The 55,694-nt window shown below is 64.2% G+C and carries 51 protein-coding genes and 1 pseudogene; 13 read left to right on the top strand and 39 right to left on the bottom strand.

Annotated elements, in window-relative coordinates; genetic code table 11:
- Positions 1 to 954 (bottom strand): dihydroorotate dehydrogenase (locus V7D81_RS09195; protein WP_324315939.1); only part of this gene is annotated, 954 nt, incomplete at its 3' end.
- A 51-nt stretch (positions 955 to 1,005) separates the two neighbouring features.
- Here V7D81_RS09195 and V7D81_RS09190 point away from each other — a divergent pair.
- On the top strand, positions 1,006 to 1,461 hold the full coding sequence (locus tag V7D81_RS09190) for a tRNA (cytidine(34)-2'-O)-methyltransferase (protein ID WP_324315937.1): 456 nt from the start codon (positions 1,006 to 1,008) through the stop codon (positions 1,459 to 1,461).
- 182 nt (positions 1,462 to 1,643) lie between these two features.
- On the opposite strand, the gene V7D81_RS09185 is transcribed toward V7D81_RS09190, so the two are convergent.
- The 4 genes from V7D81_RS09185 to V7D81_RS09170 all read right to left on the bottom strand — a co-directional run bounded on the left by V7D81_RS09185 (position 1,644) and on the right by V7D81_RS09170 (position 3,990).
- Complete coding sequence (locus V7D81_RS09185; protein WP_324315936.1) at positions 1,644 to 2,678, bottom strand: NAD(P)H-dependent glycerol-3-phosphate dehydrogenase; 1,035 nt, start codon at positions 2,676 to 2,678, stop codon at positions 1,644 to 1,646.
- Positions 2,679 to 2,703: 25 nt separating this feature from the next.
- The gene (gene secB, locus V7D81_RS09180) at positions 2,704 to 3,213 is read right to left on the bottom strand and encodes a protein-export chaperone SecB (RefSeq protein ID WP_324315934.1); all 510 of its coding nucleotides are present in this window, start codon (positions 3,211 to 3,213) and stop codon (positions 2,704 to 2,706) included.
- Between the two features lie 61 nt (positions 3,214 to 3,274).
- Positions 3,275 to 3,544: a glutaredoxin 3 gene (gene grxC / locus V7D81_RS09175; protein WP_324315932.1), complete on the bottom strand. Its 270-nt coding sequence runs from the start codon at positions 3,542 to 3,544 to the stop codon at positions 3,275 to 3,277.
- The gene (locus V7D81_RS09170; RefSeq protein ID WP_324315930.1) at positions 3,541 to 3,990 is read right to left on the bottom strand and encodes a rhodanese-like domain-containing protein; all 450 of its coding nucleotides are present in this window, start codon (positions 3,988 to 3,990) and stop codon (positions 3,541 to 3,543) included. Before V7D81_RS09170 ends, grxC begins: the two co-directional genes overlap by 4 nt.
- A 198-nt stretch (positions 3,991 to 4,188) precedes the next feature.
- On the opposite strand from V7D81_RS09170, the gene V7D81_RS09165 reads away from it, so the two are divergent.
- The 4 genes from V7D81_RS09165 to V7D81_RS09150 all read left to right on the top strand — a co-directional run bounded on the left by V7D81_RS09165 (position 4,189) and on the right by V7D81_RS09150 (position 10,389).
- Positions 4,189 to 5,349, top strand: a complete 1,161-nt coding sequence (locus tag V7D81_RS09165) for a murein hydrolase activator EnvC family protein (protein ID WP_324315929.1) — start codon at positions 4,189 to 4,191, stop codon at positions 5,347 to 5,349.
- A 234-nt stretch (positions 5,350 to 5,583) separates the two neighbouring features.
- The gene (locus V7D81_RS09160) at positions 5,584 to 7,899 is read left to right on the top strand and encodes a bifunctional diguanylate cyclase/phosphodiesterase (RefSeq protein WP_324315927.1); all 2,316 of its coding nucleotides are present in this window, start codon (positions 5,584 to 5,586) and stop codon (positions 7,897 to 7,899) included.
- A gap of 190 nt (positions 7,900 to 8,089) precedes the next feature.
- Positions 8,090 to 9,352 carry a S41 family peptidase gene (locus V7D81_RS09155; RefSeq protein WP_324315925.1) on the top strand — a complete coding sequence of 421 codons (1,263 nt, stop codon included), beginning with the start codon at positions 8,090 to 8,092 and terminating at the stop codon, positions 9,350 to 9,352.
- 8 nt (positions 9,353 to 9,360) lie between these two features.
- Positions 9,361 to 10,389 carry a GGDEF domain-containing protein gene (locus V7D81_RS09150; RefSeq protein WP_324315923.1) on the top strand — a complete coding sequence of 343 codons (1,029 nt, stop codon included), beginning with the start codon at positions 9,361 to 9,363 and terminating at the stop codon, positions 10,387 to 10,389.
- A 201-nt stretch (positions 10,390 to 10,590) separates the two neighbouring features.
- Here the strand turns inward: V7D81_RS09150 and V7D81_RS09145 are convergent, their stop codons facing one another.
- Positions 10,591 to 10,983 carry an MAPEG family protein gene (locus tag V7D81_RS09145; protein WP_324315922.1) on the bottom strand — a complete coding sequence of 131 codons (393 nt, stop codon included), beginning with the start codon at positions 10,981 to 10,983 and terminating at the stop codon, positions 10,591 to 10,593.
- 107 nt (positions 10,984 to 11,090) lie between these two features.
- Here V7D81_RS09145 and hmgA point away from each other — a divergent pair, with 107 nt between their 5' ends.
- Together hmgA and V7D81_RS09135 are read left to right on the top strand one after the other, a co-directional pair.
- On the top strand, positions 11,091 to 12,389 hold the full coding sequence (gene hmgA, locus V7D81_RS09140) for a homogentisate 1,2-dioxygenase (RefSeq protein WP_324315920.1): 1,299 nt from the start codon (positions 11,091 to 11,093) through the stop codon (positions 12,387 to 12,389).
- 234 nt (positions 12,390 to 12,623) lie between these two features.
- A complete protein-coding gene (locus V7D81_RS09135; RefSeq protein ID WP_324315919.1) occupies positions 12,624 to 13,034 on the top strand; it encodes a phage holin family protein in 411 nt (136 codons plus the stop codon).
- An 81-nt stretch (positions 13,035 to 13,115) separates the two neighbouring features.
- Here the strand turns inward: V7D81_RS09135 and V7D81_RS09130 are convergent, their stop codons facing one another.
- From V7D81_RS09130 to V7D81_RS09120, 3 genes are all read right to left on the bottom strand, one after another.
- Entirely contained in the window at positions 13,116 to 15,059 is a 1,944-nt protein-coding gene (locus V7D81_RS09130) for an OPT family oligopeptide transporter (protein ID WP_324315917.1), read from the bottom strand.
- A gap of 79 nt (positions 15,060 to 15,138) precedes the next feature.
- Positions 15,139 to 16,956: a M2 family metallopeptidase gene (locus V7D81_RS09125; RefSeq protein ID WP_324315915.1), complete on the bottom strand. Its 1,818-nt coding sequence runs from the start codon at positions 16,954 to 16,956 to the stop codon at positions 15,139 to 15,141.
- Between the two features lie 13 nt (positions 16,957 to 16,969).
- Positions 16,970 to 18,493, bottom strand: a complete 1,524-nt coding sequence (locus tag V7D81_RS09120; protein ID WP_324315914.1) for a peptide MFS transporter — start codon at positions 18,491 to 18,493, stop codon at positions 16,970 to 16,972.
- A 224-nt stretch (positions 18,494 to 18,717) separates the two neighbouring features.
- Between V7D81_RS09120 and V7D81_RS09115 the strand changes: the two are divergent.
- Positions 18,718 to 19,771, top strand: a pseudogene (locus tag V7D81_RS09115) (PDDEXK nuclease domain-containing protein).
- A 39-nt stretch (positions 19,772 to 19,810) separates the two neighbouring features.
- On the opposite strand, the gene tatC reads toward V7D81_RS09115, so the two are convergent.
- The 4 genes from tatC to dtd form a co-directional block, all read right to left on the bottom strand.
- The gene (tatC, locus tag V7D81_RS09110) at positions 19,811 to 20,590 is read right to left on the bottom strand and encodes a twin-arginine translocase subunit TatC (RefSeq protein WP_324315910.1); all 780 of its coding nucleotides are present in this window, start codon (positions 20,588 to 20,590) and stop codon (positions 19,811 to 19,813) included.
- Positions 20,587 to 20,952 (bottom strand): Sec-independent protein translocase protein TatB, encoded by a 366-nt coding sequence (tatB, locus tag V7D81_RS09105; RefSeq protein ID WP_324315908.1) that lies wholly within the window; start codon positions 20,950 to 20,952, stop codon positions 20,587 to 20,589. Before tatB ends, tatC begins: the two co-directional genes overlap by 4 nt.
- 43 nt (positions 20,953 to 20,995) lie before the next feature.
- Positions 20,996 to 21,232, bottom strand: coding sequence for a Sec-independent protein translocase subunit TatA (locus tag V7D81_RS09100; protein WP_349257639.1), 237 nt, complete (start codon positions 21,230 to 21,232; stop codon positions 20,996 to 20,998).
- Between the two features lie 78 nt (positions 21,233 to 21,310).
- On the bottom strand, positions 21,311 to 21,766 hold the full coding sequence (gene dtd, locus V7D81_RS09095; RefSeq protein ID WP_324315905.1) for a D-aminoacyl-tRNA deacylase: 456 nt from the start codon (positions 21,764 to 21,766) through the stop codon (positions 21,311 to 21,313).
- Positions 21,767 to 22,195: 429 nt separating this feature from the next.
- Between dtd and V7D81_RS09090 the strand changes: the two genes are divergently transcribed.
- The gene (locus V7D81_RS09090; RefSeq protein WP_324315904.1) at positions 22,196 to 23,011 is read left to right on the top strand and encodes a UDP-2,3-diacylglucosamine diphosphatase; all 816 of its coding nucleotides are present in this window, start codon (positions 22,196 to 22,198) and stop codon (positions 23,009 to 23,011) included.
- On the top strand, positions 23,008 to 24,060 hold the full coding sequence (locus V7D81_RS09085) for a glycosyltransferase family 4 protein (protein ID WP_324315902.1): 1,053 nt from the start codon (positions 23,008 to 23,010) through the stop codon (positions 24,058 to 24,060). Before V7D81_RS09090 ends, V7D81_RS09085 begins: the two co-directional genes overlap by 4 nt.
- 96 nt (positions 24,061 to 24,156) lie before the next feature.
- On the opposite strand, the gene V7D81_RS09080 is transcribed toward V7D81_RS09085, so the two are convergent.
- The 6 genes from V7D81_RS09080 to V7D81_RS09055 form a co-directional block, all read right to left on the bottom strand.
- The gene (locus tag V7D81_RS09080; protein WP_324315900.1) at positions 24,157 to 24,684 is read right to left on the bottom strand and encodes a tetratricopeptide repeat protein; all 528 of its coding nucleotides are present in this window, start codon (positions 24,682 to 24,684) and stop codon (positions 24,157 to 24,159) included.
- Positions 24,685 to 24,753: 69 nt separating this feature from the next.
- Positions 24,754 to 27,078 carry a penicillin-binding protein 1B gene (gene mrcB, locus V7D81_RS09075; protein ID WP_324315899.1) on the bottom strand — a complete coding sequence of 775 codons (2,325 nt, stop codon included), beginning with the start codon at positions 27,076 to 27,078 and terminating at the stop codon, positions 24,754 to 24,756.
- 143 nt (positions 27,079 to 27,221) lie between these two features.
- Positions 27,222 to 28,559 (bottom strand): Na+/H+ antiporter NhaA, encoded by a 1,338-nt coding sequence (gene nhaA, locus V7D81_RS09070; protein WP_324315897.1) that lies wholly within the window; start codon positions 28,557 to 28,559, stop codon positions 27,222 to 27,224.
- Between the two features lie 206 nt (positions 28,560 to 28,765).
- Positions 28,766 to 30,217, bottom strand: a complete 1,452-nt coding sequence (locus V7D81_RS09065) for a TrkH family potassium uptake protein (RefSeq protein WP_324315895.1) — start codon at positions 30,215 to 30,217, stop codon at positions 28,766 to 28,768.
- A 112-nt stretch (positions 30,218 to 30,329) separates the two neighbouring features.
- A complete protein-coding gene (gene trkA / locus V7D81_RS09060) occupies positions 30,330 to 31,718 on the bottom strand; it encodes a Trk system potassium transporter TrkA (RefSeq protein ID WP_324315894.1) in 1,389 nt (462 codons plus the stop codon).
- Positions 31,719 to 31,845: 127 nt separating this feature from the next.
- Complete coding sequence (locus V7D81_RS09055; protein ID WP_324315892.1) at positions 31,846 to 35,097, bottom strand: UvrD-helicase domain-containing protein; 3,252 nt, start codon at positions 35,095 to 35,097, stop codon at positions 31,846 to 31,848.
- 246 nt (positions 35,098 to 35,343) lie between these two features.
- Here V7D81_RS09055 and V7D81_RS09050 point away from each other — a divergent pair, with 246 nt between their 5' ends.
- Positions 35,344 to 36,099: a COG3650 family protein gene (locus V7D81_RS09050; protein ID WP_324315891.1), complete on the top strand. Its 756-nt coding sequence runs from the start codon at positions 35,344 to 35,346 to the stop codon at positions 36,097 to 36,099.
- Here V7D81_RS09050 and V7D81_RS09045 read toward each other — a convergent pair.
- The 12 genes from V7D81_RS09045 to V7D81_RS08990 all read right to left on the bottom strand — a co-directional run bounded on the left by V7D81_RS09045 (position 36,059) and on the right by V7D81_RS08990 (position 47,222).
- Positions 36,059 to 37,264: a VanZ family protein gene (locus tag V7D81_RS09045; RefSeq protein ID WP_324315889.1), complete on the bottom strand. Its 1,206-nt coding sequence runs from the start codon at positions 37,262 to 37,264 to the stop codon at positions 36,059 to 36,061. The genes V7D81_RS09050 and V7D81_RS09045 overlap by 41 nt on opposite strands.
- Positions 37,265 to 37,371: 107 nt before the next feature.
- Positions 37,372 to 38,265 carry a heme o synthase gene (gene cyoE, locus V7D81_RS09040; RefSeq protein ID WP_324315888.1) on the bottom strand — a complete coding sequence of 298 codons (894 nt, stop codon included), beginning with the start codon at positions 38,263 to 38,265 and terminating at the stop codon, positions 37,372 to 37,374.
- A 7-nt stretch (positions 38,266 to 38,272) separates the two neighbouring features.
- On the bottom strand, positions 38,273 to 39,280 hold the full coding sequence (locus V7D81_RS09035) for a COX15/CtaA family protein (RefSeq protein WP_324315886.1): 1,008 nt from the start codon (positions 39,278 to 39,280) through the stop codon (positions 38,273 to 38,275).
- 124 nt (positions 39,281 to 39,404) lie between these two features.
- Positions 39,405 to 39,713, bottom strand: a complete 309-nt coding sequence (locus tag V7D81_RS09030) for a hypothetical protein (protein WP_324315885.1) — start codon at positions 39,711 to 39,713, stop codon at positions 39,405 to 39,407.
- Positions 39,706 to 40,080 carry a cytochrome C oxidase subunit IV family protein gene (locus tag V7D81_RS09025; RefSeq protein ID WP_324315883.1) on the bottom strand — a complete coding sequence of 125 codons (375 nt, stop codon included), beginning with the start codon at positions 40,078 to 40,080 and terminating at the stop codon, positions 39,706 to 39,708. The genes V7D81_RS09030 and V7D81_RS09025 overlap by 8 nt, the downstream gene beginning before the upstream one ends.
- Before the next feature lie 8 nt (positions 40,081 to 40,088).
- Positions 40,089 to 40,763 carry a heme-copper oxidase subunit III family protein gene (locus tag V7D81_RS09020; protein WP_324315881.1) on the bottom strand — a complete coding sequence of 225 codons (675 nt, stop codon included), beginning with the start codon at positions 40,761 to 40,763 and terminating at the stop codon, positions 40,089 to 40,091.
- Positions 40,764 to 40,863: 100 nt separating this feature from the next.
- The gene (locus V7D81_RS09015) at positions 40,864 to 41,598 is read right to left on the bottom strand and encodes a cytochrome c oxidase subunit 3 (protein WP_324315880.1); all 735 of its coding nucleotides are present in this window, start codon (positions 41,596 to 41,598) and stop codon (positions 40,864 to 40,866) included.
- Positions 41,595 to 43,370 carry a cytochrome c oxidase subunit I gene (locus V7D81_RS09010; protein ID WP_324315878.1) on the bottom strand — a complete coding sequence of 592 codons (1,776 nt, stop codon included), beginning with the start codon at positions 43,368 to 43,370 and terminating at the stop codon, positions 41,595 to 41,597. Before V7D81_RS09010 ends, V7D81_RS09015 begins: the two co-directional genes overlap by 4 nt.
- Positions 43,371 to 43,419: 49 nt before the next feature.
- Positions 43,420 to 44,775: a c-type cytochrome gene (locus V7D81_RS09005; RefSeq protein WP_324315876.1), complete on the bottom strand. Its 1,356-nt coding sequence runs from the start codon at positions 44,773 to 44,775 to the stop codon at positions 43,420 to 43,422.
- A gap of 69 nt (positions 44,776 to 44,844) precedes the next feature.
- Complete coding sequence (locus V7D81_RS09000; RefSeq protein WP_324315874.1) at positions 44,845 to 45,432, bottom strand: hypothetical protein; 588 nt, start codon at positions 45,430 to 45,432, stop codon at positions 44,845 to 44,847.
- Between the two features lie 456 nt (positions 45,433 to 45,888).
- Positions 45,889 to 46,500 carry an SCO family protein gene (locus V7D81_RS08995; protein WP_324315872.1) on the bottom strand — a complete coding sequence of 204 codons (612 nt, stop codon included), beginning with the start codon at positions 46,498 to 46,500 and terminating at the stop codon, positions 45,889 to 45,891.
- On the bottom strand, positions 46,497 to 47,222 hold the full coding sequence (locus tag V7D81_RS08990) for an SURF1 family protein (protein WP_324315871.1): 726 nt from the start codon (positions 47,220 to 47,222) through the stop codon (positions 46,497 to 46,499). The genes V7D81_RS08995 and V7D81_RS08990 overlap by 4 nt, the downstream gene beginning before the upstream one ends.
- Before the next feature lie 44 nt (positions 47,223 to 47,266).
- On the opposite strand from V7D81_RS08990, the gene V7D81_RS08985 reads away from it, so the two are divergent.
- Complete coding sequence (locus V7D81_RS08985; RefSeq protein WP_324315869.1) at positions 47,267 to 47,479, top strand: twin transmembrane helix small protein; 213 nt, start codon at positions 47,267 to 47,269, stop codon at positions 47,477 to 47,479.
- Between the two features lie 68 nt (positions 47,480 to 47,547).
- Here V7D81_RS08985 and V7D81_RS08980 read toward each other — a convergent pair whose 3' ends face one another.
- From V7D81_RS08980 to bioB, 8 genes are all read right to left on the bottom strand, one after another.
- A complete protein-coding gene (locus V7D81_RS08980) occupies positions 47,548 to 48,432 on the bottom strand; it encodes a cytochrome c oxidase subunit 3 (RefSeq protein ID WP_324315867.1) in 885 nt (294 codons plus the stop codon).
- Between the two features lie 80 nt (positions 48,433 to 48,512).
- Positions 48,513 to 49,076, bottom strand: coding sequence for a cytochrome c oxidase assembly protein (locus tag V7D81_RS08975; RefSeq protein WP_324315866.1), 564 nt, complete (start codon positions 49,074 to 49,076; stop codon positions 48,513 to 48,515).
- A gap of 4 nt (positions 49,077 to 49,080) precedes the next feature.
- Complete coding sequence (locus V7D81_RS08970; protein ID WP_324315864.1) at positions 49,081 to 49,206, bottom strand: hypothetical protein; 126 nt, start codon at positions 49,204 to 49,206, stop codon at positions 49,081 to 49,083.
- A gap of 16 nt (positions 49,207 to 49,222) precedes the next feature.
- A complete protein-coding gene (gene ctaD / locus V7D81_RS08965) occupies positions 49,223 to 50,845 on the bottom strand; it encodes a cytochrome c oxidase subunit I (RefSeq protein WP_324315863.1) in 1,623 nt (540 codons plus the stop codon).
- Between the two features lie 6 nt (positions 50,846 to 50,851).
- Positions 50,852 to 51,709 carry a cytochrome c oxidase subunit II gene (gene coxB, locus V7D81_RS08960; RefSeq protein WP_324315862.1) on the bottom strand — a complete coding sequence of 286 codons (858 nt, stop codon included), beginning with the start codon at positions 51,707 to 51,709 and terminating at the stop codon, positions 50,852 to 50,854.
- 123 nt (positions 51,710 to 51,832) lie between these two features.
- Complete coding sequence (locus V7D81_RS08955; RefSeq protein WP_324315860.1) at positions 51,833 to 52,378, bottom strand: DUF2244 domain-containing protein; 546 nt, start codon at positions 52,376 to 52,378, stop codon at positions 51,833 to 51,835.
- Positions 52,379 to 52,663: 285 nt separating this feature from the next.
- Complete coding sequence (gene bioC, locus V7D81_RS08950; protein ID WP_324315858.1) at positions 52,664 to 53,545, bottom strand: malonyl-ACP O-methyltransferase BioC; 882 nt, start codon at positions 53,543 to 53,545, stop codon at positions 52,664 to 52,666.
- Between the two features lie 87 nt (positions 53,546 to 53,632).
- Positions 53,633 to 54,685: a biotin synthase BioB gene (bioB, locus tag V7D81_RS08945; protein ID WP_442958340.1), complete on the bottom strand. Its 1,053-nt coding sequence runs from the start codon at positions 54,683 to 54,685 to the stop codon at positions 53,633 to 53,635.
- Positions 54,686 to 54,817: 132 nt separating this feature from the next.
- On the opposite strand from bioB, the gene V7D81_RS08940 reads away from it, so the two are divergent.
- Positions 54,818 to 55,558 (top strand): ComF family protein, encoded by a 741-nt coding sequence (locus V7D81_RS08940; protein WP_324315856.1) that lies wholly within the window; start codon positions 54,818 to 54,820, stop codon positions 55,556 to 55,558.
- The last annotated feature ends 136 nt before the right edge of the window (positions 55,559 to 55,694 follow it).

The following is a 55,694-nucleotide window of genomic DNA, read 5'->3' as shown; positions in this document are numbered from 1 at the left end:
CGCCGGCGGATGAGCCGATGAGGTACCGACAAGCTCGGTGACCGAACGCAGGTTGTGGCGAGCGAGGTAGTCCGCAATGCCGCGATTGATCTTCGGGCACACCAGCGGATCGTAGAACAGCGCAGTGCCGACGCCGACGGCCGTCGCGCCGGCAATCAGGAATTCGAGCGCATCGTTGGCCGAGCAGATGCCACCTTGACCGATGATCGGCACGTTGTGCTTGCGCGCAACTTCGTACACTTGATGCACCTTCAATAGTGCGATCGGCTTGATCGCAGGGCCCGAGAGACCGCCCTGGACGTTGCCGATCACCGGCCGGCGCGTGTTCACGTCGATCGCCATGCCCATCACGGTGTTGATCACCGCGAGCGCATCGGTGCCTGCCTCGATGCAGTGACGCGCGTTCTCGCGGATGTCGGTCTGGTTCGGCGAGAGTTTGGTGATCAGCGGCTTCTTCGTCACGGCGCGGCACGCCGCGACCACGCGTGCCGACATTTCCGGATAGTTGCCGAACTGCACGCCGCCTTCCTTGATGTTCGGACAGGAGATGTTGATTTCGATCGCATCGATCGGCGAATCGTCGAAACGGCGCGTCACTTCGACGTAGTCCTCGATCGTCGAACCGCAGACGTTGGCGATGAAACGTGTCTCGGTGAAATCGAGCGTCGGCAGGATTGTCGTCACGACATGATCGACGCCGGGATTCTGCAAGCCGATCGCGTTCAGCATGCCCATCGGCGTTTCGTAGACGCGATGCGGCGGATTGCCCAGGCGCGGCTCGCGCGTCGTGCCCTTGAGCACGATGCCGCCGGCATCGCGGTTGGAGAAGCCCTCGACGCGGGTGTATTCCTCGCCGAAGCCGACGCATCCCGACAACAGCACGATCGGCGAGGCGAACTTCAGGCCGCAGAAATCCAGCGCGAGCGATGCGGCCGTATTGCTTGAGTCACTCATAGATCGCATTCTGCTCTGGCCCGTAGCCTGTAGCCAGTAGCCCGTCACCGCATGTTCCACCTGATCCTGTTCCAGCCGGAAATTCCGCCCAACACCGGCAACGTCATCCGCATGAGCGCCAATGCGGGCGCGCATCTGCATCTCATCCGGCCGATCGCCTTCGATCTCGACGAGAAGGCCGTGCGCCGCGCCGGCATGGACTACGCCGAGCTGGCGCACGTGCGGCAATGGGATTCGCTGGACCAGTGCCTCACTGCGATCGGCGCGCCCCGCTGGTTCGCGATTTCGACGCGCGGCACGGTTCGTTACGACACGCCGCGCTTCGCCGCCGGCGACGCATTCGTCTTCGGCCCGGAAACCCGCGGTCTGCCGCAGGACGTGCTGGAGCGGTGTCCGCCGGAGCAGCGCCTGCGCATTCCCATGCGACCGGGCAACCGCAGCCTGAACCTGTCGAACGCCGTCGCCGTCGTTACCTATGAGGCGTGGCGGCAGCAGGATTTCGGATGAAGAAGGGTTTCACACGGAGTTCACGGAGAACACGGAGAAGAAGAATTCTCCACGGGGGACACGGGGAGCACGGGGAAAAGGAAATTCATTCTGTTCCGAGCCCCGTGTTCCCCGTGTCCCCCGTGGAGACTTTCTTCTCTTCTTCCGAATCTCCGTGTTCTCCGTGAACTCCGTGTGAAACTTCAGGAATGCTCAGGCTTGAGCGCCCGGCTCATGAGTTCCTTGACGGCGTCCTTGGGTGGAATGCCTTCATGGACGACGCGATAAATCTGCTCGCTGATCGGCATTTCGACGTTGGCGCGTGTAGCGACTTCGCGAACGGCGCGCGCGGCGAGTACGCCTTCGACGACCTGGCCGATGGCCTTCTGTGCGCTGTCGATGCGTTCGCCCGCGGCAAGCGCGAGGCCGAAGCGGCGATTGCGCGATTGATTGTCAGTACACGTGAGCACGAGATCGCCCAGGCCGGCGAGTCCCATGAACGTGTCCTTGTGTGCGCCGAGCGCCACGCCGAGCCGCGTCATCTCGACCAGCCCGCGCGTGATCAGCGCGATGCGCGTATTCGCGCCGAAGCCGAGCCCGTCGGACAGCCCCGCGCCGATGGCGAGTACATTCTTGATCGCGCCGCCGATTTCCACGCCGATGATGTCGGTGGAGGTGTAGGCGCGGAAATTCAGGCCCGAAATGCGCTTGGCGAGTTCGCTTGCGAATTCGGCATCGGCCGAGGCGACTGTCATCGCCGTCGGCAACCCCGCGCCGACTTCTTTCGCGAACGTCGGACCGGAGATGACTGCGGTCGGCACATCCGAGCCCAGCACCTGCCCCGCTACTTCGTGCGGCAAGAGACCGGTCGAAAGTTCGAAACCCTTGGTCGCCCAGGCCAGGCGCATGGAGGCGGGACGATGCTGCGCAAGCTCGACCAGCATGCCGCGCAGCGCGTGACTCGGTACCGACACGACGATGTCGCGATGCGCCGCGAGCACGCGCGCGAGATCGGCATCGACCGTCAGTGATTCGGGAAAGGGAGCGTCAGGCAGGTAACGCGCATTGCGCCGGTCGCGCGCCAGTTCGGCCATGTGGTGCGGATCGCGTCCCCACAGCGTGGTGACGCAACCCGCGCGGGCGAACTGGATCGCCAGCGCCGTTCCCCAGGAACCGGCGCCGACGATCGCGATCCTGGCAGGCGCCGGTGTCGCTCCTGTCTCCGGCGTGCTGCTCATGTGAAACGTTGCGGCGCGATGCCGATCAGTTCACGGCGTTGCCGGCCGGCGCAGCGCCCGCCTGCTGTTGTGCGGCCTGTGCGGCGGCCTGATTGAACAGCACTTCGAAATTGACCGGCGGCAGCAGGAACGGCGGGAAGCCGCCCTTGGTGAGCAGGTCGGAAATCACGTGACGCGCATAGGGCAGCAGGTAGTTCGGGCAGAAGATGCCGAGCAGACGCTGCGCGTCGGCCGCGGGCACATTGCGCATGCCGAAAGCACCGGCCTGCTGCGCCTCGACCAGCCACACGGTCTTTTCCGCGGCCTTGGCTTCGACGCGCACCGTGAGCACGACTTCCTTCATGTCGCCGCCGAGATCGTTCACGGAGGTGTTGAGGTTCAGGCTGATGGTCGGGTTGGCCGAGTTCGGCGCCACGCGCGGACCGATCGGCGCCTCGAACGACACATCCTTCAGATACACCGCCTGCGGGGCGAACTGCGGCGCATTCGGATCGACCTGCCCGTTGGTCGCCTGGGGGGGAACTTCGTCAACCATGATCGTTAATCCTCAGTCGTGGAATTTTATGAATGGCCGTTTCGCCGCAGCGAAAGGCGTTTCAGGTCTTGCTCATCAGCAATTGATCGAGTTCGCCCGAACGATCCAGCGCCGCCAGATCATCGTATCCCCCAACGTGCCGCTCGCCGATGAAAATCTGCGGCACCGTGCGGCGTCCGCCGCTTCTTCGCATCATCGTCTCGCGCTCGCGCGCATCTTCATCGACCTTGATTTCCTGCACCGCGACGCCCTTGCGTTCGAGCAGGCTGCGCGCGCGCTGGCAGTAGCCGCAGTACGCGGTGGAATACATGACGACGGGTGCGGCGCTCATGCCTGCTTCCCGTCCTTCTTGCCGCTGCCCTTCACCAGCGGCAGATTTTCCTGGCGCCAGGTGCGCAGTCCGCCGCGCAGCGTCGCCACCTTGTTGAAACCCGCGGCCTTGAGTGCTTTCGCGGCGGTGGCCGATGCGAAGCCGTTTTCGCAGCACACCACCACGGGCTTGTCCTTGTACTTCTTGAGCGTCTCGGCGCGCTCGCCGATTTCCTTCGCCGGGATGTTGCGCGCATCGATGATGTGGCCGGCGTCGTATTCACCCGCGTCGCGCACGTCGAGTACCAGCGCGCCCGAGTTCGTGAGCCGCACGGCATCGCCGGTGCCCAGCATCGAGGAACCCTTGGCGCGCTCGCGGATCTCGATCACGATCGCCAGAACGGCCAGAATCGCCGCGGCCGCGATCAGGAAGGGATGGTTGGTGATGTATTCCAGAAATCGACTCATTGCTGCAGATCATCCGTCCGGTTGGGTCAGACGCGACTATGGGGCTCAATCGGGGAGTTGGAAGGCGTGCGGCTCGTGCCGCCGCTTCCTGCCGGCCCCGAGGCCCACCCAAAAAAGGGCGCAAAGTATAGCAGCCGGTCCCGGGCTCACAGCCCCGGCGCGCGGTTTTGCAGAATGCGGCGGGAGGTTCGTATAGCGATGCGGCGGGCAGGGATTGGATTGGGCCTCGCCATCGCCGCGATCGGCCTGTGGCTGGGCAACGGCCTGCCTGTCCACGCGGCGGCCGATCCGGCGGCCAAAGAAGGCGAACTCAAGCAGGTCCGCAGCCGGATCGAGTCCATTCGCCGGTCGATCCATGCCGAAGCGGAAAAACGCGATTCGCTCAGCAAGGAAGTGCGCCAGGCGGATCTCGCCGTCCAGTCCGCCCGCGAGCGGCTGTCGGGCGTGCGCGAACGCCGCGAGGCCGCCGAGGCCCGCCTGAAGTCGCTGCAGGCGGAACGTGCCGACACCCAGAAGAAAATCGATGCGGAGCGCGATGCGCTGGCCGGCGAATTGCGTACGGCCTACATGAACGGGCGTCAGGAACAGCTCAAGCTGCTGCTGAACCAGGGCGATCCGGCGCAACTCGGCCGCACCATGGCCTGGTACGGCTATTTCGGCCGCGCCCGCGCCGAGCGCATCACCGCCATCACCGAACACCTGTCGCACCTGGAATTGCTGAGCGAAAACATCAGCGCCGAAGCGGCACGGCTGAAGGCCCTCGAAACCGAGCAGGCCAGTGAAGTGAAATCGCTGGCCGGCGCGCGCGACCAGCGCAAGCTCACGCTGGCGAAGGTGCAGGCGACGATCAAGACGCGCAACGACGAACTGGCCAAGGCGCGGCGCGAGGCGCAGGCGCTGGAAAAACTCGTCGAACAGCTGCGCCGCGCGATCCAGGAATTTCCCGACTACGGCGATCAGCCCTTTGCGCGCGCCCGCGGCAAGCTGCCCTGGCCGGTGAAAGGCAATGCCCTCGCCCGTTTCGGACAGACCCGCGCGGGCGGCCCGTTGAAATGGCAGGGCATGGTCATCGGCGCCGATCGGGGCACGCAGGTGCGCGCGCCCTTTCCCGGTCGCGTCGTATACGCCGACTGGCTGCCCGGTCTCGGCCTGCTGCTGGTGCTGGATCACGGCGGCGGCTTCATGAGCCTGTACGGCTACAACGAGCAGCTCTATCGCAAGGTCGGCGAGCGGGTCGCCGCGGGCGATGCGCTCGGCGCCGTCGGCGACGCCGCGGGCTTCGGCAAACCGGGTCTCTACCTCGAAATCCGCCAGGGCCGGCAGGCCCTGGATCCCGCCCCCTGGCTGCGAAAACCGTGAGCGATTCGCCGACGCTGCAGTGACGCGCTGCACTGGAAAAACAAGGAGGAAATCAGGGAAAGCGTGACTGCGGTCACGGGGGTTTCGCCGACATCGCGCCGACGATATGTTATTACCGTACCGGCCGCTCGAAAGTGCGGTCGACTTCAAGGAACCCCTGCATCCCCGGATGGATGATCCATTCCCAGAACGCGAACGACATGCCCTGGCGCACGGGGTGGGAAGCAGTAGCGGATGGCGACGATTCTCGACGACGAAGACACGGTGGAAGCGCAGTCGCTGTCGACCTCGCTCGACCCCTACGGCCAGCTGATGAAAATGCTGATGCCGCGGGCGCTGTGCATCGGCATCTACGATCACCTCGCCACCCCGCTGTGGCTTTCCGACGGCTGCGAAGGCCCCGACCTGCCGCAGGTCGTCGAAGAAGCGCTCAACGCGGCGCGCAGCCCCGATCCCGATCCATCCGAACGCGACGGCTTCGCCCGTTCCTGGGACGGCGAAACCGCCTACGTCTTCATCCTGCGCGAAGGTGCTCACCTGCTGGGTGCGGTCGCGCTGTCCTGTCGCGACGGCAGCGGCGGCGCGCGTCCGTTCTCGCTGATGGTCGGCCTGCTGCGTCCGGCGCTGCAGGTGCTGACGCGCGAACTCGTCAATCAGAACCCCGTCGAGGAGACGCCGCAGAGCGCGCCGCTGCGCGACGGCGATCTCGCCCTGCTGCTCGATTCGAACGGCGCCGCCGAAGAAGGCGAGAGCGATGATTTCACCCAGCTCGTGCGCAGCTGTGTCGATCACCTCGACTGCGCCGCGGGCGCGCTGTTCGTGCCGGAGAAAAAAATCGCCGCCACGGTCTTCGCCACGGCGCAGCGTCGCGCCGATGCGGAGTTGCTCGATCGCACGCAGCGCCATCTGTTCGCCTGGGCGCAGGTGCAGCGCCGCACGCTGACGCTCAACAAGGCGCCGCCGAACAGTCCGCTCGGCACGCTGCCGTACAAGATCCTCGCCTGTCCGATCCGTCACGGCGCGGAACCGGTGTCGGGCATCCTCTTGCTGTTCCGTCCGCATTCGGCGCCCGATTTCGAGCTGCGCCAGGTGCGCATCGTCGAAATGCTGGCGCGCCGCATCGCGTACGTGCTGCAGAATTCCTACGACCCGGCGACCGGCCTGCTCACGCGCCCTGCGTTCGAACGCCGCGCGCTCGCCACGCTCGCGCAGGGACCGAAAGACCGGCACTGCGTGGGCTATGCCGACGTCGATCGCCTGCACGTCATCAACGACAACCACGGCATGCACGTCGGCGATCAGGTGCTGGCGCGCATCGCCGAAACCATCCGCGTCAATCTGCCGCGCAGCGTGATTGCCTCGCGCATCTCGGGCGATCGCTTCGCGCTGTTCCTGCCGGATACGCCGCAGCAGGCGGCGGAGGAATTTTTCAGCAGCCTGGTCGAGAGCATCGAACAGCTCGATTTCCGTCACGAAGGCCAACGCATCGCGCTGTCCATGAGTTTCGGCCTCGCCGTCGTGCCGGAAACGCGCCTGCCGCTGTCGCACGCACTCGCCACGGCCGAAGTCGCCTGCAAGTCGGCCAAGCAGCGCGGTCGCGGACGAGTCGAGCTGTATCAGGAACCGGTGCCGCCAGCGGCAGCGATCGAAACGCCGCCGGTCGCGGTGCCGATACTGGAAACCGTCGCCGCAGTTGCGCCGGTTCTCGAAGGACCGCGTTTCGAGGATGCAACGCCGGCCGGCGATCTGCGCGAGGCGATTGCCAACGATCGCTTCCGCATGGAAGCGCAGTCGATCGTCAGACTGAATTCGCAGGAGCCGGCGCGCCGCTTCGAACTGCTGCTGCGCATGATCGACGCCTCCGGCGAAAGCGTCTCGCCCGACAAGTTCATCCTCTCGGCCGAGCGCCACGGCATCGCCTCCGACATCGATCGCTGGGTCATTCAATACGCGCTGGAAATCCTCTCGTCGGCCGCGCCGGCGCTGCAGGGCCTCGGCGCGCATTTCGCCATCAACCTGTCGAGCCAGTCCGTCAGCGACGAGAATTTCCCGGACTTCCTCGAAGCCAAGCTGCGCGAGTACGAACTGCCGCCGGGCCTGCTGTCGTTCGAGATCACCGAAACCGCCGCGGTGGCCAACATCGTGCGCGCCGAGACGCTGATCCGCCGCGTGCAGGGCCTGGGTCACGGCATCGCGCTCGATGATTTCGGGCGCGGCCTGTCCTCGCTCACCTATCTCAAGTCGCTGCCGGTGTCCGATCTGAAGATCGACGGCGCGCTCATCCGCGATCTCGCCACGGGCTCGCGCTCGCAGGCCACCGTGACGGCGATCGTGCAGCTCGCGCAGTCGATGAATCTCAGGACGACCGCCGAGAGCATCGAAAGCGAAGCGATCCTCGCTGCCGTCGGCCGGCTCGGCGTCGACTATGCGCAGGGCTTTGCGATCGGCCGGCCGCGGGCGCTGGAAGCGGTGCTGCAGGAAATCCTGCGCGGCGCGCCCGGCGTGACGCGCGTGTCCGGCTCGCCGCTCATGGCGCGGCTCGCCGGCTGACTTTTCTTCTTCCTGTGGGGCCGGCTTCAGCCGGCCTGAAAACAGTCAGGCTAAAGCCTGACCTACAGGAAGAAACAGACCGAGCCGGTGGCATACGGGATTCAGGGAATGCCTGCGCCGTTTAGTGGCGTTAAGCCGCCGACGCCGGCTGTATATTGATGGCGGCCTTCGATCCATAAGTGCAGTGACCGTGAACCGATTTCCCCGACCCTTTCGCGTGTTGTTGCTGGTGATGCTCGGCGTCGTGCTGGGTGCCGGCCTCTCCGTCGGCCCGAGCGTCCAGGCCGAACGACGCATCGCACCGGAACAGCCGGTCGCCGCCACCGACAAACCCATGCGCTGGCAGGACGCGCGACTGCTCGCCGAAGTCCTCGAACTCGTCCGCAAGGACTACGTCGACGATGTCTCCGACGAAGAACTCATCGAAGCCGCCATCCGCGGACTCGTCGGCGATCTCGATCCGCACTCCTCCTTCCTCAATGCCGAAGAGCTGAACGAAATCCGCATCAGCACCGCGGGCGAATACTCCGGCGTCGGCATCGAAGTGGCGCTGGAGAACGGCGCCGTGAATGTCGTCTCGCCGATCGAAGGCGGCCCGGCAGCGCTCGCCGGCGTGCTCGCCGGCGACACCATCGTCGCCGTCGACGAAGTGCCGGTCAGCGTCGAGAATCTCGACGACACCATCGATCGCATGCGCGGCAAGCCGGGCTCGATGGTCAAGATCACCATCGCCCGTCGCGAGACGCCGCAGCCGCTGCAGTTCACGCTGGCGCGCGCCAACGTGCAGGTGCACAGCGTCAAAGAAAAATTGCTCGAACCGGGCATCGGCTATGTGCAGATTTCGCATTTCAGCGAGACCACCACACCCGATCTGGAAAAGGCCATTGCACAGCTGAAGCGCCGCAACGGCAGCGAGCTGCACGGACTGGTGCTGGACCTGCGCGACAATCCCGGCGGCCTGCTCGAAGCAGCGATCGGCGTCTCCGACGTCTTCCTCGAAGACGGCATCATCGTCACGGCGAACGGCCGCGCCGCCGATGCGAAGTTCGAAATGGATGCGCAACCCGGCGATGCGCTGAACGGCGCGCCGCTGGTAGTGCTGGTCAACGGCGGTTCGGCGTCGGCGTCGGAAATCGTGGCCGGCGCACTCAAGGATCATCATCGCGCGACCATCCTCGGTCAGCAGACCTACGGCAAAGGTTCGGTGCAGACCGTGATGCCGCTGTCGGATGGTCATGCCGTCAAGCTCACCACCTCGCGTTACTACACGCCGTCGGGCGTGTCGATCCACAAGGTCGGCATCACGCCGGACGTGGTGATCGATGCGAAGCAGGCGGCCGACGCGCCGAAGGTGGCGGGCATCGACTATGAAACCGGGCTCGCGCTCGGCCTGCTCAAGGATGACTCGACCCGCGATACGGATCGTCCGATCCGGCAAAGCAGCCTGAAGTAATCGCGCGCATGCGTGCTGCGCCGGCAGGGAGCGCTATCCAGGGCTTCGCCACGAAGGCATTGCTCGGCCTGGAGCTGCTGGCGCTCGCCAGCGGTGTTCTGCAGTTTGCCTTCGCGCCGGCCACCGTCGGCAACCCGGTGCTGGCTGGTGCCGCGCTCGCGCTGCTGAGTTTCAGCATTGTGCTGGTGCGCCTGATTCCGGCGCTGCAGCGACCGGTGGCGCGCCAGCACTGGATCGCCGTCGTCGCCACGATCCTCTATGTCACGCTGATCGCCATTGCGACCGGCGCTGCGCAAAGCGCGCTGCTGGCGCTCTATCTCATTCCGCTCGCGGCCGTGGCGCTGGCGTTCGGACGCTGGTGGCTCGTCGCGCTCACCGCCTTCGTCATCGCCTTGCTCGGGCTGCTGCTGGGCGCGCTGACGCCGGACGTCGATGTGGCCAGCGCGCAGTTCGCCGTGCTCATGCTCAGCAAGCTCCTGCCCGGACTCGCCATCGCACTGATTCTCAGCGCCCTCATCGAACAGATGCAGAGCGCGGTGCAGCGCATCTCGGATCTCGCCGCCAGCGATCAGCTCACGGGCCTGCTCAATCTGCGCGCCTTCGAAGAAGTACTGCAGCAGGAGCATCGCAAGGCCGAGCGCTTCGGCCGGCCGTACACGCTCGCCATGATCGACGTCGACAATCTCGGCTACGTGAACGACACGCTGGGGCACGAGGCCGGCAGCGAAGTGCTGCGATCGGTGGCGGCGGCCATCGGCCGCTCCATCCGCGCCTCCGACGTGGCGGCGCGGGTCGGCGGCGATGATTTCGTCGTGCTGCTGACGGAAGCCGACGAAGCGATGGGCGCCGCCATCGCCCAGCGCATCCGCAACAACATCTATGCCAGCACGGTCTCGGTCGCAAATCGCCTGATCCGCGCCAATGCCAGCGTGGGCACGTCCAGCTTTCCGCGCGATCACCTGTACCCGAAGGAACTCATGATCCTCGCGGACCGGCGCATGCAGCAGGATCGCGAACTGCGCAAGCAGGCGGGTTGAGGGGTAGACCCGAATGATGCGTCCCTTCCTCCGCGCAGCGGGGAGGAGGCGCGCGAAAGCGCGTCGGAGATCCCCCAGCGAGGGAGAAGGACAGGATGGGGGCTACTTGATAAGCAGCACAGATTGCGTTGTGCCCCCACCCTGACCCTCCCCCGCTGCGCGGAGGAGGGAACAAACGACGGCGATCTGAGCAGATTCGTTCTACTGCTCCGCCATCAGCGCGCGAACCGCCTGCACCAGAATGCCGACGATCATGATCAGCGTCGGCAACGCCGTCAGCACGAATCCCAGCGAACGGCTTTTCGGATCGCGCACGTAGGAACGACAATAGATGGCGCGCCCGATGATGAAAACGGCGCCCAGGCCGGCGGCCCAGGTCGCGCTTGCGTAGTGCGCGAAGATCCACAGCGACGGCAGAAACAGCACGAGCTGTTCCAGCGTGTTCATCTGCACGCGGAAGTAGCGTTCGAATACTTCATTGCCGGAGACCGCCGGTGCGGCGATGCCGTGCCGGGCGCGGGCGCGTCCGACCAGCGCGCCGAAGAACAGGAATTCGATCAGGGCGAGAACGGTAACGATCGCGACGTAATGCATATGCGGAGCCTTGTAGTTGTTCGTCCCGTCGCAAGCGTACCGCATCGCCGCCGCCCTGCCGACGTTGCTATATCATCGCCCCGCCACCAGCGACTGCGCAGGCACTCATGAATACCGCGTCAGCACTCGCCTACCAGAGCGGCTTCGCCAATCACTTCGCCACCGAGGCGCGCAGCGGTGCCCTGCCGACCGGACGCAATTCGCCGCAGCGTGCGCCGCTCGGATTGTATGCAGAGCAACTGTCGGGCACGGCCTTCACCTCGCCGCGACACGCCAACCGCCGGTCGTGGCTGTATCGCATCCGCCCGGCCGCGATGCATGGCCGGTTCGAACGCCGCGAGGATGGATTGATCACGAACCAGTTCGATGCCGCAGCGACGTCGCCGAATCAATTGCGCTGGGACCCGTTGCCGATTCCGGAGCGGCCCACCGATTTCGTGCAGGGTCTCACGACGGCCGCGGGCAACGGCTCGCCCGAAGCGCAGAGCGGTTGCGGCATCTACTGGTATGTCGCGAACCAGTCCATGCGCGACCGGTTCTTCTACAGCGCCGACGGCGAACTGCTGATCGTGCCGCAGCTCGGTGCATTACGGCTCGCGACCGAACTCGGGCTCATCGAGATCGAGCCGCAGGAAGTCGCGGTCATTCCGCGCGGCGTGCGCTTTCGCGTCGAGTTGCTGGAAGCGCAGGCGCGCGGCTATGTCTGCGAAAACTTCGGTGCGCCGTTTCGATTGCCGGATCTCGGACCGATCGGTTCGAACGGCCTCGCCAATCCGCGCGACTTCCAGACGCCGGTCGCGTGGTTCGAAGACCGCGAAGGCGACTTCGAACTCATCGCCAAGTTTCTCGGCCATCTGTGGTCGGCGCCGATCGATCACTCGCCGCTCGACGTCGTCGCCTGGCACGGCAACGACGCGCCGTACAAGTACGATCTGCGCCGCTTCAACACCATCGGCTCGATCAGCTACGACCATCCCGATCCGTCGATCTTCCTGGTGCTGCAATCGCCCAGCGATACGCCGGGCGTCGACACGATCGACTTCGTGATCTTTCCGCCGCGCTGGCTGGCGATGGAGGACACGTTCCGTCCGCCCTGGTTTCACCGCAATGTCGCGAGCGAGTTCATGGGCCTGATCCACGGCGTCTACGATGCGAAAGCCGGCGGCTTCGCGCCCGGCGGCGCCTCGCTGCACAACTGCATGAGCGGTCACGGCCCCGACGCGACGACCTTTGAACGTGCGAGCGTTGCGGATACGACCGCGCCGCAACGGATCAGCGACACGATGGCGTTCATGTTCGAAACGCGCAACGTCATCCGCCCGACCTCCTACGCTCTCGCCCTGCCGCAATTGCAGTCCGACTATGCCGACTGCTGGTCGGGGTTGCGCAGGCAGTTCAAGAGTTAGGAGGTTTCACACGGAGATCACGGAGACCACGGAGTTCGGAGAAGAGAAGAAAAATTTCCACGGGGGACACGGGGAACACGGGGTCTCGGAACAGAAATTTTCTTTCCCCGTGCTCCCCGTGTTCCCACTCCTTCCCCGTGGAAATTCTTTTCTCTTCCGACCTCCGTGGTCTCCGTGATCTCCGTGTGAAAACCGCTTCTTGAATTTCGCAGCAAAGGCCGGATTCATGCTTTCATGTCCGCTCGTCCCGTTGCACAGGGGGTCTCGCCAGTGACCGGTTTCTTTCTGCGTTGTGCGATCGTCGCGCTCGGGCTGTGGCTTGCCACCAAGGTGCTGCCGGGATTGCAGTTCGATACTGCGGGCACGCTGCTCGCCGCGGCCTTGCTGCTGGGGATCGTGAATGCGGTCATCCGGCCGATCGCCGTCGTGCTGACCTTGCCGCTGACGCTCGTGACGCTGGGACTGTTCCTGATCGTCATCAATGCCGGGATGCTGGGACTGGTCGCGGCGCTGCTCGGCGGTTTTGCGATCAGCAGCTTCTGGACCGCCATCGGCGCGTCGCTGATCGTCAGCCTGACTTCGTGGGTCGCGTCCGGCCTGATCGGCAACAACGGCCGGATCGAAGTGATTTCCGGGAAACGATAACGTTCCTCTGCCTGTGGGGCCGGCTTTAGCCGGCCTCTGAGAAGTCAGGCTAAAGCCTGACCTACAGTCAGAAGCGCAAAGCTAGCCGGCCTTCTCCGCACCCATCCCGCGCACCGACGCCCGATACAGCAGCCAGCCGACGACCGCCAGCACTACCAGACCGACGAACTGGCCGAAATGGAACTGCGCCGGCAGCGCCAGCACATCGGCGCGCTCGCTCACGACGATCGGGATGGCAATCGCGATACCCATCAGCGCCTCGCCAGTGATCAGGCCGGCGGAGAACAGCACGCCGGGACGATGCACGCGGTCGCGCAGCGACTCGTCATGCGTGCCAACGACGCCGTGGCGCCTCTCGACGAAGTAAGCCAGCAGGCCGCCGAGGAAGATCGGCACCATCAGTTCCAGCGGTAGATAGATGCCGATGGCTGCGGCCAGCACCGGCACGCGGAAACTGGAATTGCGCGATTTCAGCCAGCTGTCGAGAGCGATCACCAGCGCGCCGATGACGCCGCCGGCGATGATCATGTCCCACGGCAATTTGCCGCCGAACAGACCCTGCGCCACCGAGGCCATCAGCGTGGCCTGCGGTGCCTGCAATGAACCCGGGCGGGTCGGATCGCCGATGCCATAGGCCTGCGCCAGCAGGTTCAGCACCGGTGCCATGATCAGCGCGCAGGAAAATGCGCCGATGCCCAGCATGAGCTGCTGCTTCCAGGGCGTGGCGCCGACGAGATAGCCGGCTTTGAGATCCTGCAAATTGTCGCCGCCGACGGCCGCGGCACAGCACACCACCGCGCCGATCATGATCGCGGCCACCGCGCCGATCTTGGAATCGCTGCCCAGCAGCAGCATCAACACGACGGACGCGAACAGGATGGTGGCGATGGTGATGCCGGATACAGGATTGTTCGACGAACCAACCAGTCCGGCGAGATAGGCCGACACCGACACGAACAGGAAGCCGGCGACGATCATGATGATCGTCATCGGGATGCTCACGCCCCAGTTCTGCACGATCGCCTGGTACAGGCCCGCGAGCGGCAGCACGAACAGCAGCAGCGCGACCAGCATCCACTTCATCGGCAGATCGCGTTCGGTCTCGGCGAGATTGGCGCCTGCACCCTTGCGCGCTGCCGCGATGCCGCTCTTGATGCCGGACAGCAGCGACTTGCGCAGCGAGAACAGCGTCCAGACGCCGCCGACCAGCATCGTGCCAACGCCGAGGTAGCGGATGCGATCACCGCGAATGATCGCCGCGGCTTCTGCTGCCGTCGCACCGACGACCTTGGCCGCGACTTCCGGATCGCCGCTCAGCAGGAACGCGTGATAGAACGGGATCGCGATGTTGTAGGCGAGCACGCTGCCGGAGACGACGACGATGCCGATGTTGAGCCCGACGATGTAGCCCACGCCCAGCAGCGCCGGCGACAGGCCGGTGCCCATGTAGCCGAGATACTTGCCGAAGAAGCCGGCGCCCGCTGCCTGGTCAGGGATCATGCGCAACCCGCTTTCCGCAGCCAGCTTGACCAGCGCACCGAGGCCGGCGGAGAGACCGAGGATCTTCAGACCCGGGCCCGGATTCTCGCCGGCCTTGAGCACTTCCGCCGCGGCCTTGCCTTCGGGAAACGGCAGCGGCTGCTCCACGATCATCGAGCGTCGCAGCGGCACCGAGAACAGCACGCCGAGCAGGCCGCCGAGTCCGGCAATCGCCAGCACCCAGGAATATCTGAAGTCCTGCCAGTAGCCCAGAATGATCAGCGCGGGAATGGTGAAGATCACGCCGGCGGCGATGGACGAACCGGCCGACGCGCCGGTCTGCACGATGTTGTTCTCGAGGATGGTGCCGCCACCCAGCAGGCGCAGCACGCCCATCGACAGCACCGCCGCCGGAATCGCCGTGGCGATGGTGAGGCCGGCGAACAGGCCGAGATAGGTGTTCGCTGCGGCCAGAATCACCGCCAGCACCACCGACAGAACGATGGCGCGCGGCGTGAGCTGGGCAGTGGATGAGGTCGATGACATGGACGATCCTCGCGATTGCGATCAAACGATTTTTAGTAATGAGGGTCAGTCAGGACGATGTGCGATGACGCAGGCACGATCATTCCCAGCCGCACTGCTGCCCCTCGTTCTCCACGGTCAGCCACGCTGACAGCGGCGCGAAGTAATCCATGATCGCCGAGGCGTCCATGTCGCGTGTGCCGGTGAGTTTCTCGAGCGTGTCCTGCCACGGCTGGCTCTGGCCCAGCGCCAGCATTTCGCGGAAGCGTCGCCCGGCTTCTTCGTTGCCGTAGACGGAACATTCGCTCAAGGGACCCTTGAAGCCCGCTGCGTCGCACAGCGCCTTGTGGAACTGGAACTGCAGGATGAAGGACAGGAAATAACGCGTGTACGGCGTGTTGGCGGGAATGTGGTACTTCGCGCCCGGATCGAAATCCTCTTCGCTGCGCGGCACCGGCGCCGCGACGCCCTGGTACTGCTCGCGCAGCTGCCACCAGGCGGCGTTGTAGTTCTCGGGTTTCACTTCGCCGGAAAACACTTTCCAGCGCCATTCGTCGATCAGCTTGCCGAACGGCAGGAAGGCGATCTTGTCGAGCGCCATTTTCATCTGCTGATTGATCGTCGCTTCGCGGCTGCGTTTCACGGGGCCGGCGAGACCGATGGTGTGCAGGTACGCCGGCGTCATCGACAGATTCACCGTATCGCCGATCGCTTCGTGGAAGCCGTCGTTGGCGCCGCTCTGGAACAGGTACGGCTGATCCTTGTAGGAGAGGTAATAGAATACGTGACCGAGCTCGTGATAGACGGTCATGAGGTGTTCCTGCGTCGGCTCGATGCACTGCTTGATGCGCACGTCCTCGTAGCCGTCCATCTGCCAGGCGCTGGCGTGGCATTGCACGTCGCGGTCGGCGGGCTGCTTCAGCAGCGAGCGTTCCCAGAAGGTCTGCGGCAGTTTCGGAAAGCCGAGCGACACGTAGAAGGCTTCGGCCGACTGCGTGATCTTCACCGGGTCGTACTTCTGCTTCACCAGCGCGCTGGTGACATCGAGATCCGACACGCCCTTGTACGGTTCGACCAGCGGATAGATCTCGCCCCACTGCTGCGCCCACATGTTGCCCAGCAGTTGCGCCGGGATGGGCTTGTTCTCGGGCACGCGTTCCTCGCCGTAGGTTTCGCGCAATTTGCCGCGCACGTAGCAATGCAGCTGGTTGTAAAGCGGCGAGACCTGCTGCCACAGACGTGTCGCTTCCCGGGTGAAGTCGTCGGCCGGCATGTCGTAACCGGAACGCCACATCGCGCCGAGATCGGCGAAGCCTAGTTCGCGCGCGCCTTCGTTGGCGAGTTCGACGAAGCGCACGTATTCCTTGCGGATCGGACGCGCGGTGGAATGCCAGCCGGTCCAGGCGTCGGTCAGTGCATCGTAGTTGCGGCTGGTGGCGAGGATGTCGGTGAGTTCGCCCTGGTCCTTGCAGGATTCCGGCCCGCTCGGGCAGTACTTCGCGGCGCCGTACATGCCTTCCATTTTCGAAGTGATGCCGCTCAGCTCGGCGCGCTTCGCCGGATCCTTCGGTGCTGGCGCCGCCACACCCAGCTTCAGGAGTTCGATGGCGCGTGCGGATGAGGGACTGAGCTGCTGTCCTTCATAGGCCTTCGATTCCTCGACGGCCTTGCCGAAGGCTTCGAGATAGCGCTCGTTCGCCTTGGCGTTGAGGAATTCCGTATCGACATTGATGAAGGTCGCATAGGCGAAACCGGCGGTGGCCAGCTCCTTGCCTGCCGCCTTCATCTCGTCGTTGACCCGTGTGACGAATTCGTCCGCCGTTTCCTTCGGTTTTGCAGCATCGACGGGCGTCTTGGTGCAGCCCGCGGACAGCAATGCTGCGCAGACCGCAGCGCCGATCAGCCAGTTCGATTTCATGCGTCGCCTTCCGTTACTTCACGCCGACCATCAGCTTCTTCACCGGCTTCGACAGCAGCAACAGCACGATGCCGGCAGCGCAGATGAACCAGACGAAGTTCATGAACTGACCCGGCATCGCCTGCACATTGGTGGTTTCGAACATGCCTGCCAGCAGGCCGGCGGAGAGATTGCCGAGCGAGGTCGCGAGGAACCACACGCCCATCATCTGCGAGACGAAGCGCTTCGGCGCGAGCTTGGTGACGTAGCTCAGGCCCACCGGACTCAGGCACAGCTCGCCGTAGGTGTGCAGCAGGTAGGTAAGGATCAGCAGATACGGCATCGCCTTGCCGCCATCCGAGACGATGTTCGCGGCCCACACCATGAACAGGAAGCCGAGGCCCAGCATGATGAGACCGAGGCCGAACTTCGCCGGCGCCGACGGATCGAGATTGCGCTTGGCGAGCGCGACCCACAGCATCGAAAACGGTACGGCGAAGATCAGGATGAACAGAGAGTTGAAGGACTGGAACCAGGCGGTGGGGATTTCCCAGTTGCCGAGCCAGCCGATGGTGCGATCGACATAGCGCTCGGCGAACAGGTTGAGCGACGCGCCCGTCTGTTCGAAGCCGGCCCAGAACAGCATGCAGCCGACGAACAGGAACAGGATCACCGCCATGCGCTTGCGTTCGGTCGAATCGAGTCCCGCGAGCAGGAAGATGTAGGCGAAGTAGGCGATGGCGATGCCGAACAGGATGCCGCCGGTCGTCTGCGCGACCGTCAGCGGATTGATCGTCACCACACCTGTGAGCACCAGCAGGTAGGCAGCCACGATCACGCCGACCAGCGCGCCGACGATCAACCAGCTGCGATGACGACCGGTGCTGCTTTCGCTCTGCGCATCCACCACGCGCACGCCCGCGTCGCCGAGGTGTCGCTGAAACAGCTTGTATTGCACCAGGCCGAAGATCATCAGCACCGAACCGGCCGCGAAGGCGACGTGCCAGCCGTAGTTCACCGCGAGCCAGCCCGTCACGATCGGACCGAGGAAGCCGCCGATGTTGATGCCCATGTAGAAGATGGTGAACCCGGCATCGCGCCGGCCGCCGCCTTCCGGATAGAGATCGGCCACCATCGCGCTGACATTGGGCTTGAGCAGCCCCACGCCGCACACGATGACGATCAGGCCGCCGTAGAACGTGGCAGGTGCGGAGCCGAAGGCCAGCAGCGCATTGCCGGCCGCGATCAGGATGCCGCCGTACCACACGGCGAGTCGCGAACCGATCAGCCGGTCGGCGATCCAGCCGCCCGGCAGGCACAGGATGTAGGAGGCGGAGATGTACAGACCGTAGATCGCATTGGCGGTCCTGTCATCGAGCCCGAAACCGCCGCGGACCGAGTCCGCGAGAAACAGCACCAGCAGCGCCCGCATCCCGTAATAAGTGAAGCGCTCCCACATCTCGGTGAAGAACAGGGTCGCGAGACCGCGGGGATGACCGAAGATCTGCGGCCCGCTGGTGGAATCCGTGGGCGCTGTGCGCTCGATCGGCTGGTTCATTCTTGGGCTCGCTCCGCGGTGCGGGTTGGGACGCTCGGGCGTGGCGCCGGCGCCGGTTCAGAATTCTTGCCAGAGATATGACGACCGGGGACTCAAGTCTCACCGATCTTCTGCGGCAGCGGCAAGAAGGCGAAACCAGCGGATTCCGCAGCGGCGTATGTATACATGCGCGCTGCGTGCCATGATTTGCGGCGCAAGCCTTCAAACTCACAAGGAACAGTGACATGGCAGGAAAGAAGCTCGGCAAGCAACAGCGAGCCACGTTCGATGGCATCCTCAGTCCCGGCGATTTCTCCGATATTGCCCAGCTCATCGCCAGCGCCCGACAACGCGCGGTGCAGGCGGTCAACACCACACTGATCGAGCTGTACTGGCAGATCGGCGAGCGCATCAGCCGCAGGATCGCCGCTGCCGAATGGGGAGAGGGTGTGGTGGCAGAGCTTGCCCGCTATCTGGCTCGGACCCAGCCGGGGTTGCGTGGCTTCACCCGCGCCAACCTGTTCAGGATGCGGCAGTTCTATGAAGCCTATCCTGACCCTGAAATTGTCTCGGCACTGCTGAGACAATTGCCGTGGACTCACCACCTCATCATTCTGGGTCAGAGCAAGCGCCCGGAGGAGCGGGAGTTCTATCTGAAACTGGCCGTGCAGGAGCAGTGGAGCAGCCGCCAGCTGGAGCGCCAGTTCAAGGCCGCCCTGTTCGAGCGCACCGTGCTGGCTCCGCCAAAAATCTCACCCGTCGTGCGACAAAGCCACCCGGATGCGGCCAGTGTCTTCCGCGACAGTTATCTGGTCGAGTTTCTCGACTTGCCGCCAGGCCATGTCGAGGCAGACTTGCACAAGGGTCTGCTGCGGCAGTTGCGCGACTTCCTCATCGAACTGGGTCGGGATTTCTGCTTCGTCGGCAGTGAGTATCCGGTGCAGGTGGGCCGGCGCGATTTCACGTTGGACTTGCTCTTCTTCCATCGTGGCCTGAACTGCCTCGTGGCGATTGAGCTGAAAGTCGGCCGCTTCGAACCGGAATACCTGGGCAAGCTGAACTTCTATCTCGAAACCCTCGACCGCGATGCGAAGAAGCCGCACGAAAACCCGGCCATCGGCGTGCTGTTGTGCGCCAGCAAGGATGATGAAGTGGTGGAGTACGCGCTGAACCGCAGCACGTCACCGGCGCTGATCGCGGAATATCCAGACGCAACTGCCGGACAAGACCTTGCTGCGGGCAAAGCTGCATGAGTTCTATCTGCAAAACGCAATGGAACAGAACAACGAGACGACATGAACATTGCCCGCCAGATGGCGCTGGCTGTCGGCGTCCCTGTCAATCGGTGCGCTGCTCCTGCTCGCGCTGCCGCGCGGCGCGGTTCTTGAGGAGCACGCGCGCCATGATGATCCCACCTTCGTAGAGCAGGTACATCGGTACCGCCATGAAGCACTGCGACAGCGCATCCGGCGGCGTGAGGAAGGCGGCGACGATGAAGATGCCGAGAATCACGTAGCCGCGATTCTTGGTCATGGTCTCGACCTTCACCATGCCCGTGGCGGCAAGCAGCACGGTGGCGATCGGAATTTCGAACGCGACGCCGAAGGCGAAAAACAGCAGCAGCACGAAGTCGAGATAGTTCGACATGTCCGTCATCACCTGCACGCCATGCGGCGCGGCGCTGGTGAGGAACGCGAACATCAGCGGGAACACGACGAAATACGCGAAGGCGACGCCGGCGTAGAACAGCACGATGCTGGAGATCACCAACGGCACCGCGAAGCGTTTTTCGTGGCGATACAGCCCAGGCGCGACGAAGGCCCACGCCTGATACAGCACATAGGGCATCGCCAGGAACAGGCCCGCCAGCAGCGCGAGTTTCAGCGGCGCCATGAACGGCGCGACGATGCTGGTTGCGATCATCGAGGTGCCCTGCGGCATCTTCTCGATCAGCGGCGTCGCGACCAGCGTGAACAGTTCATCGGAAAAGAACGCGCAGGGAATGAACAGGATGAACACCGCGATCACCGCCCGCAGCAGGCGATCGCGCAGCTCCACCAGGTGAGAAATCAGCGAGCCTTCGGCGAGTGTCTCGCGTTCATGATCGGCCGCGCTCATGAAGCGTTCTTGGTATCGGACGAGGCGGGCGGAGCAGGCTCGGGTTCGATGCCCGACACCGTCTGGTCGAGATCGATTTCCGGTCCCCGATGGGGCGCAGTCTCCGGAGGTTCAGGCGCCGCCGGAGTGTGAATCGAAGGTTCGGCTGGGGAGGAAGACTGCGCCGCGCCCGGACGCGACTTCGCCAGTTCCTCGATCGTGACTTCCTGCTCCAGCTGCGTGCGCAACTGGCGTGCCATGGAACGCGCGCGGCCGGTCCAGCGACCGATTTTCTGCGCCAGGCCGGGCAGCTTCTCCGGCCCGAGTACAAGGAGTGCGAGACCGAGGATCAGGACGATCTCGGTGAAACCGACTTCGAACATGGAAGTGCTGGTGGAAGGTCAGAGGTCGCGGCGGCGCGACCGCTCAGGCATTCGTGGACTTGCTGCCGGACTTGGAAGCGGGCGTCGAATCGAAATCCGCGTCCTTTTCCGCCGGCGCCGACAACTGCTTGTTGTCCTCGTCCTCGCCTTCGGCCATCGCCTTCTTGAAGCCCTTCACCGCACCGCCCAGATCCGAGCCAATGGTCTTCAGACGCTTGGCGCCGAAGATCACGAGCGCGATCACGAGAATGATCAGAAGCTCACGAAACCCAATACCCATTGCAGCTCTCCGGGGGAAAACGCCGGCGATCATACGCCAATACACCGGCCCGGACAGTGAGCCGGCTCCGACGATTTCTTAAGGACTTTCGCCGGGCTCGACCCGTAACCAGAACGTTACGGGACCGTCGTTGACCAGCGCGACCGCCATGTCGGCACCGAACACGCCCGTTTGGACCGCGGGATGAATGGATCGTGCCCGCGACACCAGGTAGTCGAACAACCGCTCGCCTTCCTGCGGCGCTGCGGCAGGACTGAATCCGGGTCGCGTGCCCTTGCGCGTATCGGCGGCCAGCGTGAATTGCGGCACCAGCAGCAGCCCGCCGCCGATCTCCTGCAGGCTGCGGTTCATGCGGCCCTGGTCGTCGGGAAACACCCGGTAGGTCAGCAGCCGCTCCAGCAGCCGGTCCGCCTGGGCTTCCTGATCGCCGCGCTCGACACCGATCAGTACCAGCAGGCCACGGTCGATCCGGCCGTGTTCCTGGCCGCCGACGCTGACATCTGCCCGGCTTACGCGCTGAAGGAGTCCGATCATGCGGCGAGGATGGCATGGTTCGAATCGGGGCGGTAAATTGCACATTCGCGCCTCCGATTTGCCACAGGTGCAGAAGAGGTGGCATTCATCGCGCCTGTCCATTCCACTTTCAGGGTAGAAATGACGAGTCTCCAGCGACTGGTCATGCCTGATCAGAGTAGTCGGACGAGTTGACGCCGACTTCCAGCTACCCGGGTGAAATCTTCGCCCACCCTCCTCATGGGTCGTGCTGCATTACCGTCGCAGAGATGCCGAAGTGGGAAATCCATACTCAAATAGCTCCGTACGGCTTCGAACCTCGGCATCCGATCTCACCTAAGAAACCCCGCCCAACCCGCTGACCTGTCAACCAAAATTACCGGGACTGTCATCGGTCCGTCATTCCCGGACGCCACTGTGCGCGCCAGCCCGGTCCTGCACAGGTGACGTATGAGCCCGAATCCGGCCCGGCCGGTATTTCGATTCCGCAGCGTCTTCATTTCCGACGTGCATCTGGGGTTTCGCGGCTGTAGTGCCCGCTACCTGCTCGATTTCCTGCATTCGATCGAGACCGAGACCCTCTACCTCGTCGGCGACATCGTCGACCTGTGGAGCCTGAAGAAATCGTTCTACTGGCCGCAGGAACACAACGACGTCATCCGCACCATTCTTGGCAAGGCCAAGCGCGGCACGCGCGTCGTCTACATCCCCGGCAACCACGACCGCGTGTTTCGCGACTACGACGGCATGGTGTTCGGCAATGTCGAGATCCGGCGCGAGGCGCTGCACGAAACGGCCGACGGGCGCCGCTTCGTGGTGCTGCATGGCGATGAGTTCGACGCTGTCATCAAGGCGAGTCCGCTGCTTGAGGCGCTCGGCAATCGCGCCTATGCGTTCGTGCTGCAGCTCAACCGGCTGGTGAATTTTTTCCGCCGTCGTTTCGGCTTTCCTTACTGGTCCGTCGCCGCGTACCTGAAACACAAGGTCAAGAACGCGGTGAAGTACATCGCGAACTACGAACAGGCGCTGGCGGACGAGGCGAAGCGTCGCGGCGTCGACGGCATGATCTGCGGTCACATCCACCGTGCCGAAATCACGAACATCGACGGCGTGCTCTATTGCAACGACGGCGACTGGGTCGAAAGCTGCACGACGCTCACCGAGGATTTCAACGGCCGGCTCGCGCTCCTGCGCTGGACCGAGACGCGCGAAGTCCTGACCCACCAGGAGCTCTTGATCGCCGCGGCGCGCGTGCGCGTCGCGTGAAAATCGCCATCGTTACCGACGCCTGGCTGCCGCAGACCAACGGCGTCGTCAAAACGCTCATGACGACGACGCAGCATCTGCGTGCGCTGGGTCACGACGTGTGCGTGATCGAGCCGACGCAGTTCCGCACGTTTCCCTGTCCGACCTATCCGGAGATCCGTCTCGCCTGGTTTCCGTACCGGCAGCTGGACGGAATGCTGCGCGAGGTTGCGCCGGAGGCGATTCACATCGCCACCGAAGCCACGCTCGGCACGGCCGCGCGCCAGTGGTGCCGCCGGCGTCGTTTCGCCTTCACGACCTCGTATCACACGCAATTTCCCGAGTACGTCGCCTCGCGCTTTCCGATTCCGCTGTCGCTGAGTTATGCGCATCTGCGCCGCTTTCACGGGGCTGCGACACGCACGATGGTCGCGACGCCGACGCTGCAGCGGCAGCTCGAGGCCCGCGGCTTCGGCAACCTGGTGCGCTGGACCCGCGGCGTCGATGTCGATCTGTTCCGGCCGCACGACAAGACGTTCCTGACTCTGCCGCGGCCGATCGCGGTGTATGTCGGGCGCGTTGCGGTGGAGAAAAACATCGATGCCTTTCTGGCGATGCCGTGGCAGGGCACGAAGCTCGTCGTCGGTGATGGTCCAGCACGTGCAGGACTCGAATCACGCTTTCCCGAGGCTGTCTTCGTCGGCTACAAGTTCGGCGAAGAGCTCGCGCGCCACATCGCCGCGTCGGATGTGTTCGTCTTTCCCAGTCGCACCGACACCTTCGGTCTCGTACTGCTGGAGGCGATGGCCTGCGGCATTCCCGTCGCCGCGTTCCCCGTCACCGGTCCCATCGATGTCGTGCAGCAGGGTGTGACGGGTGTACTGGCCGAAGATCTCGGCAATGCGGCGCTCGCGGCGCTCATGCTCGATCCGGCGCAGTGTCGCGACTACGCGCTGCGACACACATGGGGAGCGGCAACGCGGCAGTTTCTGGGGAATCTGGTGTGGCAGGAAGAAGAGGAGTTGCACACGGAGATCACGGAGGACACGGAGTTCGGAACAGATAGATGATCCTCTTCCTCTTCCTGTGGGGCCGGCTTCAGCCGGCCTTTGCACTTGAAGAAGCCGGCTGAAGCCGGCCCCACAGGAAGAGCCATTCTTTTCTCCTCAGCGCAACTGATCCGCCCGCGCCTGCGCCTCCTGCGCCTGCGGATTCTTGCCGCGCGCACGATACGACTCCGCGATGAGGCTCCACGCCGCGGACTGTGCCTTCGGCGCATTCGTCGACATCGACACGGCCTTGCGGCCCATGTTCTCGGCCTGCACGTAGTTGCCCTCGGCCTGGCGCACCTTGCCGAGTTCGATCCAGAGCAACGGATTGTCGGGCTCGATGCGCAGCGCACGCTCGAGCGACGACGCAGCCACCGCGAAATTCTTCGATTCGAGCTGCGTCTGCGCCTGGCCGACCAGCGCGCGCGATGCCGGGCTCAGCACGGGTTCGCGAATCACCGGTGTCGGCAGCGGCTGCGGGACTTCGATCGCTGGCGGTGTCTCGGCGGGCTGGGTTTCCACGACAGGCGGCGAGCCGGGCTGCTGCGGAGGCACCGAAGGTGCCGGCGCCGTGGGTCGATACGGTTGCGGCACGGAGCACGCGCTCAGCAGCGCGAGAACCAGCAGGGAAACATATCTTTTCATTGCAGCTCTGGTAGGAAGTCCGTGGGCGAAGGCGAGTGTGCCAGCCACCCGCTCACGCCCGCCAGTTCGTCAATTGACGATGCCCTGCCACCAGGCCCGCGCCCGCGCACCGATCTCGCCGAGCGTGCCCGAGGCGCAGTTCGGATCGACGGGCAGTGGCGTTCCTTGCGGCACCGCAACGATGACGGCTTCCTGGACGCAGCCCGATTGCGCGGCGTATCCGGTGAGATAGTCGATCGACGTTTCCTGCAGGCCTTCCGGCAGGGGCATGCTGAGCGGCGTGGTCGGAATCGAGCCCATCAGCTTCGACCATACGGCGAGCGAGCCCGACGATCCGGTGAGACCCGTCGGCGTGTTGTCGTCGTAACCGATCCAGACCACCGCGAGATGACTGCCGGAGAAGCCGGCGAACCAGCTGTCGCGATAGTCCGATGACGTGCCGCTCTTGCCGGCGACGACGAGCCCCGACGGCAGATTCGCGCGCGCCGCGGCGCCGGTGCCGCGCTCCATCACCTGCACCATCATCTGATTCACTTCATACACCGCCTGTGGCGAAGCGACCTGCGTCACTTCGAGCGCAAACGATTTGAGTGGCGTGCCCTCGGCATCGAGCACCGCACGCACCGCGCGCAGCGGTGTGTTGAAGCCGCCGCTCGCGAAGGCGTTGTAGAGCTGCGCGACTTCGAGCGGCGACACATCGAGCGCGCCGAGCAGCACCGACGGCAGTTCCGGCGGTTCGTTCTCGAGTCCGAGCACCTTGAACTCCTTCGTTACCTTCGGCAGTCCGACATCGAGACCGAGCCGCACGGTGGCGAGATTCATCGACTGCGCCAGCGCGCGCACCAGCGGCACGGGGCCGTAGAACTCCTGCGAATAATTCTGCGGCTGCCAGGTCTTGCCGTTCGCGAGCTTCACTTCGACCGGTCCGTCCTCGACGATCGAGGCGGACGTGAAACGATCGGTCTCCATCGCGGCGAGATAGATCACCGGTTTCACCAGCGAGCCGATCGAGCGCTTGGCATCGAGTGCGCGGTTGAAGCCTTCGAACGTCGCCTGACGGCCGCCGACCATCGCGATCACTTCACCGCTCGAGGGCGAGGTGACGACGACCACGCCTTCCAGCGGTTCGGGCTTCTTTTTCTTGCGCGCCTTTTCGAGTCGATCCAGTTCCTGCGCCAGCGTGGTCTCGGCGCGGGTCTGCACCAGCGGATTCAGGGTCGAGAAAATGCGCAGGCCGGCTTCGGTCAGATCCTCTTCGCGATAGTCGCGACGCAGCGTGCGGCGCACCAGATCCAGGAAGGCCGGGTAATAGCTGCCCGCCTGCGTGCCGGCGCGCACGACGCCGAGCGGTCGCTGCATGGCCTGGGTCGCCGCCTTCTCCTCGATGACCTTGTGTTCGGCCATGAGCTTGAGCACCAGGTCGCGACGCGTCTTGGCACGCTCGGGATGACGGCGCGGATCGTAGTACGACGGTCCGCGCACGACGGCGACCAGCAGCGCCACCTCGGGCAACTGCAGTTCGGCGAGCGGCTTGCCGAAATAGAACTGGCTCGCGAGGCCGAAGCCGTGAATGGCGCGGCGCCCGTCCTGGCCGAGATAGATTTCGTTGATGTAGGCGTTGAGCAGGTCCTGCTTCTCGAAGTGGACTTCGAGCAGCATCGCCATCATCGCCTCTTCGATCTTGCGGCCGAAGGTGCGGCGATTGTCGAGGAAGTAGCTCTTCACGAGCTGCTGGGTCAGCGTTGAACCGCCCTGCTCGATCTGCCCGGCACGCACGTTGATCCACGCGGCGCGAATGATCGCGCCGACGTTCACGCCATGATGCGTATCGAACTTGCGGTCCTCGACGACCTTGAGCGCTGCCGGCAGCATCGGCGGCACTTCTTCCGGCGTGACCACGACGCGGTCTTCGCCATGGATCGGAAAGATGCTGCCGATGAGCAGCGGATCGAGCCGGAAGATCGGCACGTCCTCGCCGCCGCTGGTGAGCGAGACGATGGAGTTCGCATCGGTCGTGATCGTGAGCGCCTGCGCTTCCTGCACGGCATCCGAAAACTGGAAACGCCGGCTGACGAAATCGATGCGCGCGCCGCGACGCCGATAGCTGCCCGAATCCTTCGGCGCATCGACGCGGTGATAGCCGAGGCGGCGCAGTTCCTGTTCCATCGCATCGGCGCCGAAATTCTGGCCGACATACAGCTCGGTCGCTTCCGCATAGACCTGCGCCGGCAAGGTCCAGCGACGTCCTTCGAATTGCTGCGTGACGATGCGATCGAGATAGACGATCCACACCAGCAGCGCAATCAGGCACACGCCCACGACCAGCGCACCGCCGACGAGGATCTGGCGGCGGAATTTCCTGAACGCGGAACGCAGTTTGTTCTGTTTGGGCATGAGGCGGATGACGGTGGAAAGCCAAGCGGCTTCCGGTGCAAAAGGTTCCCGGTCCTGTCGGGCCGAACTGTGCCGGGCGATTCTGGCAAAGCGGTGGCGAATTCTGGTTAGAGCGCCATGCCCTGACAAGTTTCCTGTGCGCTTCAGGGTCGTCGAAAGCAGACAGCGCCGACGATCAGCCCGATGACGGCCGCATACGTCGATGCGAGCAGCACCGACAGCTTCGCTGCCGACAGCAGCGCCGGATCGCCGAAGGCCAGCGTCGCTATGAAGATCGACATGGTGAAGCCGATGCCTGCGAGACAGCCGGCGGTCAACACGCCGCGCCAGGTCAGGCCTTGCGGCAGCCGGCAGAGTCCGAGTTTCACCATCGTCATGCTCACGAGCAGGATGCCCAGCGGTTTGCCCAGCACCAGGCCCAGGGTGATGCCCGCGATCACCGTCAGGCTGGTGGACTGCTCGGCTGCATCGATCCCGAGGCCGCTCAGATTCACGCCGGCATTGGCGAGCGCGAACAGCGGCATCACACCGTAAGCCACCCACGGATGCAGCACCGCCTGCACGCGCACCACCGGCGGCAACATTTCGAGCTGCGCCCGCTGCAGTTCCTTCAGCGGATGCATGAGTTCGTGCGCGTCCTGGCTGCGCCGATCGTTGCGCGCCCGGAATTCATTCAGCGCGCGGCTTGCGCGTGTCAACGGGTTTTCCCGGCCCTGCAGTGGACGCACCGGCGTCAGCAGTCCGAGTACGACGCCCGCCAGTGTCGGATGCAATCCCGCGTACAACAGACCGCACCAGACCACGAGGGCCGGCGGCAGATAGGCGAGCGCCGAGCGAATGCCGAGCCGATGCCACAGCCAGACCAGCAGCACGCCCGCGGCGACCACGGCAAAGCCCGCGGGCTCGATGCCGCTGGAATAGAACAGCGCAATGATCGCAATGGCCGCGATGTCGTCGATGATCGCAATGGCCAGCAGCAGCACACGCACCGTCGAGGGAATGCGTTTGCCGAGCAACGCCAGCACGCCGAGGGCGAAGGCGATATCGGTGGCCGTCGGTACCGCCCAGCCCTGCCGCGCGGCCGGATCGGCGTTGAGCGCAAGGAAGATCAGCGCAGGCACCAGTACACCACCGAGCGCCGCCGCAACCGGCAGCGTGGCCTGCGGCAGATTCGCCAGCGCGCCTTCGTGCATCTCGCGGCGGATCTCCAATCCCACCACCAGAAAGAAGATGGCCATGAGGCCATCGTTGATCCAGAAATGCAGCGGCTGCGAAATCAGCCACGGCCCGGCGCCGAACGTCAGCGGCATATGCCAGAAATGTTCGTAGGACGCGGCCCAGGGAGAATTCGCCCAGCCGAGTGCCACACACGCGGCTGCGAGCAGCACGATGCCGCTGAGGGCCTCGATGTGCAGGAAGCGGTCCAGTGCAGCGGAAACTTTGTCGGATAGCGCGACGGTCGGCGCCGGGTGTCGGTTCATGGAAATGCCACCGCGATTGGCGGCCCGACCAATCCTTACCTGTCTCGTCGCGGGACGCGACGTCGACACCCGCGGGCATTAGACACGCAGGCCTGTGGGTCGGGCAACAGCCGAGTTCTTCTCTCATCCTGTGGGGCCGGCTTCAGCCGGCCATCTTAGGAGTCAGGCTAAAGCCTGACCTACAAGCCTGACCTACAGGAAGCGCATCACCGCCGCCAGAACGTCGGCGAGATCAGCACCAGCAGCGGAAACACTTCGAGACGGCCCAGCAGCATGGCGAGCACGCAGATCCATTTGCCGCCGTCGGTGAGGCTCGTGAAATTGCGTGCCACTTCGCCGAGGCCGGTGCCGGTATTGGTCATGCAGGCGGCGATGGCCGAGAACGCGGTGACCTGATCTTCGCCGGTCGCGAGCAGTGCGATCATCAGAATGCCGAACGCGATCACGTAGACGGCGAAGAAGCCCCACACCGCGTCGATGACGCGCATGTCCATCGGCTTGCGGCCGAGCTTCACCGGCAGCTCCGCGCTCGGATGCACGAGCTGGTTCACTTCGCGCTGACCCTGCTTGAGGATCAGCAGCCAGCGCACGATCTTCATGCCGCCCGACGTCGATCCGGCGCAACCGCCGATGAACGCCGACAGCACGATGATCACCGGCAGCGCGCCCGGCCAGTGCGTGAAGTCGTCGGTGACGAAGCCCGACGTCGTCTGCATGGATACCGCATGGAACAGCGCGAGCCGGAAGGCCTCGCCGGGTTCGTGCGCGAAGCGCGTGATCCACAGCACCAGCGTGTACAGCGCGATGCTCACGCCGAGGATGCGGATGAAGGCGCCGAATTCCGGATCGCGAAAGTAGTCGCTCAGGCGACGATGCCGCCACGCCAGGAAGTGCAGCGAGAAGTTGATGCCGCCGATGAACATGAAAATGACGCAGATGCCTTCGATCACGGCATTGTCGAAGTACGCGATGCTGGCATCGTGCGTCGAATTGCCGCCGGTCGAGACCGTCGTGAACGCATGCGCCACGGCGTCGAAGGGCCGCATGCCGGCGGCCCAGTACGCCAGCGCGCAGGCGACCGTGATGCCGAGATAGATGATCCACAGCGCCTTCGCCGTCTCGGTGATGCGCGGTGTCAGCTTCGAGTCCTTCACCGGTCCCGGCGTTTCCGCGCGCAGCAACTGCATGCCGCCGACGCCCAGCATGGGCAGCAGTGCGACAGCGAGCACGACGATACCGATGCCGCCCAGCCATTCGACCTGGCTGCGGTAGTACAGGACCGACTCCGGCAGGTTGTCGAGCGACGGAAAAATGATCGCGCCCGTCGTCGTGAAACCCGACATGGCTTCAAAGACTGCATCAGTGAGCGTCAGTCCGAGTTCGGCCGACAGATACAAGGGCACCGAGCCTGCAATGCCGAGCACGACCCAGAACAGCGCCACGACGAGAAAGCCGTCGCGCAATCGCAGTTCGCGCACCTTCCTGCGCACCGGCCACCATGCGATGAACCCGACCACCAGCAATGCGACAAACGCATCGAAGAACGGCTGCCAGTTGCCGTCATTGAAGTGCAGCGACACCCCGATCGGCGGCAGCATGGTCAGGCTGAACAGCATCAGCAGCAGACCGAGGATTCGCTGGACGACGAGGAAGTTCATGGAGGCGACAGGCGACGGGCGACAGGCGACAGGCGAGATTGGACAAGGAACAGTGCGGTGTCGCGTGCCGCTTCAGCCTGTCGCCTGTCGCCTGTCGCCTGTCGCCCCTCCCTCATCTCCCCGCCCTCTTCGGCACATCGAACAGCCGTTCCACCGCCTCGATGTGTCTCCGGTCCGTCAGGAACATGATCACGTGATCGTCGCGATGGATCATGGTGTCGTGGTGCGCGATCAGCACTTCGTCGCCGCGCACGATGGCGCCGATGGTGGTGCCGTCGGGCAGCGGGATGTCTTCGATGCGCCGGCCGATGACGCGGCCTTCGCCCTGCGTGCCGTGGGCGACGGCTTCGATGGCTTCGGCGGCGCCGCGCCGCAAGGAATGCACGCGCACGACATCGCCGCGTCGCACGTGCGCGAGCAGCGAACCGATCGTCACCTGTTGCGGTGAGAGCGCGACGTCGATCGTGCCGCTTTCCACCAGTTCGGCGTAGGCCGGGCGATTGATCAGCGCCATCACCTTGTGACAGCCGAGGCGCTTCGCCAGCATCGCCGAGAGGATGTTGGCTTCTTCCGCATTCGTCACGGCGACGAAGACATCGGCGCTGTCGATGTTCTCTTCCAGCAGCAGATCCTCGTCGGCGGCGTCGCCGTTCAGCACGATGGTATTGCTGAGCTGTTCGGAAATGCGCCGCGCGCGACGCTGGTCGCGCTCGATGAGCTTCACCTGGTGTTCGGCTTCCAGCACCTGCGCCAGGCGGAAGCCGATGTTGCCGCCGCCGGCAATGACGACGCGGCGCACCGGATCTTCCAGGCGCTGCATTTCGTTCATGACGAGACGGATGTCTTCGCGCGCGGCGATGAAGAAGACTTCGTCGCCGTGCTCGACGACGGTATCGCCCTCGGGCTTGATGCTGCGGCCGTCGCGATAGATGGCGGCAACACGCGCATCGCGACCCGGGATGTGCGTCTGCAGCTGTTTCAGCTGCTGGCCGACGAGCGCCCCGCCCTTCAACGCCTTAACGCCGACCAGCCGCACGCGGCCATCGGCGAAGTCGAGCACCTGGAATGCACCGGGAAACTGGATCAGTCGCACGACATGGTCGGTGACGAGCTGTTCCGGACTGATGGTGACGTCGACGGCGAAGGCACGATCCTCGTCCTCGAACAGCTCCGAGTGCCGTGTGTAGTCGCTGGAACGGATGCGCGCGATGCGCGTGGCGTCGCGATTGAACAGCGTGCGCACGATCTGGCAGGCCACCATGTTCACTTCGTCGCTGTTGGTCAGCGCGACGAATACATCGGCATCTTTCGCGCCTGCAGCCTCCAGCGTACCGGGATACGCGCCGTTGCCGGACAGCGTGCGGATGTCGAGTCGATCCTGCAAATCGCGCAGCAGTTCGTCGTTGGTGTCGACGACCGTGACTTCGTTGGCCTCTTCGCGCGCCAGATGCGTGGCGGCAGTACGGCCGACCTGGCCGGCACCGAGGATGATGATCTTCATCGCGGCGGCGCCATGATGAAGAGGGCTACGGGCGACAGGCGACAGGCAACAGTCGGAAAAGAAAATGAGCGTCCCGGTTTACCATTCCGCCTGTCGCCTGTCGCCTGTCGCCTGTTGCCCCTTTTTCTCATACCGGCTCCAGGTTCGCATACGCCAGCATCAGCCACTTCGGCGGACCCTGGCGTTCGAAGTTGACCTGCACGCGCGCGTGGCTGCCCTGGCCTTCGATGTCGAGGATGACGCCTTCGCCGAACTTGCCGTGACGCACGCGCTGGCCGAGGCGGATGCCGGTGGCCGGTGCTTCTTCCTGGAGACGGCCGCTGCCGCTGCTGGGACGCGGCGTATAGAGCGGTCGCGATACCTGGATGCGCGGACGGATTTCCTCGATCAGCTCCGGCGGAATTTCCTTGATGAAGCGCGACGGCGTGCCGTACGTGTCGGTGCCATGCAGGCGGCGTTGCTCCGCGTAAGTCAGATACAGGTGCTTCATCGCACGCGTCGTGCCGACGTAGCACAGACGTCGTTCTTCTTCGAGGCCGCCGACGTCGCCGATGGAACGCTGACTCGGGAACAGGCCGTCTTCCATGCCGCTCAGGAACACGACCGGAAATTCCAGGCCCTTCGCCGAGTGCAGCGTCATCATCTGCACGCCGTCTTCCCATTCGTCGGCCTGATCTTCGCCGGATTCCAGCACCGCGTGCGCGAGAAAATTCGCCAGCGCGGACATCTGTGTCGCTTCGTCGGGTTCGTAGCCGCGCGCGGCGGTGACGAGTTCTTCCAGGTTCTCGACCTTCGCCTCGCCGCGATCGCCCTTGTCCTGCTTGTAGTGGGCGACGAGTCCGCTGGCATTGATGATGTGATCGACCTGCTCGTGCAACGACAGGTTGCGGGTGTCGCGATCGAGCTGTTCGATCAGCTGCAGGAAGGCATGCAGGTTCTGGCCGAGGCGACTGCCGAGTTCGCCGACGCAGGCGCCGGCGGCCTGCCACATCGAACAGGCATTGGCACGTGCGTAGTTGCGCACCGTGTCGAGCGTCTTGTTGCCGATGCCGCGCGTCGGCAGGTTCACGATGCGCTCGAACGAAGCATCGTCGGCGCGATTGAAGATGAGTCGCAGGTAGGCGAGCGCGTCCTTGATTTCGGCGCGTTCGAAGAACCGCAGGCCTCCGTACACGCGGTACGGAATGCGCGCCGAGAGCAGCGCCTCTTCGAACGTTCGCGACTGTGCGTTGGAGCGATACAGGATGGCGCATTCGGAACGCCGTCCGCCCTTCAATACCCAGTCGCGCACGCGGTTGACGACGAAGTCGGCCTCGTCGCGCTCGTTGAATGCTGAATACAGCCGCACCGGATCGCCGCGCTCGCCGCTGGTCCACAGGTTCTTGCCCAGCCGGCCCGTGTTGTTGCTGATGAGCGCGTTGGCGGCTTCGAGAATGCTGCCCGTCGAGCGGTAATTCTGTTCGAGTCGGAACATCTGCACGCCGGGGAAATCGCGCCGGTACTGATGCAGGTTCTCGACCTTGGCGCCGCGCCAGCGATAGATCGAATTGTGGGTGACGATGCCGTTCGCCATGAAGTTGTGGGTGTGTGCGACGTTCAGGTCATGAACCGTCCCGGTGAACGCTTCATGTTCGATCCGTTCGACGACGTCGAACTCGCCTGCCTCCGTGGCCACCACCATGCCGCAGCGGATGCTGCCCGCCGTGACGAAGGGCAGCGAGCGGTTCAGTATCCTTCCCTGCAACACGTAACGCGCGTCATCCAGTTGCTCGCGAATGCGCCGGGCAATGGTCATGAGATCGGCAAAGTCGCGGCGCACGGTTTCGAAGCGCCAGCTGGGACCGTCCTTCTTGGCCGCGCGCACACTCAGGCCCAGGGCTTCCAGAATGCCGCGATCTTTCGGGCTGGTGCCGATCAGGCTGATGCAATGCATGGGGTTCGTGCCGCGTCGGTCGCCGCACAGCGTGATCACGATATTGCGGCGCTTCGAATTGCGACCGCGCGGCACGTGATGCGGCCGGTCCGGATCGAGGCCCACGTCCTCCAGCAACCGCTCGGCCGCAGCGACGGTATCGAGCGATGCGAAGACTTCGCCGATGTAGCGCGGATCGTGGACCAGCCCGTTGACGGTTTTCTTGCCCTTGCGCGGCGTGAACGGCAACGTCGGCAGTCCGTAGCGCAGCGATGTCACGATCTCATCGAGCCGCGCATCGTTTTCATTGCCATGCGTGCGAATGATCCAGGCGGCATCCGCGTGCTCCTGGATGGCGCGCTGCTTGAATCCGACGACGCGCCTGACCTGGCCGTTGGTGTAGGTCTGCGACGTTCCCAGGCGATAGCCGACGCCTTCCTTGTGCATCAGGTACAGGAAGTTCGTCTGCGGCGTCTCGCCGTGCAGGTAGCCGGCGAAATGCGTGTGTTCCGGAGTACTCCTGAGCACCCGTCCGGATCTCAGATGCAATTTGAGGAGGCGACCGGTGCGCTGCCGGCAGAACGTCTCGGTGATAGGCGCAGGTCGAAAGTCACCGCTGCCGTACGCCGATCGGACCGTATCGCCAGCGACGAGTTGTTCGATGGACTTCACTGACCCATCGCCCATCGTGATCTGCGTGCCGGCCGCGAGGCATTGATCGTCATCGCCGACAGCAAACGGCACGCCGCTCGGCCCCACCAGCAGCTTCAGCCAGTCGTATTGAATGGTGTTCGTGTCCTGGAACTCGTCGACCAGCACGTGACGGAAGCGGTTGCGATAGTGCTGCAACACATCGGGTCGATCGCGCAGCAATTCATAGGCGCGCAGCAACAGCTCGGCGAAGTCGACGCTGCCGCTGCGATCGCACTGTTCCTGGTACAACTCGTAGAGCTTGATGAACTGGCGGCGGTTCGGATCGCCTTCGTCCTTGATGTCCTTCGCGCGCAGTCCTTCGTCCTTGCGTGCGTTGATGAACCACATGATCTCTTTCGGCACCCAGCGCGCCTCGTCGAGGTTCTGTGCCTTGACGATGCGGCGGATGGCGCGCAGCTGGTCTTCGGAATCGATGATCTGGAACGCCTGCGGCAGGTTCGTCTCGCGCCAGTGCAGACGCAGCAGGCGATGAGCGATGCCGTGAAAGGTGCCGATCCACAGCGGCGCACTCGGCACGTCCAGCAGCGATTCGATGCGGTTGCGCATCTCGCCCGCGGCCTTGTTGGTGAACGTGACGGCGAGGATGCCGTGCGGCGAGACGTGTTCGACCTGCACCAGCCACGCGACCCGGTGTGTCAGCACGCGCGTCTTGCCGCTGCCGGCGCCGGCGAGCACGAGCGTCGGCGCCAGCGGTGCCGTCACCGCGGCGCGCTGCTCGTCGTTCAAACCGGACAGAATGTGGGAAACGTCCATGCTCTAAACGCGCGGTACGAACCGGGAAAACAGGCGGCGACAGTCGATCGGAGGATTCATTGCACGCAGATGGAGTGGGCGTCCGGAGGGCGGCGATTGTAGCCCGCCCGACGGGTCAATCACGAGTCGGGTACTGCCTCATGCAATCGCGCCGCATTGGCGGCAGCGCGGTGCTGCGCGTTATTCTGGCGCCGCCATCGGCGACGGCCGGTGGACACATTCAGTTGCGCCTGGGGAGAGCTCGCAATGTTTCGGTGTCGCATCCTCGTGGGTCTGTCGATCGCGGGATTTGTCTTGCTGGCCGGATGTGGCCGGCCGAGCGAACCACCCGTTTCCGCGACACCACCGCCGGCCACTCCGGCACCGACTTCCGAACTGTCGTCGGGACCGGTCGAAGAGGCGCCGGCGGAATCCAGCCTGGCGATCAAGCGCGGCATCGTCACGGGCGAAGGCGACCATGCGACCTTTCGCGGCTGCGACGATCCGACTGACTTGTGGCTGATCGATGGCGAAGGCGCGCTGACACAGCTGCTGACCGAAGACACCACCTCGCTGTACGTCGAAACCTACGGCGAGCGCGGCCCGGTGCCGGACGATGTGCCCGCCGCGAAGGGACAGGCTGGCGCCTTCATGCTGGAACAGTTGCTGTACGCAGCGTCGACGGCTGAGAGCCGCGGTTGCGAACGGCCTGTTCCCGACAACGTGGTGTCGGCGCGCGGCAACGAGCCGTTCTGGGCGGTCGAGGTCACGCAGACCGGCATGGTCTGGAAGCAACCCGACGATCCGAAGGAGATCACGCTCGGCGAACTGCAGGCGGAAGATGCCGAAGGCACGGTCGGCTATCGCGCCAGCGATGCCCGGCACAAACTCGAACTGCAGATCGAAGCGCAGGCCTGTCGCGATTCGATGTCGGGAGAGTATTTCGCCTTTGCGGCGCGCGCCGTGCTCGACGGCCGGGAAGTCAAAGGTTGTGCTCGCGTCGGGACACAGGACGCCCCGTGAACATGCGGCGCTGCCGCCGCTGCGTGTAGCGAAACGCCAGCACCACGACGAGTGCAATCGCCGGATCGGTGATCGAACCGCCGCGTTCCGGCAGCCACAGCTGCAGGAATTCGGTGGCGCACACCAGCGCCAGCATGATGCCCGCCGCCAGCCGGAACGAGGTGCCCGCATAGCGCAGGATCCACAGCAGCGCGGCGAACAGAAACACCGTGCCGAACAGTTCGCCCAGGTCGAGCGGAAAACCCGCTGCAGCCCAGCCCAGAAACGGCCAGAAATCGAAGGCCGGCGCCGGACCGGTGAACGCGAACGGCGTCAGGCGTTCGAACGTGAAGACCGCGAGCATGGCCGCGAGCAACAACAGACGTTTCGGCCCCGGTGTCATGCGATACATCAGCACGACGATCGGCACGAGTGCGACCAGCGCCACCAGTTCCGATGCGACGAACGTCTGATTGGCGACCACCAGACGCCCGACCAGCACCGCCGCGATCATGATCAGCAGCGCTTCCAGCGTGTGCGTGCGACTGACGAGCGTAGCGAGCGCCTGCGAAATCACCAGCCAGCAGGTCAGCCAGATCAGCGTGCTGGACAGATCGATCTGCGGCCGGAACAGCGGCTGCAGCGCCGCCTTCAGCTTGCCCAGATCGAAATGCGGCACGAACGGCGCGAGCCGCCACAGCAGCCACGTCGCGATCAACAGCGCAGAGGCGGGATCGCGATGCGGCTTCTCCGCCCGTCGCGGCAGATGCATCAGGCCGCCCATCTTGTCCCACACCATGCCGGCGGTAGCGCCGATCAGGGTGCCGAGCGCGTTGAGCGTGAGATCGGTGAGGCTCGGCACGCGACTCGAGATGTAGACCTGCGCCACCTCGATCGCGCACGACAGCAGCGAACCGAGCGCGACCGTTACGACGATGGCCGCACTGCGTCGCACGCGGGAGGACAGCCACAGGAACAGACAGAACCCCAGCGGCAGGTACAACAGGACGTTCGCGATGCGATCGCCGCGACCGGCGCGCGCCCATGACAGTTCGCGCAGCGCATCGATCACGCTGCGATCGAACGCATCCGGTTTCAGGTTGAACGGATAGAGCGAGCCGTACGCGATCAGCGCGACGACGGCGATCAGTAGCCAGGGAACGAAACTGCGGCTGCGGGTGGGCACGACCCGAGGAGAATAGCCGCAAAAAGGCGCAAAAGTCGCAGACAAAAAGGAGACGGAGCGTCCTCTTTATCTGCGTCCTTTGCGCCTTTTTGCGGCCATTTCCCCTCTTACACCCGGATGCGGACGTAGTGATCCAGCAACAAAGCCGCGAACAGCAGCGCCAGATAGGTGATCGAGAAGCTGAACGTCTGCATCGGCAGGCGCGCATCGACGTCGCGCTTGAGCTGCGTGGCGCGATACAGAAAGAAACCGCCGAGGATGAGCGCGGCGGCGAGATAGATGAGTCCGCTCATGCCGGTGAGATACGGCAGCAGGGTCACGATCACCAGCAGGATGGTGTAGAGCAGGATGTGCAGGCGCGTGAAGTCGATGCTGTACGCGACGGGCAGCATGGGAATGCCGGCCTTTGCATATTCATCGCGCCGCGCGATGGCGAGTGCCCAGAAATGCGGCGGGGTCCAGGTGAAGATGATCAGGAACAGCAGCAGCGAATACGGATCGACATGGGCGGTCACCGCGGTCCAGCCAAGCACGGGCGGCGCGGCGCCGGCGGCTCCGCCGATCACGATGTTCTGCGGCGTCGCATGTTTCAGCCACACGGTGTAGACCACGGCGTAACCGATCAGCGAACAGAACGTCAGCACCGCGGTGAGCGGATTCACCAGCAGCCACAGGATCGCCATCGACAGCACCGCGAGAATCAGTGCATAGGTGAGCGCTTGGCGTTCGGTGACGTGTCCCGTCGGCAGCGGACGGTTGCGCGTGCGCGCCATCTGCTCATCGAAACGCCGGTCGAGCACGTGATTGATTGCGGCGGCGGATGAGGCGGCGAGCGCGATGCCGAGTGTCCCGAACAGCAACGCACTGCCCGGCGGCAACCCCGGCGCCGCGAGGAACATGCCCACGACCGCAGTGAACACGATCAGCATCACCACGCGCGGCTTGCCGAGTTCGTAGTAGTCGCGCCAGGTGGCGGACGACGATGCTGGGGGCGCGGTCACGGCAGTCTCACAGACGCGAGGGCAGCGGTCGCAACAGTCGATTGAGTCGCACGACGCTCAGCAGCAGCAGCGCTGCCACACCGTTGTGCGCGGTCGCGAGCGACAGCGGCAGCGCGCGCACGACCATGAGCGGCCCGAGGATCAGTTGCATCAGCAGGACGGCGCCGAGCACGGCGCCGGCGACTTTCACCGAGGTATTGCGTCCCTTGCGCCAGGCCTGGATCGCGAGCCAGCCGAGGATCAGTGCGGTCGCGAGCGCACCGAGGCGATGGATGAAATGGATCGCGACGCGCGCCGGATGATCGAGCACGCCGCCTTCGTAATCGATGCCGAGGCCGCGCCACAGGACGAACGCGTCCTTGATGTCCATGTGCGGCCAGGCGACGTTCTGGCAGGTCGGAAAATCGGGGCAGGCGAGTGCGGCGTAGTTGCTGCTGGTCCAGCCGCCGAGCGCGATCTGGACGCCGAGCACGATCAATCCGATGAACGCCAGCCGGCGGATGCCCGTCTCTTCCTTCACCCGCGTGCGACGCTCCGGATCGATGGCGAGCCACGCCAGCAGCGATAGCGTCGCCAGGCCTCCCAACAAGTGCAACACCACGATCAGCGGCTTCAGCAGCAGCGTCACGGTCCACATGCCGAGCAGGCCCTGGAAGATCACCAGCGCGACCAGGGCGATCGGCAGGCCGACCGGCTGATTCGGATCCTTGCGATTGGCGATCGCAAGACCCGCGAGCACCAGGATCAGCAAGCCCAGGCCGCTCGCGAAGTAGCGGTGGACCATTTCCTTGATGGCCTTGTGATACTCGAACGGCCGATGCGGGAAGGCCTCATTGATCGCATCGACGTTCTGCGCCGCCTGATCCACGGTGAGATGCCCATAGCAGCCCGGCCAGTCGGGGCAGCCGAGACCGGCGGCGCTCAGACGCACCCAGGCGCCCAGCACGACCACGACGAGGGCAAGCAGGACGCCGGCGAGCGCCAAGCGACGAAACAGAACCAGTCGGGAAGTCATGAGGTGGGGGAGCTCCCCACGAGTTCAGGGCCCGGCAGAGCCCGCGGCGAGGCAGGGGATGAAAAAGCCATGATGGAGCGCAGTCGGGAAAAGCCGCATGCGGCCGGGACTCGGCCGGGGAGTCTTATAGCGGGATGACGCCGTCATGAAAAGCTTTCTGTGGGATCTCTCCGGCCAGCTCGGGCCCGGCCGGTCTGCGGGTTTGCTGAGCCGTCTCGTGAACAGGAGTCGGCATGACGAGCGACTTCACGGCGGGCGCGGCCATTGCGACGACGATGCAGATCGGCACGAGCGCCCAGAGTGTTTCGGCGATGGCATTGCGGGCCGGCGTGGCGCGATGAAATGTCGCGATGGAATGCAGCATGGTCGCGAAGACGACGATCGCGATCGGCATGCAGGCCCAGAAGATCAGCGAATGAATGTCGTCAGTCATGGTGCACGGGTGCGGGCGCCGCCGCTTCCTGTCCGAAGGACGCCAGCCGCGTCAGAAACGTGTAGTCGCCTTCGATCGCCATGAGTCCGATCAGCACCAGCAGGGCGAGCGGCGGCATGAGGATGGCGAGTTTCAGGCCGAGCCGTTCCCACTTCATGTGCATGAAGATCGCGATGATGAAGCCGGCCTTCAGCAGCATGAAGATGATGATCAGCGTCCAGCGCAGATAACCCTGCACGCGGAAGTAGTCGACCATGTACGAGAACGCGCTGAGGACGAACAGCAGTCCCCAGATCCACAGATAGAGCTTGATCGGATGCTGCTGGCCCTGATCGTGGGCGGCGGGTGCATGTGCGGCGTGATCCATAAGCACTCCTACCAGAGATAGAAGAACGCGAAGATGAAGACCCACACCAGATCGACGAAGTGCCAGTACAGGCCGGCGACCTCAACCGTTTCGTAGGTGCCCTTGCGATCATAAAAGCCGTTCAGCACGCGGATCGCGACGACGGTCAGGTAGATCACGCCGCCGCTCACGTGCAGTCCGTGAAAGCCCGTGATCATGAAGAACGCCGAACCGAACTGCGCCGCGCCCATGGGATTGGCCCAGGGCCGCACGCCTTCATCGACGATGAGCTTGGTCCATTCGAACGCCTGCATGCCGACGAAACACAGTCCGAGCGCGGCCGTGGCGAACATGAGCAGCGCGGTGCGTTTGCGATCGCGCCGGTAGCCGAAGTTCACGGCCATCGCCATCGTGCCGCTGCTCGTGATCAGCACCATGGTCATGATGGCGATCAGCAGCAGCGGAATGCTCTCGCCAGCCACGGTGAGCGCGAACACTTCGCTCGGATTCGGCCACGGCACCGTGGTCGACATGCGCACATTCATGTAGCCCGTGAGGAAGCACGAGAACACGAAGGTGTCGCTCAGCAGGAAGATCCACATCATGGCCTTCCCCCACGGCACGGGGAACGCCTGCTTGTCGGCGGACCAGTCGGCGGTAACGCCGCTCAGTCCGTCGGGGATGGTTGGATCATGGGCGGACATCATTGAACTCCATTGGGGATGCGAGTCACAAAAGTCACGAAGGTGACGATCCGGAGGCCCTTGTCACTTTCGTGACCCCCGTGACTTTCGTCACTCACACTCAACACAACCTGTCGAACACGAACTCGCTGTCGATCGAATGCGTAAGCAGCAATGCGAACACCACCAGCCATACGAACAGCAGGTAGTGCCAGTACACGGTGCAGAGTTCGACGCTGAGCCGGAAGCGGCGGCGCACGTCGACGGCTTCAGTCGCGGGCGGTGCGGCGTTCACGGCGCGCATGCGCAGCAGCATCCGCGCCCACACAACCATTCCGCCGATCACATGCAGCGCGTGCAGCAGCGTCAATAGATAGAAGAAGGCGACCGCCGGGTTGTACGGCTGGAAATAGCCCGACATGATCATCAGCCGCCAGGCCAGCACCTGACCGACCAGGAAGGCGAGCGTCATTACACCGGCGACGATGAGGGCGCGACGCGTCGAGACGGCATCGCCCTTCGCGACCGAAGAACGCGCCCATTGCATGGCGACGCTGCCGATGATCAGTGCTGCCGTGTTGATCCACAGGATCATCGGCTCCGGAAACGGCTTCCAGTCCGGCGCGACGACGTCGTGGCCCATGCGCATGAAGAAGGCGGCGATGAACAGTCCGAACAGCGACGTCACGACCGCCAGGAAGACCCACAGGCCGACGCGTTGCGGCGGGAAACGTTGACCGTCGATTTCTGCGGTGACGCCGAGCGGCTCCCAGGATTTCGTGCGGAAGCGCGTGACCAGCACCAGCCAGACCAGGATGCCGGTGATCAGCGCGCTGTAGGCAACCGTCAGGCTCACGTCTTTGCTCCGTGTCCGTGATCGTGACCGGCCGGCGTGTCGCTGCTGGGCGGCACGTTCTGTGGGATGAAGTCTTCCTTTGCGCCGGGCACGCTGTAGTCATAGGCCCAGCGATACACCACCGGCAGGTCCTTGCCCCAGTTGCCGTGCTTCGGCGGCGTGTCCGGCGTCTGCCATTCGAGCGTGGTGGCGCGCCAGGGATTCGGATCGGCCTTCGCGCCGCGGAAGTACGACCAGATCAGGTTGTAGAGGAACACGAGCTGGATGGCGGCGACGATCACCGCCGAGATCGTGATCCACTCATTCGCGAGGTGTACCGATTCCGGAATGAAGCTGATGCTGTCGCCATACGCGTAGTAGCGACGCGGCACGCCGAGAATGCCGAGATAGTGCATCGGCAGGTAGATCGCATACGTGCCGAGGAAGGTCGCCCAGAAATGCACCTTGCCGAGCGTCTCGTCGAACATGCGGCCGGTGATCTTCGGATACCAGTGATAGATCGCGCCGAACACCACCATGATCGGCGACACACCCATCACCATGTGGAAGTGTGCAACGACGAAGTAAGTGCCGGACAACGGCACGTCGACCGTCACATTGCCGAGGAACAGGCCGGTGAGGCCGCCGTTCACGAACGTGAAAATGAAGCCGATCGCAAACAGCATCGGCACCGTGAGGTGCACGTCGCCTTTCCAGATGGTGAGCACCCAGTTGTAGACCTTGATCGCGGTCGGCACCGCGATGATCAGCGTCGTCGTCGCGAAGAAGAATCCGAAATAGGGATTCATGCCGCTGATGTACATGTGGTGCGCCCACACGACGAAGCTCAGCACGCCGATCGCGAGGATCGCCCACACCATCATGCGATAGCCGAAGATGTTGCGACGTGCGTGCGTGCTGAGCAGGTCCGAGACGATGCCGAAGGCCGGCAGCGCGACGATGTAGACCTCGGGGTGGCCGAAGAACCAGAACAGGTGCTGGAACAGCAGCGGACTGCCGCCGCTGTACTTGAGGTTCTCGCCCATCGAGTTCACGGCCGGCAGGAAGAAGCTCGTGCCGATGGTGCTGTCGAGCGCCATCATGATCGCGGACACGAACAGCGCCGGGAAGGCGAGCAGGCCGAGGATGGAGGCGGTGAAGATGCCCCACACCGACAGCGGCATGCGCATGAACGTCATGCCGCGGCAGCGCGCCTGCAGCACCGTCGTCACGTAGTTCAGGCCGCCCATCGTGAACGCGATGATGAACACCGCGAGCGAGGCGAGCATGCACAGAATGCCCCACGTCACGCCGGGCGTGCCGGGCAGGATGGCCTGCGGCGGATACAGCGTCCAGCCTGCGCCCGTCGGTCCGCCCGGCACGAACATGCCGGCGACCAGGATCAGCACCGCGAGCAGGTAGAACCAGAAGCTCAGCATGTTCATGTACGGGAACACCATGTCCCGCGAACCGAGCATGAGCGGAATGAGGTAGTTGCCGAAGCCGCCGAGGAACAGCGCGGTCAGCAGGTAGATCACCATGATCATTCCGTGCATGGTGATGAACTGGTAGTAGTGCTCCGGCGCGATGAGCTTGAACGTGTCGGGAAAGCCGAGCTGCAGCCGCATCAGCACCGACATCACCAGCGCGACCAGCCCGATCGCCGTCGCCACCACGGCGTACTGGATCGCGATGACCTTGTGATCCTGGCTCCACACGTACTTGCGGATCCACGAGTGCGGATCGTGCAGCTCGTGTTCGTGATCGCGATCGGCGATTGCCACGTAGGCCATGGTCGAATTTCCTCTTGAGCCGCTGCTCGCCAGCGCTCAGCGGCTTCTTCTAGAGTGTGTGTATGTAATCCAGCACGTCGTTGATCGCCCGTTCGTCGGCGAGCACGCGTGCCATCGATGCCATCTGCGCGCCATTGAAATCCTGCGGATGCTTGCCGCGAATGCCTTCGCGGAAGTTGTGCATCTGACGCTGCAGGTACCAGTCGCTCATGTTCGACAGACGCGGGGCGTTCGTGGCCCAGATGCCCTGGCCGTCGGTGCCGTGGCAGGCCGAGCACGTCGTGTAGAGCGACTTGCCGCGTTCGGGATCGCCGAGCACCGTCGGTGCGGGCCGCGTTTCCGGGAGTGAGGCGATGTACGCCACGACATCGCGCACCGCTTTGTCGTCAGCGAGCAGGGTCGCAAACGGCGCCATCTGCTGGCCGTAAGTGTCGGACTGGTGAGTACCGCGCACGCCCTTGCGGAAATCCTGCAGCTGGCGCACGAGATACCACTTGCCCTGCCCTGCCAGCTTCGGCGCATTCAGTTCGCGATTGCCTTCGGCCTGTGTTCCATGACACGCGGTGCAGGTGGCGAACAGCGTCTGTCCGGCCTGCGCATCGCCTGCCGTTTCCGCCTGCGTCGCGGCGTACGTCGGTTGTGCGTCGAGCCAGCTGTCGAACGCCGTCTGTTCATCGACCACGACGCGGCCGCGCATCGCGAAGTGGGCGATGCCGCAGAGCTGTTCGCACAGCGCGTCGAATTCGCCGGTGCGGGTCGGCGTGAGCCAGAAATAGGTGACCATGCCCGGCACCATGTCCATCTTCACGCGGAACTGCGGTACCGCGAACTGATGGTTCACATCCTTCGAGCGCAGGAGGACCTTGACGGGTCTGTCGAGCGGCAGGTGCAGCTGCGGGCTGGCGACCAGCACGTCATCCTGTCCGGCGGGATCCTGCGGATCCATGCCGAACGGATTGTCGATGCTGACCAGGCGGATGTCGGTCTTGCCGAGATTCTCGTCCTTGCCGGGGAAGCGATAGCTCCAGGTCCATTGCTGTCCGAGCACTTCGACGACCGAGGCGTCGTCGGGCACGGTGACGAACTTCGCCCACACCGCCAGTCCCGGCGCGAGCATCGCGGCGATGCCGACCGAGGTAATGCCGGTCAGCCACCACTCGAGCTTCTTGTTCTCAGGCTCGTAGTGCGCCTTGTCGCCGCCCTTGCGATGCCGGTAACGCACCACGCACCAGGCGAGGAACAGGTTCACCGCGACGAAGACGATACCCGTCACCCAGAAGGTGACGTTCACGGTCTCGTCCATCATCTGCCAGTTGGAGGCGATGGGCGTGAACCACCAGGGACTCAGGAAATGGAACAGGACGGTGCCGACGACCAGCAGGATCAACGCAATCGCAATCGCCATGTTCGGATCCTTCTTTCGTGCCAGTCCCTGGAGCGGCCTGATGGGATCTCGGGGGGATCTCGGTGGAGTTCAGACCGGAGTGCTCTTGACCTCCGGGTGTTGCGGCTGCGGCGGATTGGTCATGCGCGCCACGTTGCTGAACGGATTGATGAAGTGCGAGTCGACCGCGGCCAGTTCGGCGTCGGGGTGACGCTCCTTCATCATGCGGCGCACGGCGTCTTCCTGATGTTTGCGCACGTACACCAGGATCAGGTACTTGCCTGACTCGATGTCTTCATGGAAGCGCGCCAGTTTCTTGTTCTCGCTGGCGATGCCGGTGAGGCCGCCCTCCCACGCACCGAAGAGCGTGGCGGCGCCGACCAGGATCACATAGACGAACGTCGGTACGACGACGTCGGCCCCGAACGGCTTGAAGTACATCAGCGCGAGGATGCCCAGCACGCCGATGAGGAAGCCAAGGGCCGCACCGATGAAGCCGTCGCGAACCACGTCCAGCGTTTCCAGGTAGTTGCTCGAGTGGATGTGCTGCTTCCTCAGGCCCGATTCGTCGCGACTGATGACGTGCAGGTAGAAATCCTTGATACCTACCTCGTGCAGGTCATCGGACACGTCGTGAGTGCAGGTCAGGCTGGGCGACAGAAAGTACAGACACTTCATGGCTTCCCCCGGGTTCGCAACAGGTCAGATTAAGTTCGGCAAATACCTCGGCAATCGTTCTCTTTGTTCAGCATCGAACGACGAGATCACCACGACATCACCTGGGCTCGCGCTTTCCCGGAAGTCTCCTGCCGGAAACTGACCATCTATCGGGCGGACCGATCGGAATGCGTCATTGCATCGCTGCGGTCAATTCATCAGGAGCGTTTCCCGGCCGGAAAAGCCCGGTCGAGCGGTCTCTCGTTGACTTCGCCACGTTGAGTCGTCCACGGGTGAGGTCGCGGCGAGTGTCGCACACGAAGTTTGCGCTTGGGAAGGGAAGCGGCAAAAACCCCTATCGCAGCGCCGAAAACCGAATGCGCGCGCCCGGGTTCTTCTGTAGGTCAGGCTTGTAGGTCAGGCTTTAGCCTGACTCCTTAGAGAGGCCGGCTAAAGCCGGCCCCACAGGGGGGAGAATCAACCGATATGCGAAAGCTTGAGCAGCTTCTTGAGGTCTTCGAGCAGGCCCTTCTGCGGTGCATCAGGGCCGTAGCTCATCATCAGATTACCGAGAGGATCGACGATGTAGATGCGTCCCTGCCCGACGTCGGGAAACATCGCGAGCAGCGGCTGATTGGTGTCGTCGAGCGCGGCGACCATCAGGCCATCGTGCTCCGTCGCCAGGTAATCCCGATCGCAGCAGTCGCGGGTGACGAGGAATACGCGCTGCACTCGCGTCATGTCGTCGTTGAGCGCGAGCCGCGTCTGACGCATCAGCACCAGCGCTTCGCGACAGCGCGCATCGCATTGGCCGTCGCCGATGAAGACGACATTCCATTTGCCGTGCAGGCCCGCGAGATCGAGTTTCGTGCCGGCCGTCGTCGTCAGCTCGAACGCCGGCAACGGCCGCGCCGGATGAATCAGATCGCCCTTGTTCGTGCTGCCGGCCGGTCGCCACGCGCCGCTGCCGAAATGCGAGCCGCCGTAGTACAGCAGGAAAGCCAGTGCCAATGGCGCAAAGAAGGCCACGACCAGGATCCACGCCTGACGGCGCGAGCGGGGAGCGGTCTGCTCCGGCAAGTCATTCATCGATGCTGTTCCCGTCGAAAACTCACGATCAGATAAATCACGATGGCGGCGGTGGCGAGGCCGAACCATTGCACCGCATACGCCAGATGTCGTTCCGGCCCGAACTGGAAACGCGCCTGCCACGCGCGCTCGTAGCCGTCGGGGCGCTCCGCATCCAGCAGCAGCACACCGGGCAGCACCGGTCGCCCCAGAGCCGTTTCGACCTGCTGTTGCTGCGGATAATTCAGCACTCGCGGCCAGGCGCTGTCGGTGGAATCCTTCGCTGACATCGCGATGCCGGGACGCGGCAGCGAATCGTAGCGCCCGGCGATGTCGCGCGACTGCGTGTCGACCGCGACGGAAGGCAGATCCTGTCGCGTCCTGCCCATCGGCACCCAGCCGCGATCCACCAGCAACGTGCCGCCTGCGGCGAGTTCGAACGGCGTCACGACGCGATAACCGGGCTGACCGTGCTGCGAAGGCATGTTGTCGAGCAGGATCTGGTGCGTCGTGTCGTAGTGCCCCGCAGCGCGAACGTGCTGATACTGCGGCAATGAACCGGCAGTCGCGGCGGTCAGCTCGAGGGGGGTTTCCCCGCCGCTGCCGTAGCGCCCGATCAAAGCTTCCTTTTCCGCGGCCCGGTGCCGTTGCCACAGACCGAGGCGGATGAACCCGGCCACGCACCGGACCACGAGCACCGTGGCGAAAATCGAGGGAGAAAAGCGGCGGCCGGCGATGGACATGCCCACGTTATAATCGCCGCCCTTTCCTGCTGTCGCCGCTCATCATGCCCATCATCAAGATCTTCATCCTCGCTTGCCTGGCCGGCATCGTGTTCAGCCTCGGCTCGGCGCTGTATCAGATGATGAACGACAAGGGAGACTCGAAGAAGATGGTCAAGGCATTGACCGTACGAGTCGCGCTGTCCGTGGGCCTGTTCATCCTGCTGCTGATCGCCTGGTCGCAGGGGCTGATTCAGCCGCACGGAATCGGTCGCTAGACCGATCCTGCTGTGGGACGGGCTTCAGCCGGCCCAGGGCGGGCTGAAGCCCGCCCCCACAGCGAAGATCAGAGCCAGTACACGAACACGAACAGGATCAGCCACACCACGTCGACGAAGTGCCAGTACCAGGCGACGCCTTCGAACGCGAAGTGATGCGTCGGCGTGAAGTGGCCCTTCAGACAACGGAACCAGATGACGGTCAGCATGATGGCGCCGACGGTCACGTGGAAGCCGTGGAAGCCCGTCAGCAGGAAGAACGTGGAGCCGTACACGCCGCTGTGCAGGGTCAGGTTCAGCTCGTGGTAGGCATGCATGTATTCCTCGGCCTGCAGGAACACGAACAGGAAGCCGAGCAGGAAGGTCGCCGCCAGGAAGATGTTCAGCACCTTGCGGTTGCCGGCCTTCAGCGCGTGATGCGCAATCGTGATCGTCACGCCGGACGTCAGCAGCAGCGCGGTGTTGATCGCCGGCAGGCCCAGCGCGGGGATGACTTCGAAATCGCCGCCGACGGCTTCAGGACCGTTGGTGGGCCAGGCGTTCTCGTAGTTGTTCCACAGCAGCAGATTGGTGAAGACCTTCACGCCTTCGCCGCCCAGCCACGGAATCGAGAACTGCCGTGCATAGAACAGCGCGCCGAAGAACGCGGCGAAGAACATCACTTCCGAGAAGATGAACCACATCATTCCCATGCGGAACGAGCGGTCGACGGCTTCGTTGTAGAAGCGGTTCTCGCTTTCGGTGATCACGTTGCCGAACCAGCCGGCGAACATCACGATCAGCAGAATCAGGCCGAGCGTCGTGATCCACGGACCGGCGGCCACATGGTTGAGCCACAGCGCCGCGCCGCTCATGAGCGTGAACAGCGAGACCGAGCCGAAGATCGGCCAGTGGCTGCTGTGGGGAACGTAGTACTTGTCCGCCGGCGCGTGCGAAGTGTGTGCGTGAGCCATAGTCGTTGCAGTTCTCGGTTTTCGAAAGCCCCTGGCAGCCAGCGATCAGCTACCAGCCAGATCCAGTTCCATGCCGAAGCCTAACTTGCGGGGTTCGGCGCCCCATCCTGCGCGGCCACCTTCGGCGGCGCGTCGTACATCGAATACGCCAGCGTGACGCGATCGATGTTGCCCGGCAGCTTCGGATCGACGATGAAACGCACGCTCATGTCGCGTCCCTCGTCGCCGTCGAAGTGCTGCGGCGTGAAGCAGAAGCATTCGGTCTTGCGGAAGTACTGCGTCGCCTGCAGCGGCGCCACGCTCGGTATCGCGAGCGCGGTGACCTCGCGCGAGCGCAGATTCTTCGCGTAGAACTTCGCCTCGTAGAGCCGGCCCGGCTGCACCTTCATGCTGCCCGCTTCCGGCCGGAACTCCCAGTCGCCGTAAGTCGGCGCGGCCGAGACGAATTCCACGGTCACTTCACGATCCAGCACCGGCGCCTCGGTGACCTCGGCGGCACGTTCGAGCTGCGAACGATCGCCGTAACCCGTCACGTCGCAGAGCACGCGATACAGCGGCACCAGCGCAAAGCCGAACGCGAAGCTGCCTGCGGCAAAGATCCACAGACTGCGTGCCAGCGAACGGTTTTGCTTCCGGGTGCTCAATGCCTCATCTCGAATTCAGAACGCCCAGCAGAATGAATCCGACGTAGAACGCGAGCGCCAGCAGCGACGTCCACAGGGCTGTCCTGCGGATGCCGCGCTTGCGATCGGCTTCGTTGATCTCGGCTGCCATGGCTGCGAATCCGGAATTACTTCACTTCAGGCGCGACTTCGAAGCTGTGATACGGCGGCGGCGAGCTCAGCGTCCATTCCAGGCCGTGCGGCGCTGCCGTGTCCCATACCTTGTCGGAAGCCTTCGCGCCGCTGCGCGCAGTGCTCCACACCAGGTAGGCGAACAGCAGCTGCGACAGGCCGAAGCCGAAGGCGCCGATCGACGAAATCATGTTCCAGTCGGCGAACTGCGTCGAGTAGTCCGGAATACGCCGCGGCATGCCGGCGAGACCGAGGAAGTGCTGCGGGAAGAACAGCACGTTCACGAAGATGGTCGACAGCCAGAAGTGCCACTTGGCGAGCTTCATGCTGTACATGTGGCCGGTCCACTTCGGCAGCCAGTAGTACACCGCGGCCATGATGCCGAACACGGCGCCCGGCACCAGCACGTAGTGGAAGTGCGCCACCACGAAGTACGTGTCGTGATACTGGAAGTCGGCCGGCACGATCGCGAGCATCAGGCCGGAGAAACCGCCGATCGTGAACAGGAACAGGAACGACAGCGCGAACAGCATCGGCGGTTCGAAACTGATCGAGCCCTTGAACATGGTCGCAGTCCAGTTGAACACCTTCACGCCCGTCGGCACGGCGATCAGCATCGTCGCCAGCATGAAGAACAGCTGGCCGGCGAGCGGCATGCCGACGGTGAACATGTGGTGCGCCCACACGATGAACGAGAGGAAGGCGATCGACGCCGTCGCGTACACCATCGCGTCATAGCCGAACAGTGGCTTGCGCGAGAACGTCGGGATGATCTCCGAGACCACGCCGAACGCCGGCAGGATCATGATGTAGACCTCGGGATGCCCGAAGAACCAGAAGATGTGCTGGAACATCACCGGGTCGCCGCCGCCGGCCGCCTGGAAGAAGGTCGTGCCGAGGTAGTGATCGGTCAGCAGCATCGTCACGGCGCCCGCGAGCACCGGCATCACGGCGACCAGCAGGTACGCGGTGATCAGCCAGCTCCACACGAACAGCGGCATCTTCAGCAGCGACATGCCGGGAGCGCGCATGTTCATGATGGTCACGACGACGTTGATCGCGCCCATGATCGACGACGCACCCATCAGGTGGACGGCGAAGATCAGCATCGGGAACGACGTGCCGTTCTGCAGCACCAGCGGCGGATACATCGTCCAGCCGCCGGCCGGCGCACCGCCCGGCACGAACAGCGTGGCGAGCAGCAGCGCGAACGCGAACGGCATGATCCAGAAGCTGAAGTTGTTCATGCGCGGCAGCGCCATGTCGGGCGCGCCGATCTGCAGCGGCACCATCCAGTTGGCGAGACCGACGAACGCCGGCATGACGGCACCGAAGATCATGACCAGCGCGTGCATGGTGGTCATCGAGTTGAAGAACATCGGATCGACCAGCTGCAGGCCCGGCTGGAACAGCTCGGCGCGGATGACCATCGCCATGGCGCCGCCGATGAAGAACATCGTCAGGCTGAACACCAGGTACATCGTGCCGATGTCCTTGTGATTGGTCGCGTACAGCCAGCGACGCCAGCCCTTGGCCGGGCCGTGATCGTCGTGCGCGCCATCGTGACTGTGGCCGTGGCCGTGGTGACCAGCCGCTTCGTGAGTGTGTGCCGTGCTCATGAACTCTTACTCCGCCTGGGCAATGGCCGTGGCCATTGCGCTCTCGTTCGTCTGTGCCGCTGCAGGGGCCGCTTCGCCGCCCTGCTGTGCCGCAAGCCACGCTGCGTAGTCTTCCTTGGACTTCACGTCGACCACGACCGGCATGAAGCCGTGATCGCGGCCGCACAGCTCGGCGCACTGGCCGCGATACACGCCGGTCTCTTCCGCCTTGAACCATATTTCATTGACGAAGCCCGGGATCGCATCCTTCTTCATGCCGAACGCCGGCACCCACCAGGCGTGGATGACGTCGGCGGAGGTCAGCAGCAGGCGGACCTTGGTGTCGACCGGCACGACCAGCGGCTTGTCGACGTTGAGCAGGTAGTGTTCGACGGTGTCGGGATCGATGCCCGAGTGCAGCTGGCGGGCAGCGTCGCTGTCGCGGGACAGCGTGGAGAAGAAGCCGACCTTCTGCTCGAGGTATTCGTACTGCCACTTCCACTGATAGCCGGTGACCTTGATCGACAGCTCCGAATTGCGGGTGTCTTCGATGCGGATCAGGGTCTCGGCGGCCGGGATGGCCATGCCGACCAGGATGGCGACGGGAATGATGGTCCAGATGATTTCGGCGCGCGTGCTGTGATCGAACTTGGCGGGCACGGCGCCCTGCGAATGACGGAACTTGATGATCGAGTAGATCATCACGCCGAAGACCGCCACCGCGATGACGACGCAGATCCAGAAGATCAGCATGTGCAGCGCGTGGATGTCCCGGCTCAGCTCCGTCACGCCGACGGGCATGTTCAGTTCCCAGGCGGCCAGCGCGGCCCCGGTGGGCAGACACGCTGCGGCGCCGGCGGCGGCGTATTTCAGAATCTTCGACATTGTCGCCAATGCTCCCGTTACTTCTTTCTATGCATTGCCAGTCCGCACAAGGCGGTACCGCAAAGTCCGCAGTCGCGAATGAACTTCCGGAGTCCGCCCGCGATTACGCCCCACGACCCAGTTTCATCTGAGCGCGGGTGACTCATTCACATTCCCCACCAGTTGCTTGAGGCGCACCGCGAGTCCGCGGCGCTCGTCTTCTGTGAGAAACCTGCCCACTTCGCAGGCGCGGCCGGACGACTCGAGAATGAGCCGGCTGGGATGCAGCGCCGTCAGCGGGGCGTGGAGTTTAACCTTCACCCAATGACGAGGAAATACCGAACGCCGCTCGTTCTGCGCCGTGCGGCTGTGGATGGACACCGTTTCATCAGTGATTGCGATCGTTTCCCGCTCCTGGCCTTTCCGCATCGACGCGCGCACGGCCCACGTCAGGAGTGCGATTTCCGCACCCGCGAAAGGCAGGATCGGCCAGAACCCCTGCAGTGCGAAGAAACCGGCGACAGTGAACGACCCGGCGGCCATGCTGGCGATGAACAGTCGTGCGGTTCGCGGCGTGAGGGAACAGCGAGGGCGCAGCTCGAACCGGCGCACCCCATCCGCGCCGAGGATCGGGGCGGGCGGAGCCAGCGAAGGCTCCATGGCGATCCCTTGGGCGATGCCTGGATTCATCGGATTGGCGGGCAGTGGCTGGCTAGACGCGGGCGCCCGGAACGGGGCCGCTATGCTAGCGGCCAAGTACCCGCCGTGCAACGCACAAATCACGGATGGGAAAGGAGTTTTCGGCAGTTCGCGGAGGCCGCGAGTGACCGAAGGAGCGTCCTTCGCAGACGTGTCGGATTCCGGCTCCGCCAGTTCCTGGCGTAACGCTTCACCGGTGGTTTGAATGTTCAGTTAAAGCTGGTGAAGGTCCAGGCAGATGCCGGAAGTATGCGACTCTGATTCAGTTTTACTGAATCACGAGCGTCGGCCGATGGCCTCGACACCGACCCTGAATTCCCCGCGATCGCGCGCCTTGTGGCTCGTTCCCGCCCAGGCGTGGCCATAGACGACTTCGAGGGTGACCGGGAACACGCCGTCGACGCGGGCCGCCTCGATGTTCTGCGCGAATCGCTCTCTGGCCGCCCTGCCGCTCAAGCCCCGCGGGCGTCCCGTGGCATGGTTTGCCGAGCCGCTGTCCTGCAACTCGCGATGGAGTGCATCCACCGTCGGATAAGTGATCGTCAGCCGTTCCGTGTCCATCACCGGTTCTGCAAATCCCGCCCGCATCAAGGCGTCGCCCAGATCGTGCATGTCGATGAACCGGTGCACATGGACGTGCGCATCGGTTGCCGCCCACGCGCGGCGCAGTTCGCGCAACGAGTCCGGACCGAGGCTGGCAAACGTCAGCAATGCGCCCGGCCGCAGCACGCGACGGGTTTCCCTGAAAATCGCATCGGGGTCATTGCACCACTGCAGCATCAGGTTGCTGAAGACCATGTCCACGCCGGCGTCGCGCAGCGGCAGCCGCGCGGCATCGGCGGCGGTGCGCCGGAAACGTCGCAGCCAGCGCTGCTGGCGCCGCGCTTCGACGAGCATCCGCGTCGACAGATCGATGGCCAGCACCTGCGAGCGCGGATAGCGATCCTGCAAGGCCCGGCTGCCGTGCCCGGTGCCCGCGCCGAGATCGACGATCAGCGACGGATCGAGACGAACGACATCGAGCCGTTCGAGCAGGCGCGTGCGGATCTCTGCATGAACGACGGCCGCCGAGTCGAATGTCGCTGCCGCCGCATCGAAGGCGCGGCGGATGAGACGAGGGTCCAGAAAGTATTCGTCGACGGAACGCGGGGCCGGCATGGCCGGCACGATACAGGATCAGAGTTTCCGCCTGTGGGGCCGGCTTTCCCGCGGGATTTCCTTCGGTCACAGCCGGCCTGAAAACACTCAGGCTAAAGCCTGACCTACAGGAAGATTCCGATGGTCTGCGCGGCGCTCGCAGCGTGCCGGTGCGGACGCCACCTCTTCCCGGCGGATGCCGAGTTTTTCGAACAGCCCCAGATCGTGGTTTTCGTCCGGATTTTCCGTGGTCAGCAGCTTGTCGCCGTAGAAGATCGAGTTCGCACCGGCGAGAAAACACAGCGCCTGCGTTTCGTCGCTCATGTCGGAGCGGCCGGCCGACAGGCGCACATGCGAGCGCGGCATCAGCAGGCGCGCAACGGCGATGGTGCGGACGAATTCGAGCGGCTCGACCTTCTTCGAACCGTGCAGCGGCGTGCCCGCGACCTGCATGAGCTGGTTGACCGGCACGCTTTCCGGATGCTGCGGCAGCGTGGCCAGCGTGTGCAGCAGCTGCGCGCGATCCAGCTCCGATTCGCCCATGCCGAGAATGCCGCCGCAGCACACCTTGATGCCGGCATCGCGCACGGCCTGCAGCGTGTCAAGACGATCCTGGTAGGTGCGGGTCGTGATGATCTCCTTGTAATAGGACTCGGACGTGTCGAGGTTGTGGTTGTAGTAGTCGAGGCCCGCGTCCTTCAGGTCCTGCGCCTGCTGCGCGTTCAGCATGCCGAGCGTCACGCAGGTTTCCATGCCGAGTTCGCGCACGCCCTTCACCATCTCGATGATCTGCGCGAGCTGCTTCGGTTTCGGGCTGCGATAGGCCGCGCCCATGCAGAAGCGCGTGGCGCCGTTGGCGCGGGCCGTGCGCGCCTTCTGCATCACCTCGTCGAGATTCAGCAGCGGCTCGGACTTGAGTCCGGTCTCGAAACGGATGCTCTGCGAGCAGTAGGCGCAATCCTCGGGACAGGCACCCGTCTTGATCGACAGCAGCGTGCTGATCTGCACCTCGTTCGGATCGAAGTTGTCGCGATGCACGCGCTGCGCATGAAACAGCAGATCCGCAAACGGCAGTGCGAACAGGGCGCGCACGTCCTCCAGCCGCCAGTCCGTGCGCACTTCGCCGAGTCGCATGGCTTTCAGATCGGCTGCGGTGGTCATGAGGAATCCTTGGGTTTCCGGCAGAAGTGAACAGAAATGCGGCGCCCGAGGCCGATGACTCACAGGCAGAGTGCGGCTGGGGCGGCAAGTATTTCCAGCCGTCCGAGTCGCTGTCAACCAACGGATTGGAAAATGGTAGACGTCATACGGAAGCTGTCGCGGCGCATCGTCCGCCTTGCGGGCGAATGGAATGCGGCGACCTGTGTCCTGTGCAGCGCGCGCGGCGCCAGCCCCGCGCTGGATCTGTGCGCGGACTGCCGGGCCGATCTGCCGGTCAACGACGACGCTTGCGCGCGCTGTGCCGAACCGCTCGCACGACGGATATCCAGGAGTCCGCTGATCTGCGGCGCGTGCCTGCGCCATCCGCCGCGTTTCGATGCGACGCTGTGCGCACTGCGTTATGCATATCCAGTCGACCAGATGGTCCAGCGGCTCAAATACGGCGGCGCCGTGGCCTACGGTCGCGTACTGGGAGAACTGCTGGCCGATCGCGTGCGTACCCGGCGCGCTGCGCTTCCCGACTGCATCGTCCCCATGCCGCTGGCGCAGTCGCGATTCCGTGCGCGCGGCTACAACCAGGCGATCGAGGTCGCCGCCGTGCTGGAGCGTCGCCTGTCAGTGCCCGTGCGCACCGACCTCGTCGAACGCATCCGTCACACGCGCGAACAGGCGGAGCTCGATCGCACGCAGCGTCGCCGGAACGTGCGCGGTGCGTTTGCGCTGCGCGAGAAACTTCCAGGCCAGCACATCGCCATCATCGACGACGTGGTCACGACCGGCAGCACGGTCAACGAGCTGGCGCGAGTGCTGAAGCGCGCAGGCGCGCGACGGGTGGACGTGTGGGCGGTGGCGAGAGCGGGACGGATGAAGTGACGGCTTCTTCTCTTCCTGTGGGGCCGGCTTCAGCCGGCCTCGCCAAGGAGTCAGGCTGAAGCCTGACCTACAGAAGAAAACGGCGCCGCTACCGGAATACATACTCCAGCGCGATCCCGATGAAGATCGCCATGCC

It is taken from the genome of Povalibacter sp. (assembly GCF_036735925.1).
Classification (GTDB): domain Bacteria; phylum Pseudomonadota; class Gammaproteobacteria; order Steroidobacterales; family Steroidobacteraceae; genus Steroidobacter.
Note: the sequence above shows the minus strand (reverse complement) of the source record. Positions and strands in the feature narration are given on the sequence as shown.

Bases quoted from the DNA above. Each gene is read 5' to 3' on its own strand.
- V7D81_RS09190 (WP_324315937.1), top strand. From the start codon at position 1,006: ATGTTCCACCTGATCCTGTTCCAGCCGGAAATTCCGCCCAACACCGGC.
- V7D81_RS09185 (WP_324315936.1), bottom strand. From the start codon at position 2,678: ATGAGCAGCACGCCGGAGACAGGAGCGACACCGGCGCCTGCCAGGATC.
- secB (WP_324315934.1), bottom strand. From the start codon at position 3,213: ATGGTTGACGAAGTTCCCCCCCAGGCGACCAACGGGCAGGTCGATCCG.
- grxC (WP_324315932.1), bottom strand. From the start codon at position 3,544: ATGAGCGCCGCACCCGTCGTCATGTATTCCACCGCGTACTGCGGCTAC.
- V7D81_RS09170 (WP_324315930.1), bottom strand. From the start codon at position 3,990: ATGAGTCGATTTCTGGAATACATCACCAACCATCCCTTCCTGATCGCG.
- V7D81_RS09165 (WP_324315929.1), top strand. From the start codon at position 4,189: ATGCGGCGGGCAGGGATTGGATTGGGCCTCGCCATCGCCGCGATCGGC.
- V7D81_RS09160 (WP_324315927.1), top strand. From the start codon at position 5,584: ATGGCGACGATTCTCGACGACGAAGACACGGTGGAAGCGCAGTCGCTG.
- V7D81_RS09150 (WP_324315923.1), top strand. From the start codon at position 9,361: ATGCGTGCTGCGCCGGCAGGGAGCGCTATCCAGGGCTTCGCCACGAAG.
- V7D81_RS09145 (WP_324315922.1), bottom strand. From the start codon at position 10,983: ATGCATTACGTCGCGATCGTTACCGTTCTCGCCCTGATCGAATTCCTG.
- hmgA (WP_324315920.1), top strand. From the start codon at position 11,091: ATGAATACCGCGTCAGCACTCGCCTACCAGAGCGGCTTCGCCAATCAC.
- V7D81_RS09135 (WP_324315919.1), top strand. From the start codon at position 12,624: ATGTCCGCTCGTCCCGTTGCACAGGGGGTCTCGCCAGTGACCGGTTTC.
- V7D81_RS09130 (WP_324315917.1), bottom strand. From the start codon at position 15,059: ATGTCATCGACCTCATCCACTGCCCAGCTCACGCCGCGCGCCATCGTT.
- V7D81_RS09125 (WP_324315915.1), bottom strand. From the start codon at position 16,956: ATGAAATCGAACTGGCTGATCGGCGCTGCGGTCTGCGCAGCATTGCTG.
- V7D81_RS09120 (WP_324315914.1), bottom strand. From the start codon at position 18,493: ATGAACCAGCCGATCGAGCGCACAGCGCCCACGGATTCCACCAGCGGG.
- tatC (WP_324315910.1), bottom strand. From the start codon at position 20,590: ATGAGCGCGGCCGATCATGAACGCGAGACACTCGCCGAAGGCTCGCTG.
- tatB (WP_324315908.1), bottom strand. From the start codon at position 20,952: ATGTTCGAAGTCGGTTTCACCGAGATCGTCCTGATCCTCGGTCTCGCA.
- V7D81_RS09100 (WP_349257639.1), bottom strand. From the start codon at position 21,232: ATGGGTATTGGGTTTCGTGAGCTTCTGATCATTCTCGTGATCGCGCTC.
- dtd (WP_324315905.1), bottom strand. From the start codon at position 21,766: ATGATCGGACTCCTTCAGCGCGTAAGCCGGGCAGATGTCAGCGTCGGC.
- V7D81_RS09090 (WP_324315904.1), top strand. From the start codon at position 22,196: ATGAGCCCGAATCCGGCCCGGCCGGTATTTCGATTCCGCAGCGTCTTC.
- V7D81_RS09080 (WP_324315900.1), bottom strand. From the start codon at position 24,684: ATGAAAAGATATGTTTCCCTGCTGGTTCTCGCGCTGCTGAGCGCGTGC.
- mrcB (WP_324315899.1), bottom strand. From the start codon at position 27,078: ATGCCCAAACAGAACAAACTGCGTTCCGCGTTCAGGAAATTCCGCCGC.
- nhaA (WP_324315897.1), bottom strand. From the start codon at position 28,559: ATGAACCGACACCCGGCGCCGACCGTCGCGCTATCCGACAAAGTTTCC.
- V7D81_RS09065 (WP_324315895.1), bottom strand. From the start codon at position 30,217: ATGAACTTCCTCGTCGTCCAGCGAATCCTCGGTCTGCTGCTGATGCTG.
- trkA (WP_324315894.1), bottom strand. From the start codon at position 31,718: ATGAAGATCATCATCCTCGGTGCCGGCCAGGTCGGCCGTACTGCCGCC.
- V7D81_RS09055 (WP_324315892.1), bottom strand. From the start codon at position 35,097: ATGGACGTTTCCCACATTCTGTCCGGTTTGAACGACGAGCAGCGCGCC.
- V7D81_RS09050 (WP_324315891.1), top strand. From the start codon at position 35,344: ATGTTTCGGTGTCGCATCCTCGTGGGTCTGTCGATCGCGGGATTTGTC.
- V7D81_RS09035 (WP_324315886.1), bottom strand. From the start codon at position 39,280: ATGACTTCCCGACTGGTTCTGTTTCGTCGCTTGGCGCTCGCCGGCGTC.
- V7D81_RS09030 (WP_324315885.1), bottom strand. From the start codon at position 39,713: ATGACTGACGACATTCATTCGCTGATCTTCTGGGCCTGCATGCCGATC.
- V7D81_RS09025 (WP_324315883.1), bottom strand. From the start codon at position 40,080: ATGGATCACGCCGCACATGCACCCGCCGCCCACGATCAGGGCCAGCAG.
- V7D81_RS09020 (WP_324315881.1), bottom strand. From the start codon at position 40,763: ATGTCCGCCCATGATCCAACCATCCCCGACGGACTGAGCGGCGTTACC.
- V7D81_RS09010 (WP_324315878.1), bottom strand. From the start codon at position 43,370: ATGGCCTACGTGGCAATCGCCGATCGCGATCACGAACACGAGCTGCAC.
- V7D81_RS09005 (WP_324315876.1), bottom strand. From the start codon at position 44,775: ATGGCGATTGCGATTGCGTTGATCCTGCTGGTCGTCGGCACCGTCCTG.
- V7D81_RS09000 (WP_324315874.1), bottom strand. From the start codon at position 45,432: ATGAAGTGTCTGTACTTTCTGTCGCCCAGCCTGACCTGCACTCACGAC.
- V7D81_RS08995 (WP_324315872.1), bottom strand. From the start codon at position 46,500: ATGAATGACTTGCCGGAGCAGACCGCTCCCCGCTCGCGCCGTCAGGCG.
- V7D81_RS08990 (WP_324315871.1), bottom strand. From the start codon at position 47,222: ATGTCCATCGCCGGCCGCCGCTTTTCTCCCTCGATTTTCGCCACGGTG.
- V7D81_RS08985 (WP_324315869.1), top strand. From the start codon at position 47,267: ATGCCCATCATCAAGATCTTCATCCTCGCTTGCCTGGCCGGCATCGTG.
- V7D81_RS08980 (WP_324315867.1), bottom strand. From the start codon at position 48,432: ATGGCTCACGCACACACTTCGCACGCGCCGGCGGACAAGTACTACGTT.
- V7D81_RS08970 (WP_324315864.1), bottom strand. From the start codon at position 49,206: ATGGCAGCCGAGATCAACGAAGCCGATCGCAAGCGCGGCATCCGCAGG.
- ctaD (WP_324315863.1), bottom strand. From the start codon at position 50,845: ATGAGCACGGCACACACTCACGAAGCGGCTGGTCACCACGGCCACGGC.
- coxB (WP_324315862.1), bottom strand. From the start codon at position 51,709: ATGTCGAAGATTCTGAAATACGCCGCCGCCGGCGCCGCAGCGTGTCTG.
- V7D81_RS08955 (WP_324315860.1), bottom strand. From the start codon at position 52,378: ATGAATCCAGGCATCGCCCAAGGGATCGCCATGGAGCCTTCGCTGGCT.
- bioC (WP_324315858.1), bottom strand. From the start codon at position 53,545: ATGCCGGCCCCGCGTTCCGTCGACGAATACTTTCTGGACCCTCGTCTC.
- bioB (WP_442958340.1), bottom strand. From the start codon at position 54,685: ATGACCACCGCAGCCGATCTGAAAGCCATGCGACTCGGCGAAGTGCGC.
- V7D81_RS08940 (WP_324315856.1), top strand. From the start codon at position 54,818: ATGGTAGACGTCATACGGAAGCTGTCGCGGCGCATCGTCCGCCTTGCG.